The sequence below is a fragment of the Streptomyces sp. NPDC028368 genome, assembly GCF_055565615.1.
The window spans coordinates 342,758-400,428 of sequence record NZ_JBVHTY010000007.1; the positions used below are offsets into that span (position 1 = coordinate 342,758).

The following is a 57,671-nucleotide window of genomic DNA, read 5'->3' on the forward strand; positions in this document are numbered from 1 at the left end:
ACGCCGCCGTCCTGCTGCTGGCCGGACATGTGCGGGACCTCGCACTGCCGCTGGACGACTGACCGGGCGGCCGAGGCGCCCGGCGCATCGCACGCCCCCCGCTTCACTCCCGCGCGCCGCTACCGGAAACAACTCTCGCTGATTACTCTGAGTGACGAAGGTGAAGCTGCTTCACCACGTCAGCGACCGGCGCGGCCCGCCCGCGCCCGGTGTACCGGAGGCCCTCATGCGACGCGTAACCGCACTCCTCAAACCCCTCGCCGCCGCCACGGCAATCGGCGCCCCCGCTCCCGACCACGCCCTTCCGGCCGGCGGATTCCTCACCATCGGCGCCACCACCTACGTCGACCCGGGCGGCCACTACCCCATCAGCCACCTTCCGGACGGCACCGCCACCCTCGTCATCAACGACACCGACCAGCACGTCACCATCGTCACGGAACGCGACCGCGACCGCGGCCACGCCCGCACCGCCGACATCGTCCTCGCCCCCGGCGACCGTACCGAGACGTACCGGGGCCACAGCGTGCAGGTGGGGTGGGGACGGGCGATGGGCGGGGTGATCGAGGGGTGAGGAGGTGCCGCCCCTGCCCCCGTGCCGTCCTATCCCCAAGCCCCCCGAAGCCGCTCATAGGCCGCCGGCCCCGCCCCCGCCCGGTCCAGTGCGTGCAGGGCCGCTCCCAGTACCGGCGGCACCGTCACCACGCGCGGTACGGCCTTCGGGGCGCGTTCCGCGAGGAGTTCGGTGATGCGGTCGTGGAGCAGGGGGTGGCGGGCCGCGAGGACGCCGCCGCCCAGGATGACCGGGGTGGTCTCCGTGAGGAGGTCCAGGCGTTGCAGGGCGACCGCGGCCAGGAGGACGATCTCCTCCGCCTGGCGGGCCACGACGGCACGGGCGACGGCGTCGCCGGCCGCGGCGACGCCGAAGAGGACCGGCGTCAGCTCGTGGCGCCGGTGGTCGGGGATGTCCCGCAGGTGGAGGGCCTCGATCAGTTCCCGCATGGTGGTCAGGCCGAAGTGGGCGGGCAGCGCGCGTGCCAGGTCGCTGGCCTCGCCCCGGCCGTCCTCGGCGCGGGCCGCGAACCACAGCGCCTCGTCGGCGAGATGACCGCCGCCGCCCCAGTCGCCGGAGAGCCGTCCGATGGAGGGGAAGCGGGCGGTGGCACCGTTGTGGCCGACCCCTACGGCGTTGATGCCCGCGCCGCACACCACGGCGACCCCCGTGCGCTCTCTGGTGTCCGGCAGGCCGGCCCGGAGCAGCGCGAAGGTGTCGTTGGCGACGGTCACCGTGCGCGCCCAGCCGCGGCTGGTGATCTCCGCGGTCAGGCCGGCTTCCTCGACGGGGAGGTCGGCGTTGGCGAGATACGCCGAGATGTGATCGACCGGGCCCGCCGCCCCGGCCTGCGCCAGGGTGGCGGCGACCAGCGGCGCGATGACGTCCACCGCGCGTCCGGCGCCCGTTGTCGACGGCCGGAATCCGCCGCCCCGGGCGGTGCCCAGCACCCTTCCGTCCGCGGCCACCAAGGCCACGTCCGTCTTGCTGTTGCCCGCGTCGATGGCGAGCGCCGTGCCGGTCAGGCCCACGTGAGGTGCTCCCGGTTGTGCGCGATCAGTTCGTCGGTGAGCCGGTCGGCGTGGTCGGTCTGGCCGATGAGGGGGTGGGAGAGCAGGGCGGAGAAGACCCGGTCCCGCCCGCCCTTGAGTGCCGCCTCCAGCGCCAGGTGCTCGTAGGCGGTGACGCCTGCGACCAGCCCGGCGTACAGGGGCTCCAGCGGCCGTACGGGCACCGGCACGGCACCCGCGCCGTCCACCACCGCCGGCACTTCGATCACGGCGTCGTCCGGCAGGAAGGGCAGCGCGCCGTTGTTGAGCACGTTGACGACCTGCACGTCGCCCGTGTCGCCCAGCAGGGACGAGGTCAGCGCCACCGCGGCCTCGGAGTAGAAGGCTCCGCCGCGCTTGCCCAGCAGCTCCGGCTTCTCCGCCAGCGCGGGATCGCCGTACATCTCGAGCAGCTGCCGCTCGATGGCCGCGACCTCCGCCGCCCGCGAGGGCTTGCTGCGCAACTCCCGTACGACCGCGTCGTGCTGGTAGTAGTAGCGGAGGTAGTAGGAGGGGACGACGCCGAGGCGGTCCAGCAGGGAGCGCGGCATGCGCAGGTCCTCGGCCACCGCGTCACCGTGCTCGGCGAGCAGCGTGGGCAGGACGTCCTCGCCGCCGACCCGGACGGCCCGCTCCCAGGTGAGGTGGTTGAGGCCGATGTGTTCGAGCTCGACGTCCCCAGGGGCCACGCCCAGCAGTTTCGCGAACTTGCGCTGGAAGCCGATCGCGACATTGCACAGCCCGACGGCCTTGTGGCCGTGGGTGAGCAGCGCCCGGGTCACGATGCCGACGGGGTTGGTGAAGTCCACGATCCAGGCGCCGGGGTTGCGGCGGCGCACCCGCTCGGCGATGTCGAGGACGACGGGGACGGTACGCAGCGCCTTGGCCAGGCCGCCCGCCCCGGTGGTCTCCTGGCCGACGCAGCCGCACTCCAGCGGCCAGGTCTCGTCCTGGTTGCGGGCGGCCTGCCCGCCGACGCGCAGCTGCAGGAGCACCGCATCGGCGCCGTCGATGCCGGCATCGAGGTCACCGGTCCAGGAGATACGGCCCGGATGGCCCTGCCTGGCGAAGATCCGCCGTGCCAGCGCGCCGACCAGCTCCAGCCGCTCGCCGGCCGGGTCGATCAGGACGAGTTCCGTCACGGGCAGCACCTCACGCAACCGCGCGAAGCCGTCGATGAGTTCGGGGGTGTAGGTCGAGCCTCCGCCGACCACTGCGAGCTTCATATGTCCGAATCAGCCCTTCACTCCGGTGAGCGTGACGCCTTCGACGAAGGCTTTCTGTGCGAAGAAGAAGACGATGATGACCGGCGCCATGACCAGCAGCGTCGCGGCCATGGTGAGGTTCCAGTTGACGCTGTGCGCGCTCTTGAAGGACTCCAGGCCGTAGGAGAGCGTCCAGGCGGCGGGGTTCTGCGCGGCGTAGATCTGCGGGCCGAAGTAGTCGTTCCAGCAGAAGAAGAACTGGAAGAGGGCGATGGCGGCGATGCCCGGCTTGGCCATCGGCACGATGATGCGCAGCAGGGTGCGCAGCTCGCCGCAGCCGTCCACCCTGGCGGACTCGACGTACTCCTGGGGGATGGTGAGCAGGAACTGGCGCAGCAGAAAGATGGAGTAGGCGTCGCCGAAGGCCATCGGGATGATCAGCGGCCAGAGCGTGCCGGCCAGGTGGAGCTGCTGGGCCCAGACCAGGTACATCGGGATGACGATGACCTGAGGCGGCAGCATCATCGTCGAGATGACCAGCAGCATCACCGTACGGCGGCCGCGGAAGCGGAACCTGGCCAGCGCATAGGCGACCGGGACCGCCGAGCACACCGTCAAGAGCGTGCCGAGACCGGCGTACATCAGCGAGTTCTTCCACCAGTCCAGGAAGCCGGGCGTTTGGAAGACCGTGAGGTAGTTGGACCAGTGCCACGCGGTCGGCCAGAGCTCGCCGCTCATCGCCTGGTCGTCGCCCATCACGGAGGTCAGGAAGACGAACACGAAGGGGAGGACGAAGAAGAGGGCGGCGGCGACGCCCACGGCGTGCACGGCGATCCAGTGCAGCAGCCGCTTGCGCCGGGCGCGCGCCGCCGGGCCGCGGTCGCCGGTGCCCGTACGGGCCCGTGCGGTCGGCGCGCGCGGCGTGCTCAGGGGCGTGGTGGTCAGATCGGTCATATCGCTTCAGTCCTCCGCCGGGAGCAGGCCGGCGCGCTTGCGCATCAGCAGGGTGGTGACGGCCATGGCGATGACGAAGAGCACGAGGGAGAGCACGCACGCCGCGCCGGTGTTGAAGTTCTGGAAGCCGAGGGAGTAGACGAGCTGCGGGACGGTGAGGGTGGAGTGGTCCGGGTAGCCGGGCTGGATGACGGTGCCCGGCCCGATGGAGATGCCGGAGGCGAGCTTTCCGGCGACCAGCGCCTGCGTGTAGTACTGCATGGTCTGTACGACGCCGGTGACCACCGCGAACATCACGATCGGGGTGATCGACGGCCAGGTGACGTACCGGAACTTCCCCCAGGCGCCCGCCCCGTCCAGCTCGGCGGCCTCGTACTGCTCCCGGGGGACGTCCAGCAGCGTCGCCATGAAGATCACCATCAGGTCGCCGATGCCCCACAGGGACAGCAGGACCAGCGACGGTTTGGCCCAGTCGGGGTCGTTGAACCAGGAGGGCGCCGGGATGCCGATCGCCCCGAGGATCTCGTTGACGGGCCCGGTGCCGGGGTTGAGCAGAAAGACGAATGCCACGGTCGCGGCCACCGGGGGCGCCAGATACGGCAGATAGAACGCCGTACGGAAGAAACCGGCGCCCGACTTGATCTTGGTGACGAGCATCCCGATGCCCAGGCCGAAGACGACCCGCAGCGCGACCATGACGACGACCAGCCACAGCGTGTTCCCCAGCGCGGGCCCGAACAGCGGCATCTGCGTCAGTACGTATTTCCAGTTCCGCAGCCCGACGAAATCCGGCGGCTTGATCTGGTTGTAGTGCATGAAGGAGAAATAGACGGTGGCGATCAGCGGATAGCCGAAGAACACCGAGAAGCCGACCAGCCAGGGGGAGAGGAACCCGAGGGTGCGCAGCCGCTCGCGGTGGCGCTTACGCCGCAGTGCGGGCGGGGGCGCGGGCGCAGGCGGGGGCGCGGCTCCGGCTGCCGTACCGGTGGATGCCATGGCGATCTCTCCGTCGTCCGTCATCCGGCACTCCCGCCATCCGAGGTCATCCGGCTTTCCGTCACTCTTCATTCCGTCAGTTCTCGGACTGCAGATTGTCGGCGTCGATCTCGGCATCGAGCCCGCGCAGGCCCTTGTCCAGATCAGGGACCTTTCCGGCCTCGGCACCGTACGAGAAATCCTGCAGCGCGGTGATGTACTGCCCGCCGTTGTCGGACGGCGGAGGCGCGGCGCTGTGCGGGTTCTGCGCGATGTCGAGGAAGGTGCGGAACGCCGGGTCGGTGTCCAGTTCCGGCGACTTCAGGGCCGCGTTCGTCGACGGCACGTTGTGGATCGCATTGGCGAACCGCACCACCTGATCCGTGTCCACGGTAAGGAACTTCACCAGCTCCCATGCCGCGTTCTGATGCCGGCTGCTGTGCGCGATCCCGGCGACCGTGCCCGTCAGATAGCCCCGGCCATAGGTGTCCGCCTGATCATCGGGAACCGGCATCGGCGCCGTACCCCAGTCGAACGCGGCCTTCTGGTCCTTGAGCATCAGCCCCCGCCATTCGCCGTCCAGATGCATCGCCAGCTTCTGCTTCAAAAAGGCGTTCTGGGACGACATCTCATCGCCGAACCGGGTACGGAATCCCTCCAGCGCCGCGTATCCGCCCTGCGCCTCGATCAGCGCATGAGCGGTGGCGAAGAATTCCTTCGTGTGCGGATCCTTCGCCAGCCGCGATTTTCCGTGCCGGTCGAAGTACGCCGGCCCCCACTGGGCGAACATCCGGTCCGGACTGTTCTGGTAGAGCCGGAAGTTGGGCATGAACCCCACCCTCTTGTACGAACCGTCCCCGGCCCGTTCGGTGAGTTTCACGGCATCCCGCTTCAGCTCCGACATCGTCCGCGGCGGCCGCGCGACCCCGGCCTTCTTGAAGGCGTCCTTGTTGTAGTACAGCCCGTACGCGTCGGCGAGCAGCGGCAGCGCACACTGCTTCCCCTGGTAACTCGTGTAGTCGAGGAACGCCTTGGGGAACACCTTCTCCTTCGCCACCCCCGTCTTCCGCAGAAACGGATCGAGATCCGCCCACATTCCCGAAGAGCAGTACTGGCCCACGTTGTTGGTGGTGAACGACGACACCACATCCGGTGCCTCGTCCCCGCCCGCCCGCAGCGCCTGGTTCACGGTCTCGTCGGTGACATTGGCGACCGTCTGCACCGTGATATTGGGGTGACGTTTCTCGAACCGCGCGATGCTGTCATCGATGGCCTTCACCTCGCCCGGCTGCGACCATCCGTGCCAGAACCTGAGCGTGACCGGCTTCGTCGGATCGTCATGGGCGCTGCCGATACTCGGATTGGCGCATCCCGAAACCAACAGCCCGGCGCCGGCCAGCGCCACCGAGAGGCAGCTGCGCAGGCGCATGAGCGTGAGCGGCATGGCGGACTTCCCTTTACGGCCGGCGGAGTGGGGAAAAGCAAAGGAACGGCGACGCCGGGGCAGCGTCACCCGGTGTTGAAGACCGCATCACGCGCCTCGGCGAGCGCCGTCCGCAGTGCACCGATAAGAATCGGATTTCCCCCGATATCGCTGATCCGCAGTTCCGGACGCGGCAGCGCGAGCCCGGTGAATTCCTCCTCGATCAGCGCCCGCAGCTCCTCCCCGCCGGCCTGGGGCACCTCGCCGGAGAGCACCACCAGCCGCGGGTCGACCACCGCGACCACCGCCGCCAGCCCGGTGGCCAGCCGCCTGGCCACCTCCGCCCGCACATCGTCGCGCTCCAGCGCCTGAGCGACCGTACGGACCTCGGGCGCGCCGTACTCGTGCGCCAGTTCCACGACGCTCGGCGACCCGACCAGCCGCTGGAACCCGCCGCCGGCATCGGGCCGCGCCGCGCTGCGGTCGCCACCGCGGGCCAGCGGCGCGCCGGGCAGCGGCATGTACCCGATCTCGCCCGCGCCCCCGGTGGCGCCGCGCAGCAACTGTCCGCCCAGCACGATCGCGGCACCGACCCCCTCATCGGCCCACACCAGCACGAAGTCGTCGAAGTCCTGCGCCGCGCCGCCGTGCTGCTCGGCGACGGCCGCCAGATTCACATCGTTCTCGATCACGATCGGCGTCCCCAGCACCTGCGCCAGCTCCTCCTTCAGAGCCCGCGAGTGCCAGCCCGGCAGATGCGGCGCATACCGCAGCGTGCCGGTCCCCGGGTCCAGTGCGCCGGGCGTGCCGATCACCGCCCCGTGCAGCTGCTCCCGCCCCAGCCCGGCCTTGGCCAGCGCCCCGTCCACGGCCGTCGCCACCAGCCGCGCCGTCCGGTTCGGCACGCCCTCGCCGACCGCATCCGTTTCGACGCGTTCCTCCCCGAGCACCTGCCCGGTGATGTCGGCGATGGCCGCGGTGATCCCCAGCTGGTCCACGGCCAGCGCGGCCACATGCGCCGCCACCGGATTGACCTCGTACAACTGCGCGTTCGGCCCCGGTCGCCCGGTCACATTCCCGGTCGTGCGCACCAGCCCGGCCGCCTCCAGCCGCGCCAGCAGCTGCGACGCGGTCGGCTTCGACAGCCCGGTCAGCTCCCCGATCTGCGTCCGCGTCAGCGGCCCCTGCGATACGAGCAGATCGAGCGCGGCCCGGTCGTTCATCGCCCGCAGCACCCGCGGCGTGCCGGGCGTCCCCTGCGCTCCCTGTCCTGCTGCGGCCACGACTGTCCACCCCGTCTTCCGACGGCGACGACCACCGTCGAGCTTCTGTTAGGAAACCTTCCAATCGATGGACAGGAAGGTAGGTCGCGGGTCAGGGGCTCGTCAATGGGTTCAACGGGGTGAGTTTGCCGGTGGCCCTGACTGCCCGTGCGCGCACGGCCGCCGCGCCGCCCGCAGGCCGGCGGCGCGCGCCGGGGCGCATCCGACGCGAAGAAGGCCCCTGCCCCGCGGGAGACCGCGGGGCAGGGGCCTTGTGGTGTACGGGGGCGCTCCGGCTACTTCCCCAGCTTCGGGCCCGAGAGCGGATCCGTGGCCACCGACTGCGGGGAGAGGGGGTTGTTGAGCGCCGACGGGGCCGCCATGGCAGCGGACGGGTCGGCCGGCTCTTCCTCCTCTTCCGCGGGGGCCGGACGGGGAGCGAGGTGGATGCCGGCCTCGTCGAGGGCGTGCTTGATGCGCCAGCGGAGTTCGCGCTCGACGCCGGCGGCCTTGCCGGGCATGGTCTTGGCGGAGACGCCGATGGTGACGGTGTCGAGGTGGACCTCGCTCAGGCCCAGGACCTCCACCGGCTCCCACAGCACCTCGTTCCAGGGCTCGGCCTTGGCCATCTCCTCGCCGGCGGCGGTGATGATGTCCCGGGCGCGCCGGAGGTCCTGGTCGGCGGCGATCACCACGTCCACACCGGCCGTGGACCAGCCCTGGCTGAGGTTGCCGATCCGCTTGACCTCGCCGTTGCGGATATACCAGATGGCGCCGTTGGGGCCGCGCAGCTTGGTGACCCGCAGGCCGACCTCGATGACCGTACCGGTGGCCACGCCCGCGTCGATCTCGTCGCCGACGCCGTACTGGTCCTCGAGGATCATGAAGACGCCGGAGAGGAAGTCGGTGACGAGGTTCCGGGCGCCGAAACCGATCGCGACGCCGGCCACACCGGCGCTGGCGAGCAGCGGGGCCAGGTTGATCTTGAGGACGGAGAGCACCGTCAGGGCGGCTGTGCCCATGATCACAAAGGACGCGACGCTGCGCAGCACCGAGCCGATGGCCTCGGAGCGCTGGCGGCGGCGTTCGGCGTTGACGAGCAGGCCGGCGAGCGCGGTGCCCTGGGCGGCGGCCGCGGTGCGGTTCATCCGCTCGATGAGCTTGGTGATGGTGCGGCGGATCACATGCCGCAGTACCACCGCGATCACGATGATCAGCAAGATCTGCAGGCCGGACGCGACCCACGTCCCCCAGTTCTCCTCCACCCAGCCGGCGGCGTTGGTGGCCTTCTGGGTGGCCTCGTCGAGCGAGGCGGAGCCGGTTGACCCGGGTGTCGCGGCGCTGAGCGGCGCGGTGGCGGCCGTCGAAGCGGACCAGTGCACAGCAGAACCTTCCGTGTGGGACAGCAGACCCGGGCCTCGGTGGGACCCCTTGGACCGGGCAGACCAACCACACTAACGGGGCAACGGGTGCGGTCCGTGCCCGTGTTCGAGCCGGGAGGGTCCCGGGACGGCCGGAAAGAGGCCGATCTGGAGGGAAGTGCGGTGGTGTGGTGGAAAACACCTCCGGCCCGTTACTCGGTCATGGTGGCGCTCCGACCAGGCACCGGGGGACACTGGGGGAGATCGTCCCGGCGCGAGCCACGCGCCGCCGGCGTACAAGGAGGCACCCGTGCCGCACGTCCTGGTCCTCAACGCGTCGTACGAGCCGCTCGGCGTCGTACCGCTCCGCCGCGCGCTCATCCTCGTACTCAATGAGAAAGCTGTGAGTCTTGAGGAATCCGGCGCCCTGATGCACAGCGCGACCCGCGTCATACCGGCTCCGAGCGTGGTCCGCTTGAAGCGGTTTGTGCGGGTGCCCTTTCGTGGCCCCGTGCCCCTGACCCGCCGGGCGCTGTTCGCCCGTGACGGCGGGCGCTGTATGTACTGCGGTGGCGTCGCAACCAGCGTCGACCACGTCATCCCGCGCAGCCGTGGAGGTCAGCACACCTGGGAAAACGTCGTAGCCGCCTGCCGGCGCTGCAATCACGTCAAGGCCGACCGCCATGTCGCCGAGATCGGGTGGCGGCTGCGCCACCAGCCCGCCCCGCCATCAGGACTGGCGTGGCGGATCATCGGCACCGGGCATAGAGACCCGCGCTGGCTGCCGTATTTGCAGCCGTACGGCGCGGATGACGCCCTGGCCCGGATCGACGCCGTATCGGCGTAGAGCCGGGCTTTTCCGTACGTACGGGCCGGGTCCGGCGGGTGTTCCGCCGGGCCCGGCCCGACGCGTGCGTCACCCGCCGGGCGCCACCGCATACGCCTCCACGGACCACAGCGAATACCCGAACCGCGTCGCCCGCTTGTCGCCCTGGATGCGGACGTAACGGGTGTCCTTGGCGTCCATCCGCACGGCCTCGCGGCCGCCCTTGCCGTCCCGGACGGTGGCCGCCGTGCGCCAGCTGCGGCCGTCCGCCGAGACCTGGATGCGGTAACGGGCGGCGTAGGCGTCCTGCCAGTTCACGACGACCTGGCCCAGGCGGGTGGGGCGGGGGAGCGGGAACTGCAGCCAGGCGCCGTCCTCGGGGCGGGAGGACCAGCGGGTCCCGGGGTCGCCGTCGGTGGCCGCCGACGCGGGGAAGCCGTCGGTCTCGTCCCCGGAGGAGGTGGCCGCGGCGCCGCGCGCCAGGTCCCGGCCGCCGGTGCGCGGATAGGCCCGTACGGTCAGCCGCTGTTCCTGGCCGGCGTAGGTGACGGGGATCTCGTACGAGCCGGAGGGGGTGTCCTTGGGGACGTCGACCGCGATACGGACCGTGGCGGTGCCGCCGCGCGGGGCGGTGACCTGCTGCGGCGCGTGCACGGTGAAGCCCTTGGGCGCCTTGACCTTCAGCTTTTCCCGTACGTCGCCGGGCCGGCGGGAGAAGATCCGGGCGTCCACCGTCGCGGTGCCGCCGGTCTGGGCGTCCGACTCCTTGCGGGACAGCTCCAGACCGGCCGCCGGGGTGTCGTCGAACCACGGGGTGACGGCGTGGACGGACGGGGCGTCGGCGGTCTTCGGCCAGGACAGCCGTACGGCGTCGGCGCGCAGGCCAGGGGTACGGGATTCGGTCCAGCCGGTGGGGGAGAGCTGGTCCAGACGGCGCCAGCCCTCGCCCGGGACATGCGCCTCCAGGGACACGACGCCCGCCGCCGGGCCCGGCTCGGTCAGCGCGGTGACGGCGGTGAGCGGGCGGGCCCGCGCGAAGGGCACGGTCAGCGAGGTCGGATCGGCGCCCTCGGTGGGCCTGGGCGCGTCGGCGCGCACCCCGGTCCAGGCGTCGGCCTCGGTCATCGACCGTTCCAGGAAGGGCGCGAGCACCCCCTTGCCGACCGTCGCCGTGCTCTGCCCGATCTCCTTGCGCAGCCGCTGCGTCGTGCGCTGAGCGGCCCAGGCGGCGTCGCCGTCGCCCTGCGCCTGCGACATCAGGGTGTCGACGGCCGCCTCGCCCGCCCGGCCGAAGCGGCCCAACTGCTGGGCCCAGGGCCGCACTTCGGCCGCCAGGTCCGAGGCCAGATCCTTCGGCGCGGTGCTCATGGTGCCGAACGCGGCCCGCAGCGCCTTGGCGGCCTTGGCCAGGTCCGCGTCCTTGCCGGGCCGGCCCGCGTCGATGGCGGCGGCGCGGGCCTTCCAGAAGCGGTCCATCAGGGGCCGCAGATACGCCGACTCGTCGCCGCCGAGCACGGAGGAGGCGTCGTTGCCGGCCAGCGCGCGGAGCGCGGCGCGGGCCCGCGGGTCGCTGCCCGCGAGGTCGTCGACGGCCGCGGACCAGGACTCCGCCGGGTGGTAGGCGCGCGGGTTCCAGGCGTAGTCGGCGGCCGTGAAGAGCGGGATACGGGAGGCCACCGGCTGCTGCATGGCGTTGGCGAGCAGCGCGGCGGAGCCGGTGGCGACGGCCGGATCGCGGCCCGTATAGGGGCCGAGGAAGATCCGGTCCTGGGCGTAGTCGTTGACCGGGTAGTTGTCCATGGTGACCAGCGGGCGGCCGAACACCTGGCGGGCGGTGGACAGTTCACCGCCGGTGATGGTGCGCGGGATCACGCCGACGCCGGTCCAGGCCACCTCGACGCGGTCGCCGAGCGCCCCGGCCAGCGCCTCCCGGTAGGCCGTGGAGCCGTCTTGGTAGTACTCGGTCGGCATCAGCGACAGCGGCGCGGAGTGCGGATACCGCTCGGCCAGATGGTCCGCGAGCGCGCCCGCGACCCTGGCCTGCGCCTTGGCGGCGGCCTCCGGCCCCTTGCCGAAGGTCTCCTCGTCGGCGTCGCAGTGCCATTCGCTGTAGCTGACGTCCTGGAACTGCAGCTGGAAGGAGCGCACCCCCAGCGCCCACATCGCGTCCACCTTGCGCCGCAGCGCCCGCAGATCCTCCTCGGACGACATGCACATGGCCTGGCCGGGGGCGATCGCCCAGCCCAGCGTGACGTGGTTGGCGCGGGCCCGCTCGGCCAGCGCCCGGAAGTCCTCCCGCTGCGCGGCCGGGTAGGGGTCGCGCCACCGGGCCTGGCGGTAGGGGTCGTCGCCCGGCGCGTAGAGGTAGCGGTTCTGCTTGGTACGGCCCATGAAGTCGAGCTGCGCCAGCCGCTGCGCCCGGCTCCAGGGCTGCCCGAAGAATCCCTCGGTGGTGCCCCGTACCGCCGTGCCGGGCCAGTCCCGTACGGCGACCGACGCCAGCTGCCGGCTGTCCGGTCCCTCAGTGACGAGCTGGCGCAGTGTCTGCGCGGCATGGAAGAGGCCGTCGGGGCCGACGCCGTCCAGCGCGACGGTGTCGCGGCCGTCGGCCTGGCCGACGGCGAGGCGGTAGCCGCCGGCGGGCAGATCCCCGCGGGCGGGCACCTTCAGCGCGCGCAGCGCGTCGGCGGCCGGCGTCCCGCCGACCTTGATCACCGGCCCGGCCGCGGGCAGCCGGTCGCCGGGAGCCACCTCATGGACCTTCCGCACCCCGGCGTCCCGCAGCAGGCCGCGCACCACGTCCAGGGCGTAGGGATCGGCGCCCGGCGCCGCCACCAGCGTCGCCTCGCCGCCGAGCGGTACGGCGGCGGACAGTTCCCGCATCGACTGGGGGCGCGGCCACACGGCGGGCGGTGTGCCCGCGTCCGTCGGCCGGTCCGGCTGGTCGGGGGTGCCGATGGCGGGGTCCGCGGGCGCCGCCTGGGCGCTGGGTACCCCGCCCAGCAGTCCCGAGATGACCGCGGCGGCCAGCGCCGTGGTCCCCGCGACGCGCGCGCGTGCGCCCGCGCCGTTCCTGCTGCCCCGACCGGTACCACCGGTGCCACCGGTCCTACCGATTCCTCCGACGCCCCATACGCCCCGGACCCGCACGGCCGCTCCTCGTCCCCGTCATCTGCTCGCCGGTTCGCACCGGGCCCCCTGTGTGCCGCCGGTGCCCGTTCGGACAGACCTTCGGCTGTGAGCCCACCATTGTGTCGGTAAAGGTGTCAACCGGGCGCTGGGGGTTCCCCCCGCTCCTCGAGAGCCGGGGGAGGACGCCCGGGGAGGGCGGTGATGTACTGGTTTCGCCCCGCGTGGGAGGCCGGGCCGGACGGCCCGCCGCAACCCGCCTGCGCCCGCAGAACTTACGCCTCGATGCCCGGTTTGTCCGGACTCTCTGCGTCACTCGAACGGCCCAGCCGTGAAATCGCCTGTGGATGCGCTGTGACGTGAGACACGTTTAGGGTGGAAAAGCGTCTGCACTCGTGTCGAGTGGGTAAGGCAAGACCTGTCCCATTACCGATGAACGGGAGGCCCTCGTGGCCGCATCCGCTCAGCTTCTGCTTGATGCGCTGTCCGCCAAACCGGACCACGCGCCGATGGAACCCGACATCTTCGACGGAATCACCGGCCCCGACTCGGGACTGGACGGCTCCGGATCCTTCAGCTTCGCCGAGCCGCCGCTCACCAGTGAGCCGCCGCTCGCCGACGCCGCGCCACTGACCAGCGAGGTCCCGATCTCCGCCGAGCTGCCGCTGACCAGCGAGCCGACGGCCGCCGGCCTGGGCACGGAGTCCATGGAGGTCTGAGGACCCATGGGCCGCGCCCGGCTCGCCCGGCTGCACGGCATCGCCACGTGCTACGAACCCTCGCCGGGCACCACCCTCCACATCGGCGACGACACCGTTGTCGCCGTGCTCGCCGCCTTAGGGGTCGACGCCTCGACGCCCGATGCCGTACGCGCCGCCCTGGCCGCGTACGAGGACGGAGCGGGCCGCAGCCTGCTCCCCGCCACCGTCGTCGCCCGCCCCGGCCGCCCGCCCGATCTCGGTGGCCTGCCCGAGGACACCGTCCTGCGGGTGGAGACCGAGGACGGCCGGAACGCGGAGGTCACGCCCCGGGCACCGGTGACCGGCCTGCCCCAGGGGGTCCACACCCTCCACGCGCACGCTCCCGACGGCCGCACCGCCCGCACCCACCTGATCGTCGCCCCCGACCGGGTGCCCGCGCCGCCCGGCCGCAGCCACGGCTTCCTGGTGCAGCTCTACTCCCTCCTGTCCCGCCGCTCGTGGGGCATGGGCGACCTCGGGGACCTCGCCGACCTCGCCGCCTGGTCGGGGCGCACCCTGGGCGCCGGCTTCGTCCAGCTCAACCCGCTGCACGCGGCCGTCCCCGGCCCGCCCACCGACCCGTCCCCCTACCGCCCCTCCTCGCGCCGCTTCCCCGACCCGGTCCATCTGCGCATCGAGGACATCCCGGAGTACGCCCACCTGTCCGGCCCCGCGCGCGCACGGGCCGACGAGCTGGCCGCACGGGCCGCCGCGCTGCGCGGGGACGTCCTCGAGCGCGGCGCGCTGATCGACCGGGACGCGGTGTGGGAGCTGAAGCGCGAGGCCCTGGAGCTGCTGTGCGCGGTCCCGCTCCCGCCGGGGCGCCGCGCCACGTACTGCGACTTCCTCGCCGAACAGGGCGCGCCTCTGGAGGACCACGCCACCTGGTGCGCCATCGCCGAGCTGCACGGCCCCGACTGGCGCGCCTGGCCCGCCGGGCTGCGCGATCCCCGCTCACCCGCCACGGCCCGCCTGCGCGCCCGGCTCCTGGACCGCATCGACTTCCACTGCCGCCTGGCCTGGCTCACCGACCAGCAGCTGGCGGCCGCGCAGCGCGCCGCGCGGGACGCCGGGATGGGCATCGGCCTGGTCCATGACCTCGCCGTCGGCGTCCACCCCAGCGGAGCCGACACCTGGGCGCAGCAAGGCGCCTTCGCCGCCGGGATGTCCATCGGCGCGCCCCCCGACGCCTTCAACGCCCACGGCCAGGACTGGGGCCTGCCGCCCTGGCGCCCCGACGCGCTGGCCGCCGCCGGCTACACCCCGTACCGCGAGCTGCTGCGCGGCCTGCTGCGGCATGCCGGGGCGCTGCGCATCGACCACGTCATGGGGCTGTTCCGGCTGTGGTGGGTGCCGCAGGGGCGGCCGCCGACGGAGGGCGCCTACGTCCGCTACGACGGCGAGGCGATGCTCTCGCTGCTGGCCCTGGAGGCGCACCGGGCGGGCGCCGCGGTGATCGGCGAGGACCTGGGGACGGTCGAGCCGGGCGTACGCGATGCGCTCGCCGAGCGCGGGGTGCTGGGCACGTCCGTGCTCTGGTTCGAGCGGGACTACGCAGCCGTCGACGCCGCCGAAGCCGCCGGCGCCGAGGCCCGCATCCTCGCCCCCGAGGAATGGCGCGACGGCTGTCTGGCCACCGTCACCACCCACGATCTGCCGACCACCGCCGCCCGGCTGACCGGCGAGGACGTCACGCTGCGCGAACGGCTCGGGCTGCTCGCCGGGCCGCCGGAGCGCGAGCGGTCCCGCGCCCGCTACGAACTCGCCGAATGGCTGGGCGAGTTGGCGCGGCGCGGACTGCTGCCCGAGGGCGCGGGCGACGAGGAGGCCGCGGTCAGGGCCGTCCACCGCTTTCTGCTGCGCACCCCCGCGCGGCTGGTCGGGGTGTGGCTGCCGGACGCGGTCGGGGACCGCCGCCCGCAGAACCTCCCCGGGACATGGGATGAATACCCGAACTGGCGCCTTCCGATCGCCGGCCCCGACGGCCGCCCGCAGTCCCTCGAAGAGCTGGCCGCATCACCCCGACTGCACGCATTGATGCGGGAGTTGACCAACGGGGACCGCTGAATCCAGGTCCTGCACACACCCTTCCGGTACGCCGCACCGTCCGGCACCATGCCCTGGACGCCACTCAGACATCCGACCATTCGGCATCCGCTGCGCATGGCCGGGGAGTTGGAGGCAATCCATGGGACCCCTGGCACGACGCCCGCACGCGCTCGCCGCCCTCGCGCTCGCCGCGACGGCCCTGCTCGCCACCGCCCCCTCACCGCCCTCCCCCGAGCTCTCGTGGAGCAGGGAGGCACCCCCATCCCGGCCGCCGGGCCCCTGCGACACGCCCGTACGCCCCGCCTCCCAGATGGCGATCGAGCCGTGCGACACCCCGGCCCGCATCATCGACAAGGCCGCCGACATCGTCCCCACCAAGGGGCAGCTCGCCTGGCAGCAGCGGGAGGTGACGGCCTTCACGCACTTCGGCATGAACACCTTCACCGGCCGCGAATGGGGCTCCGGCGCCGAGGACGAGAAGCTGTTCACGCCCGCCCGCATCGACGTGGACCAGTGGATGCGCGCCTACAAGGCGGCCGGCGCCGAGCAGGTGATGCTCACCGCCAAGCACCACGACGGCTTCGTGCTCTACCCCAGCCGCTACAGCCCGCACACCGTCGCGGCCGCACCCGGCAGCCCCGATGTCGTCGGCGCCTACGTCAAGGCCGCCCGCCGGGCCGGGCTCAAGGTCGGCATCTACCTCTCGCCCTCCGACGGCGCCGAACTCCCGCACGCCTGGCACGCGAAGTGGGTCGAGGAGATCCGTAAGAAACAGCAGGAGGGCAAGCCGCTCAGCCTGCCCGAACGGGTCGCTCTCGAGGACGGCGACCACGCCCCGCGCGGCCTGGGCCGCTTCGGCAACGGCAGCAAGGTCACCGAGCGCACCATCCCCACCCTGGTCCCCGGCGACGACCGCACCGCCGCCGTCCGCAGCGGCAAGCTCCCCACCTTCCGCGTCCGGGCGGACGACTACGACGCGTACTACCTCAACCAGGTCTATGAACTCTTCACCCAGTACGGCCCCCTCGACGAACTCTGGCTCGACGGCGCCAACCCCTGGACGGACTCCGGCATCACCCAGAAGTACAACGTGGCGCAGTGGTTCCAGGTGATCCACCGGCTCTCCCCGGACACCGTGGTCTTCGCCGGGCCGCAGGGCGCCCGCTGGGTCGGCAACGAGAACGGCGTCGCGCGGGAGACGGAGTGGAGCGTGACGCCGTCCGCCCAGGACCCGTGGACGGTGATGGCCGGCGGCCTGCCCAACGACTCCACCGACCCCGACATCGGCTCGCGCGCCAGGCTCCTCGCGCCCACCACCAAGTTCCTCCAGTGGTATCCGGCCGAGGCCGATGTCTCGCTGCGCCCCGGCTGGTTCCACCACCCCGGTGAGCGCCCCAAGACGCCCGGGGCCCTGATGGACCTCTACGAGCAGAGCGTGGGCCGTAACGCCTCCCTCCTGCTGAACGTCCCGCCCGCCAAGGACGGCCGGATCGCCCCGGAGGACGTCGCCTCGCTGACCGCCTTCGGGAACGCCGTACGCGCGACGTACGGGAAAGATCTGCGGGCGGACGGCGGTCCCGGCCCCTGGACCTTCGACCGGATCGGGCTGGCCGAGGACATCCGGCACGGGCAGCGCGTGGAGCGGTTCGCCGTGCGGGCGCGCATCGGCGGGATGTGGGTGACGGTCGGCCGCGGCACCACGATCGGTCACCGGCGGATCCTGGCCCTGTCGGGGCCGGTCACGGCGGACGCCGTGCGGGTCGTGGTGCAGGAGGCCCGGGGGCGGACGTATCTGCGGCCGGTGACGCTGCACCGCAGCCGATGAGGCCGACGGTTGCGCCACCCCGGACGCGCGGGGTGGCGGGGCGTCCGATACGTTGACTTCGTGAGCAACAAGGTCAAGAAGAATGCCCTGCGCGCCGGAACCATCACGGCCGGCACCGCGCTGATGCTGATGATGTCGTCCCCCGCGTTCGCGCTCATCCCCGACGACGGTGACGACCCGGGTCCGGGCCTGAGCGTGATCCAGACGCTCGGCCTCTACGTCGCTGCGCCGATCGTGCTCTTCCTGATCATCGCCGGCCTGGTCATGGCCGGCGACAAGCCCCGCAAGCAGGCCAAGTCCAAGGGCTGACGCCGGGCACCAGCGACGCTTCGAGGGCGTCCAGCCGGTTCATACGAACCGGTTGGACGCCCTTTGTTGTACCCGGACACACCACGAGGCGTTTCCGCAGGTGAAAAAGGGGTTGCGAGGAGGCTATCGGGCGGTTTCCTCCCGGTTTGGGGGGCGGGGGATGTTTAACCGGACCCAACCTACGATGACGTAACCTACGGCTCCGTAGGTCCCCGCCTGCGGTCCCGTAGGTTTCGTCGTCCCCCGGAGTTCCCCCGTGACCATCGCCCCCGCCCGCCATAACGGAGAGCGCGGCCAGGCCGCCTGGACCGACGCCCAGCTGCTCTACGCGCTCGAAGAGGTCGTCGAGAAGGAGCTCAACCGGCATCTGAAGGTCGCCAAGGAATGGATGCCCCACGAGTACGTGCCCTGGAGTGACGGGCGCAACTTCGACGGGGTCATGGGCGGCGAGGCCTGGGCTCCCGAGCAGTCCAAGGTCACCGACATCGGCCGGATCGCCCTGGTGGTCAACCTCCTGACCGAGGACAACCTCCCCAGCTACCACCACGAGATCGCCACCCTCTTCGGCCGCGACGGCGCCTGGGGCACCTGGGTGCACCGCTGGACCGCCGAGGAGGGCCGGCACGGCATCGTGATGCGCGACTACCTGCTCACCAGCCGCGCCGTCGACCCGGTCGAGCTGGAGCGGTTCCGGATGGCCCATATGTCGGAGGGCTTCGAGTCCGACAACTCGCACAGCATGCTGCACTCGGTGGCGTACGTCGCCTTCCAGGAGCTGGCCACCCGCATCTCGCACCGCAACACCGGCCACCACTCCGGCGACCCCGTCTGCGACCGGATGCTGGCCCGGATCGCCACCGACGAGAACCTCCACATGGTCTTCTACCGCAATCTGCTCGGCGCGGCCTTCGAGATGGCCCCCGACCAGACCATGTGCGCCGTACGCGACGTCGTCACCGGCTTCCGGATGCCCGGCCACGGCATGCCCGGCTTCGAGCGGGCCGCCGCGCGGATGGCCCTCGGCGGGATCTACAACCTGCGCATCCACCACGACGATGTGCTGCAGCCCGTGCTGCGCTTCCTCAAGGTGCTGGAGATCGGCGGCCTGGGGCCCGCCGGGCTGCGCGCCCAGGAGGAGCTGGGGCTGTACATGGACGGCCTGGACGGGCAGGCGCGGAAGTTCGAGGAGCGGCAGGCGGCCATCGCGGCCCGCCGGGCGGCCAAAGCGTCCTGACCGCCCTGGTGGTCCCCGAAAGGGCAATCTTTCAGTTGTACTGAAAGGAATTGGCGAAATTATTCGATAGACCTGATGATTGCTGGGCTGCCACGGTGGATCCCACACACCACCGAGGGAGAGGAAACCGTGGCAGTCCTGGAGAGGGTCCGCGCTCACCGCACCACCACGACGGGCGGCGCAGGCGCGCCGTCCGCACAAGGGGTGGGCCTTGCGCTCGCCCTGACGGCAACCGTCATCTGGTCCGGCAACTTCGTCATCGCCCGCGCCCTGCACGACACCGTCCCGCCCGTGCAGACCGCCTTCTGGCGCTGGATCATCGCGCTGCTCGCGGTCGCTCCGCTCGCCCTCCCGCAGGTCCGCCGCCAGTGGCCGGTCATCGTCAGGCACCTGCCGTTCCTGGCGCTGGCGGCGCTGCTGGGCGTCACCCTCTTCAACACCCTCATCTACCAAGCGGGACGCAGCACTTCGGCCACCAACATGGCCATGATCGCGGCCGCCTCACCGGCCATGATCGCCCTGTTCGCCCGGGGCGGCGAGAAGCTCGGCGGGCGGCGGGCCGCCGGAATGGCGATCGCGCTGGCGGGCGTGGTGACACTGGTCGGCAAGGGCTCGCCGGCCGCCGTACTGCGGCTGGACTTCGCCCCCGGGGACCTGTGGATGGTGGCCGCCACCGCCACCTTCGCCGGCTACAGCGCGCTGCTGCGCCGGCGCCCCGAGGGGATCGGCGGCCTGTCCTTCCTCTTCATGACCTTCGCCCTGGGGGCGGGCATGCTGGCTCCCGCGTACGGCATCAGCCTCGCCGTCCAGGGCGGCTTCGAGCCGGCCGCCGGTACCGTGGGACCGCTCCTGTACATCGGGATCTTCTCCTCCGCCGTCGCCTACTTCACCTGGAACAAGGCCATCGCCCTGGTGGGGGCCACGAGCGCCGGGGTCGTCTACTACCTCCAGCCGGTCTGCGTCGCCCTTCTCTCCTGGACGGTCCTCGGCGAGGCCGTGAGCGCCACCCAGCTGGTCTGCATGGCCGCGATCATCGCGGGCGTCGCACTCGGCGCCGGGACCAGACGCTGACTGCGTACGCTGCCCGCATGGCCGACTGGGACATCAAAAAGCTGCGTATCCTGCGCACACTCCAAGAGCTGGGCACGGTCACCGCGACCGCCGAGGCGCTGCACATGACGCCCTCGGCGGTCTCGCAGGCGCTGACCGGGCTGGCCAAGCAGCTCGGGGTCACGCTCCTGGAGGCCCATGGGCGGCGGGTGCGGCTGACCGACGCCGCGCAGCTGGTGCTGCGGCACGCCGAGGCCGTCTTCGCCCAGCTCGAGCGGGCGGACGCGGAACTCCTCGGCTACCTCCAGGGCGAGGCCGGGCAGGTGCGGGTCGGCGCGTTCTCCACGGCCATCCCCGCGCTGGTGGTGCCCGCCGTGCAGGAGCTGCGCCGTACCCATCCGGGCCTGGCCGTGGCCGTACGGGAGGCGGAGGCGGAGGCCGCGTACGAGCTGCTCGCGGAGGGCAGCGTCGATCTGGCGCTGTCGCTGGCCGCGCATGCGCCCACCCCGCGCGACCCCAGGTTCAGCCGGGTCTCGCTGCTCGCCGACCCCCTGGACGTGGCGCTGCCGGCCGGTCATCCGCTGGCCGCCGAGCCGGGGCTGCGGCTGGCCGATCTCGCGGGCGAGCCCTGGATCTTCGGCAGCAGCGGCCCCTGGTCGCAGATCACCACCACGGCGTGCGAGAGCGCCGGATTCGTACCCGAGCAGGCGCATGCCGCCGCCGACTGGGGCGCGATTCTGGCGATGGTCGCGGCCGGGATGGGCGTGGCGCTGGTGCCCCGGATGGCGATGGCGGGCGGCCGCGGCGAGCGGGGCGGCACCGGTGTCGCCCTGCGGGTGCTGCACGCCGACCAGCCGCGCCGCCATGTGGTGGCGGCCGCCCGCCGCGGCTCCGAAGGGGCGCCGGGCCTGGCCCGGGTGCTGGCCGCGCTGCGCCAGGCGGCGGCCGCCCAGGCGCCGGGGGACTCGGCCGTCCGCTCCGGCTGAAACCTCACATCCATGCAGTTCTGCTGAACGTAACCGTCAAGAACTTTCGATAGACCTGGCGGTTCCGGTCCTGCGACGGTAGAGCCGTCCGCACCACCCTCCGCACCGAAGGGCAACGATGACCGCCACCCCGGCCGCCGACTCCACCGATCCGCACGCCAACGACGCCAACCCGTACGGTGGCGGAGACCCCTACGCCGACTACCGCGGCGGGGACTTCCCCTTCACCTCGCTCGTCGATCTCGCCGACCGCCGCTTCGGCGCCGGTGTGATCGCCGCGAACGACGAGTTCTTCGCCGAGCGCGAGAATCTGCTGAAGCCCACGCCGGCGGTCTTCGACCCCGAGCACTTCGGCCACAAGGGCAAGATCATGGACGGCTGGGAGACCCGGCGCCGCCGCGGTGCCGACGGAGAGCACCCCTTCCCGACCGACGACGAGCACGACTGGGCGCTGATCCGCCTCGCCGCCCCCGGCGTGATCCGCGGCGTCATCGTCGACACCGCCCACTTCCGCGGCAACTACCCCCAGCAGGTCACCGTCGAGGCGACGTCGCTGCCCGGCAGTCCCAGCCCCGAAGACCTCCTGGCCGACGGCGTGAAGTGGGAGGAGCTGGTCCCGCGCACGCCCGTCCGCGGCCACGCCGCCAACGGCTTCGAGGTCACCGCCGAGCGCCGCTTCACCCACCTGCGCCTCAAGCAGCACCCCGACGGCGGCATAGCCCGCCTGAGGGTCTACGGCGAGGTCGTGCCGGACCCGGAGTGGCTCGATGTGCTCGGCACCCTCGACCTGGCCTCCGTGATGCACGGCGGCACCGTCGAGGACGCCTCCGACCGCTTCTACTCCTCGCCGACCCAGATCATCCAGCCCGACCTCTCCCGCAAGATGGACGACGGCTGGGAGAACCGCCGCCGCCGGGTCAAGGGCACCAACGACTGGGTGCGCTTCCGCCTCGCCGCACAGGGCGAGATCCGCGCCGTCGAGATCGACACCGCGTATCTGAAGGGGAACTCGGCCGGCTGGGCGGCCCTGTACGGCTGTGACGGTGACCCGTCCGACGCATCCTCCTGGTTCGAGATCGTCCCCAGGACGAAGCTCCAGCCGGACACCCCGCACCGCTTCAAGCTGCCGCGGGCCGTCACCGCCACCCATGTGCGGCTCGGCGTCTTCCCGGACGGCGGCCTCGCCCGCATGCGGGTCCACGGCACCCTCACCGAAGCCGGCCGCGCCGCACTGGTCCGCCGCTTCGACGAGCTCGACGGCTGACCTCTTCTCAGGTACCGCACCCCTTCTTTCGCCGGGCCCCGTGGAGGGGGCGGGGCCCGGCGGACGCCCTTCCCCAAGCCCGCCCGGCGGACGGCAACGCAACTGGCGCCCGTCCGCCGGGCGTTCCCACGTGCCTGCGGCGGACGCCCGGCCACCGCGACGAACGGCGCCGGCCGCCCCCACTCCACCGGGGCGACCGGCGCCGTACCGCAGCGCCGCGGCCGGACCTACGCGGCGCCCGCCGCCGCGTCCGCCGCCTGCGCCTTCAGCGCCCGCTCGATCCCCGACCGCGACTCGGTCACCAGACGGCGCAGGGCCGCGCTCGGCTGTGCCGAGGCCAGCCAGGCGTCCGTGGCGTCCAGGGTCTCCTGGGAGACCTGGAGCGCCGGGTAGAGCCCGACCGCGATCTGCTGCGCCATCTCATGGCTGCGCGCGTCCCACACGCTCTTGACCGCGTCGAAGTACTTCGTGGTGTACGACGCCAGCAGCTCGCGCTGATCGGTCTGGACGAAGCCGCCGATGACGGCCTCCTGCACGGCGTTGGGCAGCTGGTCGGACGCGACCACCGACGCCCAGGCTTCCGCCTTCGCCTCCGCCGTCGGCCGGGCCGCGCGGGCCGTGGCCGCATGCCGCTCGCCCGCAGAGGTCTTGTCCCGCTCCAGCTCCGCCGCGACGGCCTTGTCGTCGGCCCGCCCGGTGGCCGCCAGACGCTGCAGCAGCGACCACCGCAGCTCGGTGTCCACCGTCAGCCCCGCCACCGTCTCCGTACCGTCCAACAGGCCCTGCAGCAGGTCGAGTTGGTCGCCGGTACGGGCCGAGGCGGCGAACGCACGGGCCCACGCCAGCTGGTGGTCGCTGCCGGGCTCGGCCGCCCGCAGCTGCTCCAGCGCCGTCCCGGTCCAGGCCGCCAGGCCGCTCTCGCGCCACTCGGGGGCCGCGTACAGATCCAGCGCCAGCTTCACCTGGCGGTGCAGCGACTGGACGACGCCGATGTCCGACTCCTTGCCGATACCGGACAGCACCAGCGACAGATAGTCCCGGGTGGCCAGCTCGGCGTCCCGCGTCATGTCCCAGGCCGACGCCCACGACAGGGCGCGCGGCAGCGACTCGGCGAAGTCGCCCAGGTGCTCGGTGACGACCTTCAGCGACTCCTCGTCCAGGCGGACCTTCGCATACGACAGATCGTCGTCGTTGAGGAGGATGACGGCCGGGCGCCGCTTGCCCACCAGCTGCGGTACGGCGGTCAGTTCACCGTCCACGTCCAGCTCGATCCGCTCGGTCCGGACCAGCTTGCCGTCCTGCAGCTCGTACGCGCCGATCGCGATCCGGTGCGGCCGCAGCACGGGCTCGCCCTTGGCGCCGGCCGGCAGCGCCGGAGCCTCCTGCCGGACGGCGAGCGAGGTGACCACGCCGTCGGCGTCCGTCTCGATGTCCGGCCGCAGAATGTTGATCCCGGCCGTCTCCAGCCACTTCTTCGACCAGGTCTTCAGATCCCGCCCGCTGGTCTCCTCCAGCGCGCCCAGCAGGTCGCTCAGCCGGGTGTTCCCGTACGCGTGCGCCTTGAAGTAGGCCTGCACGCCCTTGAAGAACTCCTCCATGCCGACGTACGCGACCAGCTGCTTGAGGACCGAGGCGCCCTTGGCGTACGTGATGCCGTCGAAGTTGACCAGGACGTCGTCCAGGTCGTTGATCTCGGCCATGATCGGGTGGGTGGACGGCAGCTGGTCCTGCCGGTAGGCCCAGGTCTTCATGGAGTTGGCGAACGTCGTCCACGAGTGCGGCCACTTCGAGCCCGGGGCGTAGGCCTGGCAGGCGATCGAGGTGTAGGTGGCGAACGACTCGTTCAGCCACAGGTCGTTCCACCACTCCATGGTGACCAGGTCGCCGAACCACATGTGCGCCAGCTCGTGCAGGATGGTCTCCGCCCGCACCTCGTATGCCGCGTCCGTCACCTTCGACCGGAAGACGTACTGGTCGCGGATGGTCACCGCGCCCGCGTTCTCCATCGCGCCGGCGTTGAACTCCGGCACGAAGAGCTGGTCGTACTTCGCGAACGGGTAGGCGTAGTCGAACTTCTCCTGGAACCAGTCGAAGCCCTGCCGGGTGACCTCGAAGATCGCGTCCGCGTCCAGGTGCTCGGCCAGCGACGGCCGGCAGTAGATGCCCAGCGGCACCGACCGCCCGTCCTTCTCGTACGCGCTGTGCACGCTGTGGTACGGGCCGACGATCAGCGCCGTGATGTACGTCGAGATGCGCGGGGTGGGCTCGAAGCGCCAGACGTTCTCACCCGGCTCCGGGGTCGGCGAGTTGGAGATCACCGTCCAGCCCTCCGGGGCCTTCACGGTGAACTGGAACGTCGCCTTCAGGTCCGGCTGCTCGAACGACGCGAACACGCGCCGCGCGTCCGGCACCTCGAACTGCGTGTAGAGGTAGGCCTGCTGGTCCACCGGGTCGACGAACCGGTGCAGCCCCTCACCGGTGTTGGTGTAAGCGCAGTCCGCCACGACCTTCAGCTCGTTACGGCCGGCCCGCAGCCCCGCGAGCGCGATCCGCGAATCCCCGAACACCTCGGCCGCATCCAGCGCCTCGCCATTGAGCACGACCTCGTGCACGGCCGGCGCGATCAGATCGATGAACGACTCCGCGTCCGCCTCGGCCGCGTCGAACCGCACCGTCGTCGTGGACCGGAAGGTGCCCCCCTCCTGGGCGCCGGAGAGGTCGAGATCGATCTCGTACGCGTCCACACTCAGCAGCCGCGCCCGCTGCTGCGCCTCGTCGCGGGTCAGATTCGTGCCAGGCACCCGGCCATCTCCTTCGCATTCGTCATCGCATGGGATTCTTCGGCCATCCTTCCACGCGGTCCCGGGGGAATGAGGGGTGGTATTTCAGGTGCCACCATGGTGGCTGCCCGGGTAGCTGCCGACGGCTGTCGTTCAACCGAGGGCTCCAAGGCTCTGTGCCGGTTGTCGATCGTGGCGTCCGAATCCCGCCAGCAACGCACCGGCGACCGCCGCAAACTGAAGGCATGATCAAGCACATCCTCCGTTACACCCCCCGCCCCATCCCTTCCGCCGCCCTGAAGGAACTCCAGGTCACCGACGACGCGGGCCGCCCGCCCGAGCCGTTCACCGCCCGTGAGGACGGCGTCCCGCTGGACTGTGTCGGCAGCCCGCTCCGCTGCTGCCTGCGGAGCATCGTCCCCGGCGACCGGGTCGCGCTCGTGTCGTATGCGCCGTTGCGGCGATGGGCGGCCGCCACCGGGGCCGAGCCGGGGGCGTACTGCGAGCAGGGGCCGGTGTTCATTCACGCCGGGGCGTGCGAGGGGCCGGACGGGGACCGGGCCGGATATCCGTTCGCGCGGGCGGGGGCACTGCGCACGATCCGCCGCTACAACGCCGCGGGGCAGATCGTCGGCGGGCAGTTCTTCGAGATCCCGCAGGAGACGGAGAAGGGCTTCGAGGCGGCCTTCGACGAGGCGTTCGCCGACCCGGAGGTGGCGCTGGTGCACGTACGGGCCCTGGAGTACGGGTGCTTCCAGTTCGAGGTGCGCCGCCCCTGAGAGGGATCGGGAAACGACGAGTGCCCGTACGGACGGATCCGTACGGGCACTGTGCGCTGTGAGCGGCGCAGCCGGCGTCAGCCGCGCAGCTCCGCCGCGACCAGCTCCGCGATCTGGACGGCGTTCAGCGCCGCGCCCTTGCGGAGGTTGTCGTTGGAGACGAACAGCGCCAGGCCGTTCTCGGCGGTCTCATCGGCGCGGATGCGGCCCACGAAGGAGGCGTCCTGGCCGGCGGCCTCGAGCGGGGTCGGCACATCGGAGAGGGTGACGCCGGGGGCGCCGGCCAGCAGCTCCTGGGCGCGGGCGGGGCTCAGCGGACGCGCGAAGCGGGCGTTGATCTGGAGGGAGTGGCCGCTGAAGACCGGGACCCGCACGCAGGTGCCGGACACCTTCAGGTCCGGGATCTCCAGGATCTTGCGGCTTTCGTTGCGGAGCTTTTGCTCCTCGTCGGTCTCGTTCAGACCGTCGTCGACGATGGAGCCGGCCATCGGCAGCACATTGAAGGCGATCGGGGCGACATAGCTGTCCGGCTTCGGGAACTCCACCGCGGAGCCGTCGTGCACCAGCTTGGTGGCGTCCTGGTCGATGACCTTACGGACCTGGCCGTCCAGCTCGGCCACACCGGCCAGCCCGCTGCCGGACACCGCCTGGTAGGTGGCGACGACCAGCGAGACCAGACCGGCCTCGTCGTGCAGCGGACGCAGCACGGGCATGGCGGCCATCGTCGTGCAGTTCGGGTTGGCGATGATGCCCTTGGGGCGGTCCGTGATCGCCTGCGGGTTCACCTCGGACACGACGAGGGGGACCTCGGGGTCACGTCGCCACGCCGAGGAGTTGTCGATCACGACCGGGCCGGCGTTGGCGACCTTCTGCGCCAGCGCCTTGGAGGTGGCACCGCCGGCCGAGAAGAGCACGATGTCCAGACCGGAGTAGTCGGCGGTGGCCGCGTCCTCGACCGTGATCTCGGTGTCCTGCCACGGCAGCGTACGGCCGGCGGACCGCGCCGAAGCGAACAGGCGAAGCTGCTCGACCGGGAAATTCCGCTCGGCGAGAATGCCCCGCATCACGCCGCCGACCTGTCCGGTGGCTCCGACGATTCCGATCCTCATGGGACTCCTTCTTTCCGGCCTGATGGAGATGTCTGCTGGGAACACCTGCTCAGTAGTGCTCCCATCATGTGTGTGAACCCCGTCGCCTTGTCCAATCCGTTCCATTCCGTGGAGCGTGGGCAGGAGGGTCCGGATACGGCCGGACGGGCGCCCGCGCCACGGAGAGCGACGGCCGGCGGCGCAGGGTGAGGGGCATGGGCGGGGAACGGGCTGGTCTGGTTACCCCGCTACATGAACACCGGATGGCCGGCATGCGTTGCCGCGGCCCGGAGACGGTGACCGGCCGATGGCGGCGACGGCCGGCCGTGATCCCTGTCCGGTGATGGGCAGGCGGCGTTGCGGTGCCGTTCACTCGCAGGTCATTCCCGATGCCAACGATCCCAGGTGACAGGGCAGTTGTGCTGCCCGGCCGCCTTCGCGTTCGCACTCGGGGAGTTCGCGCATGTCCCGTATACGGTCCGCCGCCGCCACTCTCGACCGTCGTACCTTCCTCGCCGCCACCGGCGCCGTGGGCGCCGCCACCGGGCTCGGGCTCGCCCTCGGCCTCGGGGGCGACCGGCCCGCCGCGGCCGCGACCCTCGCCCCGGGCCCGGCTCCCGCCGCACCCGGTCCGGTGGCCGCCCCCGCCGTCCCCCGCACCCCGTACACCAAGGGCACCACCCTCGCCGGCGTCGCCGCCCCGCGCGGCACCTCCGGCTACCGCCGGCTCGCCGACGGCCCCGCCTGGGACCGGGTCGTGCGCGCCGAACTGGCCACCGCCCACGGCGGGCGCGCGGGTCGCCGTACCGCCCTGGCGTCCTTCGTCCAGTTCACCGACCTGCACCTGGTCGATGTGCAGAGCCCGCTGCGCTACGAGTACCTGCGCGCCGAGACCGCGAGCGCCTGGCGGCCGCAGGAGGCGCTCTCCGTCGCCGGGGTGATCTCGCTGATCGAGCGGGTCAACGCGCTGCCGGGCGGGCCCGCCACCGGCGCGCCGCTGTCGTTCGTGATGACCACCGGCGACAACACCGACAACAACTCCAAGCTCGAGCTGGAGTGGTTCCTGACCGCGATGAGCGGCGGCCGGATCACCCCGAATTCCGGCGATCCGCGCCGCTACGAAGGCGTCCAGGACAGCGGCCTGGCCCTCTACTGGCAGCCGGACAGCGCCCTGCGGGACGCCGACAAGAAGCTCGGCTTCCCGCACCTGCACGGGTTCCTCGACGCCGCGATCCGTACCGTCCACAGCCCGGGGCTGCGCCTGCCCTGGTACTCCACGGTCGGCAACCACGACTCGCTGCCCGGCGGCTGCTACGCCCCCGGCGACCCCTTCTTCACCGAGATCGCCACCGGCGGCCGCAAGCTGGAGACGCTGCCCGCCGCCGAGGCCGCGAAGGTGTGGAAGGCCGTCAAGAACGGCCTCGACCCCAAGGGCGAGGACTTCAAGCGGCTGCTGAAGGCGCACGCCAGGAAGGCCAGGCCGGTCACTCCCGACGAGCGGCGCGCCCCGTTCACCCGCGCCGAGTACCTCAAGGCCCACCTCGACCCGGCCCGCACCGGCGCCGGCCCGCACGGCCACGGCTACACCGCGGCCCACCTCGCCGAGGACCGGCTCTACTACACCTTCCCCGTCTCCGACCACGTCCTGGGCATCAGCCTGGACACGACCGACCCCGGCGGCCACTACACCGGATCGCTGGGCGACGGCCAGCTCCGCTGGCTCAAGCGGGTGCTGAAGGACGAGGAGAAGGCCGCCGGCCGCCATGTCCTGGTCTTCAGCCACCACACCAGCAAGACCATGAACAACACCCGGCCCGACCCGGCCCACCCGCACGAGAAGCGGCACGGCGGCGCGGAGCTGGTCGAGCTGCTGGCCGCCCACCCCGGCGTCGTCGGCTGGATCAACGGCCACAGCCACAAGAACGACATCACCCCGCACGGCAGCTTCTGGGAGATATCCACCGCCTCGCACATCGACTTCCCGCAGCTCGCCCGGGTCATCGAGCTGGTGGACAACCGCGACGGCACGCTGTCGCTGCTGACGACCCTGGTCGAGTCGGCGGCCCCGCACCGTACGGACTTCGCCGACCTCTCACAGACCGGTCTGGCCGCCCTCTACCGGGAGCTGTCGTTCAATGCGCCCGAGGCGCGTACGGACCTGGCGGGCACGGCCCGGGACCGTAACGTCGAACTGCTGGTGAAGCGCTGAACCCTGAGCTGAAAGGACCCCGCGCTAACGGGGCACGACGACCACATACGCGCTCGGCTCCCGGTCATCGGCCGCCATCAGGGCGGTACGCACCACCGTGGCCTGCTGGCCGGGGGCATCGCGCAGGGCGCGCGGCAGGCAGCGCACCACCGTGATGCCCAGCCGCTCCAGGTGCTCGCGCTTGTGGTCGTAGGGGGAGCGCAGCGGGTCCTCCCCGGTGCGCGGGGCCCGGGTGTCGATCTCCAGGGCCACCGCGTGCTCCGGCCAGTAGGCGTCCACACCGCCCAGGTGCGGTCCGCCCGGAAGCCGCAGATCGACGTTCCAGCAGGGGTCGGGCAGGCCGTGGTCGCGCACCATGGCGTACAGCCGCTGCTCGGCCAGCGCCCGGCCCTCGGCCATCAGGGTGTCCACCGCGTCCACCACATGCGGCTTCGTCAGCAGCCGCGCCCGGCTGAGTTCCCGTACCAGCGCGGTCGCTTCGCAGTGCCCGCCGCGTACCGCCTCGGTCAGCAGCCGGCGCACCGTTGACGCGTCGGTGAGCTCGGCGACCGCGTCCGCGAGCGCGCACGGGACCGGCGCGGTGGGCACCCCGGTGACGTCCAGCGGCACCGGCATCTCCGCCGCCCGGACGATCTTCGCGAAGCCGGCCGAGCGCAGCCGCCGGGTGCGGGCGACCAGCACCTCGATGCGGTCGAGGGCGAGCAGCGGGGGAGCGGTGGTGAAGCCGTGCAGGGCGAGCGCCGCCAGCCCGGTGATCATCGCCGCCGGGGCGCCGGGCTGCCCCCCGCCCTGGACGGGCACCGTCGGCCCCCGGTGACGGGCGTACATCAGCACCGCGTGCAGCCGCTCCTCGCTGGTGGGCGGCCCCGGGTGGAGGAGATACACACCGGGCAGGATCTGCTGCCAGGGGCCGCCGGGCCGGCACCGTTCGGTGGTCTCCGCGGGCAGCACGCCGTGCTCACGCAGCTGACGAGTGGTCAGCACCCGGCACCGGGCGTCGGAGAGGTGGCGGAGGGGGAGCGGGGAGAGCGGGGTGTCGTGGTTCATGACCCGGCCATTCCCGTCCCCGCTCCGCCCGCTAACCGCTGTTACACGCCTGTACCGCAAACAGGACAACCCTGTCCTAAAGTACGGGCGTTCGACTGCCGAAAAGGGCTGGTCGTGACCGGGGTTACGGCCTGGGCGCGGCCGCCTCGTCACAAGCCTGTGCGCGCAGCGCCCGCGCAAGATCGTCCCGCTGCTCCGAGACGATCCGGCGCAGCGCGGGCGCCGCGTCCGCGTGCTCCCCGAGCCAGGCGTCCGCCGTGTCCAGCGTGGACTGCGTCACCAGCCAGGCCGGGAACAGTCCCCGCACCACCGACATCGCGATCTCGATGGACCGCTCCTGCCACACCCGCTCGATCACCGCGAAGTAGCGCGGCGCGTACGGCGCCAGCAGTTCCGGCTGCCCGAACTGAACGAATCCGCTGATCGTGGCCTCCACCAAGGCGTTCGACAGCGCGTCGCAGTCCACGACATCGGTCCACGCCCGCTCCTTGACCTCGGCGGACGGCCGGGCGGCCAGGCAGCGGATCTCATGGCGCTTGCCCGAGGCGGTGTCGTCGCGGGCCAGTTCGGCGGCGATGACGGACTCGTCCGCGGCGCCGTGCGAGGCCAGCGGCTCCAGGAACGTCCAGCGCAGCTCCTGGTCCACCTCCAGGCCGTCGATCTTCGCGCTGCCGTCCAGCAGGCCGCGCAGCAGCTGCAGATCGGCGGCGGAGGAGGCCACCGACGCGAAGTGCCGGGCCCAGGCGAGCTGATGCCCGCTGCCCGGCTCGGCCTGCCGCAGCTCGCGCAGCGCGCCCTCGGCCAGCTCCCGGGCGGCGCTCTCGTGGTGGCCGGGCGCGGAGTAGAGCTCCAGCGCCGTCTCGGCCTGGGTGTGCAGCGACTGCAGCACGCCGATCTCGGTCTCCGGGCCCGCGAAGCGCAGCACCAGGTCCAGATAGTCGCGGGCCGGCATCAGCCCGTCACGCGTCAGGCCCCACAGCGCGGCCCAGCACAGCGCCCGCGCCAGCGGGTCGACGAGCTCGCCGAGCCGGGTCCGCAAGGTGGCCAGCGACCCCTCGTCGAACCGGATCTTGCAGTACGTCAGATCCTCGTCGTTGACCAGAATCAGCTCGGGCCGCTCGGCCCCGGCCAGCTCCGCGACGACCGTACGCGGACCGGAGACGTCCACCTCCGCGCGGGCGTAGCGCACCAGCGCGCCGCCCGCGTCCTGCCGCCGGTAGAGCCCTACCGCCACCCGGTGCGGCCGCAGCTGCGGGTGCGAGGCCGGCGCCTCCTGGAAGATGCTCAGCTCCGTCATGCGGCCCTGCGCGTCATAAGTGGCCTGCGGCGTGAGGGAGTTGACGCCCGCCGTCTCCAGCCAGGCCCCCGACCAGGCGGTCATGTCCCGCCCCGAGGTCTCCTCCAGCACCGACAGCAGATCCGCGAGCCGCGTATTCCCGTACGCATGCCGCTTGAAATACCGCCGCGCGCCCTCGAGGAACGCCTCCCGCCCGGCATAGGCCACCAGCTGCTTGAGTACGGACGCACCCTTGGCATACGTGATGCCGTCGAAATTCAGCTTGGCGTCCTCCAGGTCGCGGATGTCCGCGGTGACCGGATGCGTGGACGGCAGCTGATCGGCGCGGTAGGCCCAGGACTTACGCCGATTGGCGAAGGTGATCCAGCCGTTCGTGAACCGCGTCGCCTCCACCAGCGAGAACGCCCCCATGAAGTCCGCGAACGACTCCTTGAGCCACAGATCGTCCCACCACTGCATGGTCACCAGGTCGCCGAACCACATATGCGCCATCTCGTGCAGGATGACGTTCGCCCGGCCCTCGTACGACGCCTCGGTCACCTTCCCCCGGAAAATGAATTCCTCCCGGAAGGTCACGCACCCCGGGTTCTCCATCGCCCCGAGGTTGTATTCCGGCACAAAGGCCTGGTCGTACTTCCCGAACGGATACGGATAGTCGAAGTGATCGTGGAAGAAGTCCAGCCCCTGCTTGGTGACGGTGAAAATATCCGCCGCGTCGAAATACCGTGCCAGCCCCTTGCGGCACAGCGCCCCCAGCGGGATCTCCAGCTCGCTGCCGTCCTCGAAGGTGCGGCGGTAGCTGTCGGCGACGTAGTGGTACGGGCCGGCGACCACGGCCGTGATGTACGTCGAGATCGGCGCCGTCGTCGCGAACCGGTGCCGGCCGCCCGCCGGCTCCCCTTCCTCGGCGCCGTTGCTGAGCACCGTCCACCCCTCGGGGGCGGTCACCTCGAACGTGAACGGCGCCTTCAGGTCCGGCTGTTCGAAGTTCGCGAAGACCCGGCGCGCGTCGGCCGGCTCGTACTGCGTATAGAGGTAGACCTCGCCGTCCTCGGGATCGACGAACCGGTGCAGCCCCTCGCCGGTGCGGCTGTAGGCGCACTGCGCATCGACGACCAGGGTGTTCTCGGCGGCCAGCCCCGCCAGCGTGATCCGGGTGCCGTCGAAGACCTCGGCCGGGTCCAGCTCCCGGCCGTTGAGGGTGACGGACGTGACCGACGGGGCGAGCAGATCCGCGAAGGTCGCCGCGCCCGGCTCGGCGCAGCGGAACCGGATCGTGGTCCGCGAGCGGAAGGTGTCGGCGGCCGCGCCGCGCTGCACCGCTGAGCGGACGTCCAGCGCCACGTCGTACCCGTCAACGCTCAGCAGCCGGCCCCGCGTACGGGCCTCGTCCCGGGACAGATTTTCACCTGGCACGACGTGACTCCCTCGTCCTCGTCTCGAATATCGAACACTGGGAATCATGGCACGGAGCGGATGTGTTGAAGCGTGCACAGAACAACACCGCACCGCTCTCAGCCATCACCGCTCGCAAGAGGAGACCCCGTGTCCGAGACCGCGAAGACCCCGGCCGACTTCTGGTTCGACCCGCTGTGCCCCTGGGCCTGGCTGACCTCCCGCTGGATGCTCGAGGTGGAGAAGGTCCGTCAGGTCGAGGTGCGCTGGCATGTCATGAGCCTGGCGGTGCTCAACGAGGACAAGCTCGACCAGCTGCCCGAGGAATACCGCGAGAACATGCGCCCCGGCGGCAAGGCCTGGGGCCCGGTCCGGGTGGTGATCGCCGCTCAGCAGCTGCACGGCGATGAGGTCGTCGGCAAGCTCTACACCGCGCTGGGCACCCGCATCCACAACGAAGGCCTCGGCGTGAGTCCCGAAAGCATCGCCGCCGCCCTCGAGGACGCGGGTCTGCCCGCCGACCTGATCGAGTACGCCGACAAGGACACGTACGACGCGCAGCTGCGCGCCTCCCACAAGGTGGGCATCGAACTCGTCGGCCAGGAGGTCGGCACCCCGGTCATCGCCGTCCCCGGCCACAACGGCGACCAGATCGCCTTCTTCGGCCCGGTCGTCACCCCGGCCCCCAAGGGCGAGGAGGCGGCAAAGCTCTGGGACGGCACGTTGATGGTGGCGTCGATCCCGGGCTTCTACGAGATCAAGCGGACGCGGACGCAAGGCCCGATCTTCGACTGAAGCGCCGAGCGCCGGGCGCGGGCGCTGGGCCGGAGCGCCGCGTCGGAGCACTGAGCGCAGGAGGGCCCCCGGACGTATCGGACGTCCGGGGGCCCTCCGTCATTCCGCCTGCCGGGTGAAAGGTGAGAAGACGATCACGAGGCAGGACGCACGGTGCCGCTATGCGCTCACGGGGCCAGCAGCAGGTTGTTCGCGCGCTGCTTGGCGGACGCGTACCTCTTGGCCACGTCCTGCCAGTTGACGACCTGCCACATCGCCTCGATGAAGTCCACCTTCTGGTTCTTGTACTGAAGGTAGAACGCGTGCTCCCAGGCGTCGAAGACCAGGATCGGTACCGAGCCCTGGCCGACGTTGCCCTGGTGGTCGTAGATCTGCTCCACGATCAGCCGGCCGGTCACCGGCTCGTAGGCGAGCACGCCCCAGCCGGAACCCTGGGTGGTGGCGGCGGCCTTGGTCAGCTGGGTCTTGAACCCGGCGTACGACCCGAAGCTCTCCGCGATGGCGTCGGCCAGCTCGCCCACACCGTCCTTCTCGTGCGGCTCGCCGCCGCCGTCACCGGTCATGTTGTGCCAGTAGATGCTGTGCAGGATGTGCCCCGAGAGGTGGAACGCGAGGTTCTTCTCGAGGCCGTTGATGTTGCCCCAGGCCTCTTTGTCGCGCGCCTCGGCGAGCTGCTCCAGCGTGTCGTTCGCGCCCTTCACATACGCCGCGTGGTGCTTGTCGTGGTGCAGCTCGATGATCTCGGGGCTGATGACCGGCGCCAGCGCCGCGTAGTCGTAGGGGAGTTCCGGAAGTGTGTAGGTCGCCATGCCGATCCCGCCTCCAAGCTGCTTATGTGCAGTAGTTGCAAATAATGTGCAAGAGCACGCTATCAGCAGGAGTGATCACCGGCCGGGTGCGGGGAACGGACTGGTCCCAAAGACGGAGGCGGGGCGGGACCTCCGTAGGAGATCCCGCCCCGCCTCAAGGGGTTGCCCGCAGGCGCGCTACCGGCCGCTCCTGGCGGCCGCCTGCTGCCGGACCAGCCCGATCACGGTCAGCACCACGCCGAAGCCGCCGGTGAACAGCAGCTGGATGCGCTGGTTGTCGTCCCGCAGCATCAGCAGCAGCACGGCCGCGACCCCGGCCAGTGCCACCCACGTCAGGACGGGGAAGGCCCACATCTTCACGACGAGCTTCTCGGGCGCCTCGCGCTCCAGCCGCCGCCGCATCCGCAGCTGCGCCACCGCGATGAAGCCCCACACCACCAGGACGGCCGCACCGACCATGTTCAGCAGCCACTTGAACAGCGTGTCGGGCCACAGGAAGCTGAAGAGCACCGCGAGGAAGCCGAACGCGGAGCACATCAGCACCGCGCGGCGCGGCACGCCGCCGCTGACCTTCCCGAGGAAGGCCGGACCCTGGCCGCGGGAGATGAGGGAGTACGCCATCCGCGAGGCGCCGTAGATGTTGGCGTTCACCGCGGAGAGCAGCGCGACCAGGATGACGACGTTCATGATCTGGCCGGCCGCCGGGATCTGGAGGTAGTCCAGGACGGCGACATAGGGACCGCTCTTGGCGATCGAGGGGGCGCTCCACGGGATGACGGTGACGATGATGGCCATCGAACCGACGTAGAAGAGGGCGATCCGCCACATCGCGGTGCGCACCGCGCTCGCCACGCCGCGCACCGGATCCTTGGACTCGGCGGCCGCGATGGTGACCGTCTCCAGACCGCCGTACGCGAACACCGAAGCCAGCAGGCCGACCATCAGGCCGTCCACCCCCTTGGGGAGGAAGCCGCCGTCACCGGTGAGGTGGGAGGTACCCGGCGCCTCGGCGCCCGGCAGTACGCCGAAGATGGCGAGCAGGCCCAGGACCAGGAAGATGCCGATCGCGGCGACCTTGAGTGCGGCGAACCAGAACTCGAACTCGCCGAAGTTGCTGACCGCCGTCAGGTTCGTGGCGGTGAAGATCACCATGAACAGCAGTACCCACATCCAGGGCTCGGTGCCCGGGAACCAGTGGGTCATGATGTCCGCGGCGCCCAGCGCCTCGGCGGCCACCGCCACACACAGCAGAGCGGTGAACATCCAGCCCACCGTGAAGCCGGCCCAGGAGCCGATGGAGCGCTCGGCGTGCACGGAGAAGGAGCCGGAGGCCGGGTTGGCCGCGGCCATCTCGCCGAGCATCCGCATGACCAGCATGACCAGCGCGCCGGATATCGCATAGGCCAGCACGATCGAGGGGCCCGCGGCGGCGATGCCCTCGCGGGAGCCGACGAACAGGCCGGCGCCGATCACGCCGCCCAGGGCGATCATGGAGAGATGGCGCTGCTTGAGGCCGTTGGACAGCGCGGGTCCGCCGTCCTGGCCGGCGCCCTGGACCGCATCGGTCTGCTTGCGCAGCGGCGTGGCGGACGAGGGTGTCCGATTCATGTCGTACCTGTCCCAGTATGTGAGAGCGAAGCGGGGCGATACTGCGTTCTCCCGGGGCCGCCGACGGCTCAACTCCAGGGGTCCTGCGGTGAAGCGGGCTCAGTCTGAGCGCCGGTGTCCGCTCAGGGCAACAGTCGTGCAGCGAATGTTCGCTATTCAGACGAGATCGTGACCGACTGTGGCCGCTTCGTCGTCGATTGCGACGTGGTGTGATCCTCGCCTCGGGCCCCGCATGGCCCGCAGCCCCCGGGCCCGTCTCAGCCCCGCGCGCGCCGCGCCCGCAGTTCCCGTACGCCCGCCACGGCCAGCACCGCCGCCGTCGCCCCGGCCGACCACAGCAGCTGCGGCCGCGCCGCGTCATCGGTCAGCATCAGCACCAGGACGCCGCCCATCGCCGCCAGCGCCACCCACGTCAGCCAGGGGAACGCCCACATCCGCAGCGTCAGCTTCTCGGGCGCCTCCTGTTCGATACGCGGACGCAGCCGCAACTGGGAAACGGCGATCAGCCCCCACACGAACAGCAGCACCGCACCCACGGCGTTGAGCATGTACAGGAAGACCGAATCCGGCCACTTCAGATTGAGCAGTACGGAGACGAACCCGAAGGCGACGGAGGCCAGCACGGCCCGCCTCGGCACCCCGCCCCGCGACACCTTCAGCAGCCCGCGCGGCGCCTCGCCCCGCTCGGCGAGCGAGAACACCATCCGCGAGGCCCCGTAGAGATTGGCGTTCAGCGCCGAGAGCAGCGCCACGAACACCACGATGTTCATGATCTGCCCGGCCCCCGGCACCCCGATGCCGTCCAGCACCGCGACATAGGGACTCTTGCCCGGCTGCATCGACGACCACGGCAGCAGCGTCACGATGACCAGCATCGAGCCCACGTAGAAGAAGAGGATCCGCCACACCGCGCTGCGCACCGCCCGTCCGACCGCCCGTGCCGGATCGTCCGATTCGGCCGCCGCGATGGTGACGACCTCCAGGCCGCCGAACGCGAACACCACCGCCAGCACACCGGATACGACGCCGGACCAGCCGTTCGGCAGGAAACCGCCCTGACCCGTCAGGTTGGCCACCCCCACCGGATCGGTGTCCGGCAGCACCCCGAAAATCGCCAGCAGGCTCAGCACCAGGAACAGCACGATCGCGGTGACCTTCAGTGCCGCGAACCAGAACTCGAACTCACCGAAGTTCTTCACCGCCGCCAGGTTGGCCGCCGTGAACACGATCATGAAGATCAGTACCCAGCCCCACTGGGGAATGCCGGGCACCCACCCGGCGGCGATCCCCGCCGCGCCGGTCGCCTCCACCGCGAGCACCACCACCAGCAGGAACCAGTACAGCCAGCCCACGCTGAAGCCCGCCCAGCGCCCCAGCGCCCGCTCCGCATGCACCGAGAACGCACCGGAGGCCGGCATCGCCGCCGACATCTCCCCGAGCATCCGCATGATCAGCATCGCCAGCGCGCCCGCGATCAGATACGAGAGCACGATTCCGGGCCCGGCCACCGAGATCCCCGCGCCGGAGCCCACGAACAGGCCCGCGCCGATCACCCCGCCCAGGCCCATCATGGTCAGATGGCGCTGCTTGAGCCCGCCGGACAGCGGCTCTTGTTCGCCGGCACCCGCACCGAGCGGGGCGGTCCCGGTGGGGGGCGTTGCGTCGTGCATCGGCTCGTACTCTCACAAGGTGTGCTTTGGGGGAACTCCACAGGTCTCCGCGGGGCGCCCCCAGTTTCGCCGCCGTCCGCGTGCTACCACAAAACCGGCGTTCCGCCGGGGCCCAGGCCGTGATGAGCATCACGTGACCTGCAGCTCCGCCGCCTCCCCAACGGGTCTGGCCATCGCGGCGGTTGGGCAGAACTCTCCAAGCGGGCCGTTACGGCTTTGTCGCCGCCACACGATGATCTCCGTCGGTCTCCTGAACTAACGTCAATGCGTCCCGTCCTGTCCCGGAACCCCTCTCACCTCGCGGAGCCCCGATGAGCACTGCAGCCTTCCCCCGCAACGGTGCGGTCCTCGCCGACCTGCTGCCCGCCACCACCACCGCCTCCCGCGCCCGCGTCCGCGACGCCGCGCTGGTCATCGGCGGCGCCGCGCTCACCGGCATCGCGGCCCAGATAGCCGTACCGGTCCCCGGCTCCCCGGTCCCGGTCACCGGCCAGACCTTCGCCGCCCTCCTGGTCGGCGCCTCGCTCGGCGCGCGCCGCGGCCTGCTCTCCCTCGCGCTGTACGCGCTGGCGGGCATGGCGGGTATGCCCTGGTTCGCGGGCGGCACCTCGGGCGCGGGCGGCGCCACCTTCGGCTACATCCTGGGCATGCTGCTCGCCGCCACCGTCGTGGGCGCCCTGGCCCGCCGCGGCGGCGACCGCGGCGTCCTGCGCACGGCCGCCACCATGGCCGCCGGCACGGCCCTGATCTACGCCGTCGGTGTCCCCTACCTCGCCCTGAGCACCGGCATGTCCTTCGGCCAGGCCATGGCCGCCGGTCTCGTCCCGTTCCTGATCGGCGACGCCCTCAAGGCCGCGCTGGCCATGGGCGCCCTGCCGACCGCGTGGAAGCTGGCGGGCGGCCGCCGCTGACGGCACCGCATACGCGAACGGGCCCCGCACTCACCGCACGGTGAGGCGGGGCCCGCGCCGCTTCCTACCGGTCCACGGCCTGGGCCGGAACACCGGCGGCGCCGTCAGCGGAGGCGCCCGCCTCCGCCTCCCGAGGCCGCCGCCGGTCCAGCACCAGCCCCACGGCCAGCACCACCACGGCCGCCACGACCGACAGCACCATCTGCTCCCGCCCGTCCGGGTCGTAGAACATATAGGCCACGACGAACACGATCAGCCCGATCGTCGCGTACGTCAGCCACGGGTACAGCCACATCCGTACCGTCAGCCGCTCCGGCGTCTCCCGCTCGATGACCCGCCGCATCCGCAGCTGCGAGAAGCAGATGACCAGCCACACGAACAACGCCACCGCACCCGAAGAGTTCAGCAAGAACTGAAAAATGGTGTCCTTCGACGTGTAGCTGAAGATCGTCGCGATGAACCCGAAGGCCACCGACGCCCAGATCGCCACCGCCGGGACGCCGCCCTTGTTGACGGACGCGAACGACTTCGGCGCATCGCCCCGCTTACCGAGCGAGAACGCCATCCGCGAGGCCGTGTACAGCCCGGAGTTCAGGCACGACAGCACCGCGGTCAGCACGACCACGTCCATCACGGTGCCCGCGTACGGAATGTCCAGCGACTTCAGCACCGCCACATACGGGCTCTTGTCCACCGCCGGGTCGTTCCACGGCAGCAGTGTCACGATCACCGCGATCGACCCGATGTAGAAGAGCGCAATCCGCCAGATCACGCTGTTGACGGCCTTCCGCACGGCCAGCACCGGATTGGGCGACTCACTCGCCGCCAGCGTGACGATCTCGCTCCCCATGAAGGAGAACACCACCAGCAGCATTCCGGAGAGAATCGCCCCGGGGCCATGGGGGAGGAATCCGCCGTGCCCGGTCAGATTCGACATGCCCACCGCATGATCGCCCGGCGGCAGCCCGAAGATCGCCAGTGCGCCGACCACGATGAAGACCACAATCGCGACGACCTTGATCCCGGCGAACCAGAACTCGAACTCACCGAACGAGCCGACCGAGATCAGATTCGTGCCGGTCAGCACGAACATCACCAGCAACGCCCAGGCCCACTGCGGGACGGCCGGGACCCAGCCGGTGAGGATCGAGGCCGCGGCGGTCGCCTCGACGGCCAGCACGACCGACCAGAAGAACCAGTACAGCCAGCCGATCGTGAAGCCCGCCCAGCGGCCCAGCGCCCGGTCGGCGTAGGCGGAGAACGACCCGGAAGTGGGGGAGGCCGCGGCCATCTCGCCCAGCATCCGCATCACCAGCACGACCAGCAGCCCGGTCAGCGCATACGACAGCAAAATGCCGGGCCCGGCGGCCGCGATACCGGCACCGGAGCCGACGAACAGCCCCGCACCGATCACCCCGCCGATGGCGATCATCGACAGATGGCGGTTCTTGAGTCCTGCCTGCAGCCCGTCCTGCGACTGCCCCCCGATGGGTCCGCTGCCGGGTTCGCCGGCGATGGGGACCGCTTCGGTGGTGGGGGTGCCCCCTGCTCCTGCAGAGCCTGGGGGAGGGTGCGCGCCCATATGCACCGTCCTTGAGTGGATCACGGATTGGAACCCCCGCATTACAACCGCCCAGGCCCATCGATTGGAAGGCCTTCAGTCAGATCTTTGCCTGAAACACTGGCTGGTTGTCCGATGTCGCATGTGTACGGAAGGCGGGGGCGTCTTCCGTAGGCGCCACCGCAGGAAGACCCGGCGGCGCCTACCCGGGACCGGCCGTGTCACACTCATCGCATGCGCGTGTACCTCGGCTCCGACCATGCCGGTTTCGACCTCAAGAACCACCTCGTCGAGTGGCTCAAGGCCCATGGCCACGAGCCCGTCGACTGCGGTCCCCACATCTACGACGCCCAGGACGACTACCCCCCGTTCTGCCTGCGCGCCGCGGAGCGGACCGCCGCCGACCCGGACAGCCTCGGCATCGTGATCGGCGGCTCCGGCAACGGCGAGCAGATCGCCGCCAACAAGGTCAAGGGCGTCCGCGCCGCGCTGGCCTGGAGCGAGGAAACCGCCAAGCTCGGCCGCGAGCACAACAACGCCAACGTCATCTCCGTCGGCGGCCGGATGCACACCCAGGACGAGGCGACCGCGTTCATCGAGGCCTTCCTGAGCACCCCGTACTCGGGCGAGGAGCGGCACACCCGCCGTATCGAGATGCTCTCGGCCTACGAGACCACCGGCGATCTGCCCGCCATCCCGGCACACCACCCGCAGCAGTAACACCACGCCGGCCACCAGATCTTTTCCCACCCACAACGGGAGGTGCCGGGCCGCAGCGGCGAGGCCGTGGAGGCCCGGCACCGCAGCCGACCAGCCCCGCGCAGCGGCCCCGCCCGCCGCAGGCGAAACGGCGCCGCACCCGGCAACGTACGGCCCGGCTAAAGCGCAGCGGCCCGGCACCCGGCAACGTACGGAGAAACCCCTCCGGAGGAGACCCGTGCCCGAGGGCCACACCATCCACCGCCTGGCCCAGGATTACGCGGAACGCTTCCTGGGGCGCAAGGTCCGGGCAACCAGCCCCCAGGGCAAGTTCTCCGACAGCGCGGCCCTGATCAGCGACCAGGTGCTGACGACCACAGAGGCCCACGGCAAGCACCTCTTCCTCGGCTTCGGCGAGACCGGCTGGGTCCACATCCACCTGGGCCTGTTCGGCAAACTCGGCTTCGGCTGCGCCCCGGCGCCACCCCCCACCGACACGGTCCGCCTCCGTCTCGCGACCCCCACCGCCCACGCGGACCTCCGCGGCCCCACCACCTGCGCCCTCATCACCACCCCCGAGAAGCAGGCCATACACGAGCGCCTGGGCCCGGACCCGCTCCGCCCCGACGACGACAACGAACGGGCCTGGAAGCGCATCACCCGCAGCCGCACCACCATCGCGGCCCTGCTCCTGGACCAGAAGATCATCGCGGGCGTGGGCAACGTCTACCGCGCCGAGGTCCTCTTCCGCCACGGCGTCGACCCCTACCTCCCGGGCCGCGACCTCACCCGCGCCGCATGGGAGGCGATCTGGCAGGACCTGGTCGCCCTCATGCGCGAGGGCGTACGCAACAACCGCATCGACACCGTCCGCCCCGCACACATGCCGGAGGCCATGGGCCGCCCGCCGAGGGTGGACGACCACGGCGGCGAGGTCTACGTCTACCGCCGCGCACACCAGCACTGCCACATCTGCGACAGCGAGATCCGCACCGCGGAACTCGCCGCCCGCAACCTCTTCTGGTGCCCGGGGTGCCAGCCGGCGACGGGTGCCTGACCGCAGCGAGCCGCCGGCCGCGCCGGCCGCGCCGGCCGTGCGGCCGTACGCCCCACCGTGCGGCCGCGCCGTACGCCCGCCCCGCTAGAAGCCGTGCGGCAACCAGGGCGCCACATCCGACCCGAACGCCATCGAAGCCACTCCGAGCGCCCCGGGCCGCACCTCCCGCACCCGCCCGGCCGCCGCCAGCGACGACAGCGAGAACCCGCCCAGATAGGCGGACCCCAACTCCCTCACGGACAAGGCGAGATCGGCCGGATCCGACGTCCGCTCGCAGGCGGCGCCCTTCTCGTCCCCGGACAGCCGCCACCGCCCCTCGTTCCACGGACAGAAGGGGTCGGCGACCTCCAGCACCACATCCACCGGCGTCCGGTACGTCCGCGCCGCGAGCGCCGCGCCGACCTCCACCGGCCGTACGAACAGCGACTCCCGCAGCCCTATCCCGCAGCGGCGCATGTCCGCCACCAGATGCGGCAGCGGATCGTCCACCGGCCGCGAACGCACCGAAACCGCCGACGTCAGGTCAATCCCGAACAGATACCGCCACAGCGCCGCATACACCACCGGATCCAGCGCCTGGACGTCCCGCACCAGCACCGTGCCGTGCGGCCCGGCGGTATCCCATTCCGGCTTCACCGCATAGCGCGCATACCCGCGCACCTCGCCGTCCACCTCGGCCACCACACACTGCAGCTCCCCGGCCCCGTTCCGCCCGCTCGCCGGATCGGTCAGCACAAACCGCTCCCAGTGCGGCCGCCGCGCCAGCATCCCCGGCCGGGCCGGCACCAGCCGTTCGTAGACCCGCTCACACGCGGGCAGCCCCTCCACCGGGTCCACCAGCCGTATCCGTACGCCGTCCACCCCCGGCAGATCGGGCGCGGCCAGCCGCACCGTGTCGACCGTCAGCCGCATCTCCAGGGTCGCCGGGCCGTACCCGAACCGCCCGTAGATCGCCGGCTCCGTCGCGGTCAGCACCGCCAGCGCCTCGCCCCGGTCGCGGACCTCGTCCAGCTGATGCCGCATCATCGACCGCAGCACCCCGCGCCTGCGGTGCGTCGGCTGCACGCTGACCAGGGTGACCCCGGCCGCCGCCACCTCCGCCCCGCCCGGCACGGTCAGCCCGAAAGAGAAAGCCCCCGCCGTCCCGGCCCACCCGTCACCGTCCCGGACACCGAACGACCGCTCGACCTCCGTGACGCCGCGCCACATGGCGCGCTCCTCCGGGTCCGAGGGCACCCCGCCGAACGCCACGTCCAGCGCGTTGAACCAGGCATCCCATTCGTCCGCCCGCAGCGCACGCAACTCTGTCGTCATGCGCCATCCCTAGCAGGACACTCTCCGGCCGCGCGACCGTATTTCGAACACCGATTCCCGGTGATACCCGGGGGTGGCGTGCGGCGAATCGACGCACCGCCGAACGGGTGGATAAAGTCCCGGAGCAATGACAAGCGGCCCGGGAACGGAATCCCGAACGGAAACCCTGACGGCCCGGATGCACAAAGGTCTGCACCGGGCGCGCATCGGCGTGCGCAAGGCCGGGGTCGACTACTTCCGCGGCGAAGGCTCCGACCGGTTCGCGCTGGCCGCCCTGCTCCTCGCCATCCCCGCCATCGCCGCGGGCACCCTCTGGCGCCCCGAATGGCTCGCCCCGACCGCCCTGGTCCTCCCGGTCATCGCCGGCGGACTGCTGCTGCGCCCGGCCAACCTGCTTGTCCTGTACAGCGCCTCGGCGACCGCGCTGGTCGTCGAGTCCGCGCTGTTCGGCCCGTACGACGAAGGCCCGGACCGGATCACCCCGGGCACGGTCCTGGTGGTCGCCGCGGTCGGGTTCTTCGGGCTGCTGATCGCACAGTTCCGCAGCCGCGTCGGGGTGCCCTGGCGGCGCGGCGGCACCATGCTCTTCGACCTGCGTGAACGGATCCGCGTACAGAGCAAACTGCCCAAACTGCCACCGGGCTGGCACCACGAGATGGCGCTCCGCCCGGCCGGCGGCCAGTCCTTCTCCGGCGACTTCGTCGTCGCCTCGCGCACCCACGGCGGCAACATCCTCGAGGTCGTCCTCACCGATGTCTCCGGCAAAGGCATGGACGCCGCCTCCCGCGCCCTGCTTCTCTCCGGCGCCTTCGGCGGCCTGCTCGGCTCCCTGCCGCCGCACGCCTTCCTCCCCGCCGCCAACGGCTACCTCCTGCGCCAGGACTGGGACGAGGGCTTCGCCACCTCCATCCATCTCGTCCTCGACCTGGAATCCGGCGACTACGAACTTCTCTCCGCGGGCCATCTGCCCGCCCTCCAGCTCAGCGCGGGCTCCGGCCGCTGGGAGGAGAAGTCGGGCGAGGGGCCGCTGCTCGGGGTCTACGACGGCGCCCAGTTCGACCCCGTAAAAGGCACGCTGCGCCCCGGCGACGTCCTGATGCTCTTCACCGACGGCCTCGTCGAGGCCGCCGACCGCGACATCGCCGAGGGCATCGACCGCCTCACCGGCGAGGCCGACCGCTATGTCACCAGCGGCTTCGCCGGTGCCGCCTGGCACCTGATCGAGGCCGTGGCCAAGGACGTCAACGACGACCGTGCCCTGCTGCTGATCTGCCGGGACGCCTGAGGACATCGCGCCGGCCGGACACACCCCGGCCGGAGCGGGGGCCGACGAGCCCTACGCGCCGGACCGCGCCCGCGCCGAATCCGCCGGGTCCTTCTTGAACGCCCAGGCCATCCTGGGCTCCATGGCCCACCGGAAGGCCCGCTGCACCGGGGGCGTGCACAGCGCCGTCACCAGGGCCGCCGCGATCACCGTGACCGCGATCTCCCCCAGCGGCGAGTGCAGCCATTTGTAGTCGTCGAACCAGCCCCAGAACCGCGAGCCCTTGGCCAGGAAGCCGTGCAGCAGGTAGCCGTACAGCGTCCCCGCGCCCAGCACCGTGAACCACATCCGCCGCCTGGGCACCCAGGAGTAGAAACAGGCCGTCATCACCAGCGAGCAGCCGAACAGGGCCAGCGTCATCACCACGCCGATCCACCAGGTCGTACCCAACTCCTGTGCGCTGTCCCGGTGGTAGAACCACGCCGAGGTCATCCGGGGCGCCGCCCAGTAGGCCATCACCACCGCGGCCGCGAAGACCGGCACCGACGCGATCCGCACCACCCGCCGCTGCACCAGCTTGAAGTGCTCCGGCCGCAGATTCAGCCCCAGCACGAAGAACGGCAGGAACTGCAGCACCCGCTGGAGGTCCAGGTCGTCACCGATGTCCGGCGATACGGACGCGGCCACGGCGATCGCCAGCGCCAGCGGGATCGGCCAGCGCACGATCTTCCACAGCGGGGTGGTCAGCCGCCAGATGAACAGCGCCACCAGGAACCACGTCAGGAACCAGGGATCCAGCAGGCTGATCGGATGCCCGGGATCGTCGTCCGCCCAGCGCTTGAAGAAGGCATACGCCGTCTCGAACAGGACATACGGGACGACGACGCCGGTGATCAGCCGCTGCAGCCGGTCCTTGCGCATATCGAAACTGCGCGAGAAGTAGCCGGAGATGATGATGAACGCCGGCATGTGGAAGGTGTAGACGGTCATGTACAGCGCCTCGGCGGCCCGGCTGCCGTCCGTCAGCGGCTCCCATGCGTGCCCCATCGCCACCAGCACGATGGCCAGGTACTTCGCGTTGTCGAAGAACGCATCCCGGCCGGACTTGGGTGGCGGTGCCGGTGCCGGTGTGTCCTCCGCGGTGGCCGCCTTCGTGGCCGGCGGCAGCTCGCGTCGCGATGTGGGGGCAGCGGGAAACATCTGAGGCACGATAGCGGCGCACGGCGAATGCGTAAAACCATGCCGAGGTTATTCGGTATTCCCCCAGGTGCGGCCGCCCATGCGTCGCGGATAAAGCCAGCAATCACACGTGAGATTCCTCGCAGAACCCCCGCGGAGCCTCACCGTGCCGCGCCCCGCCCTTGACGCGTCACCCCCGTTTGTCCCGACTTGCCCTTACAAAACGGTGGATATCCCCAGCGGACGGCCCGGAAGGAATGTCCGCTTCCTTGGGCATATGCGCACACTGCCCGCCAGTCCGTCGTGACGGACGCCACGAAAGATGAATTCATCGATGGCTTACCGGTCGGGAACGGAGACCGGATACGAAGAACCGCTCGGCCCGAATTACCGGTACCGGTCCTTATGGCGTCGCCCACGGAAATTCCCGCCGCCCGGATCGGCGCCCGGCCGCCGCCCTCGCGGGGTGTCCGCCACCCCTGGCCACCCCACCCCGCGGCCAAGGGCGGGAATCGGGCAAAGCGTTGGCCGATGATTCGTCACCCGCCTGCGCTGGGAAAGGAGTTGGTGGCACGATGGGGTCAGGGGGTGTGCGCGGCATGCTCCCGGGCCGGCGAGGCGTTCCGACCAAGGGTGTGATCTGTTGTGGCTCTTTCACTGTCAGTGGTGCTGCTGTTGGGGATCATCCTCGTCGTGCTGGTCAGACAGAAGGCGATCAAGGCGGGCCCGGCGATCATCGCCATACTCTTCGGCTTCTTCCTCGCCTCCACGGGGATGGCACCGTCGATCAACCGGTTCCTCAACTCCCTCGCGGACACCATCAACCACATCACCTTCTAGGCGGAACACCCAGGCGATCCGCCTAGGCGCCCTGCCCGTCCCCGGTCCGCGCCAGCGCGTCACGTACGGCTTCCTCGCTACGGCCCACCAGCGCCGATCCGTCGTCCGCGGTGATGATCGGCCGCTGAATCAGCCGCGGGTGCGCGGTCAGCGCCTCGATCCACCGCCCCCGCTCCGCCTCCGTGCGCTCCCAGGACCCGAGCCCCAGCTCCTTGGCCTCGGCCTCCTGAGTCCGGGTGATGTCCCACGGCTCCAGGCCCAGCCGCTCCAGCACGGCGCGCAGCTCGTCCGCCGTCGGCGGCTCCTCCAGGTAGCGGCGCACGGTGTACTCGGCACCCTCCTCATCGAGGAGGTTCACGGCGGAACGGCACTTGGAACACGCGGGGTTGATCCAGATCTCCATGCGGACACTTTAGGGATGCCATGGCACGGACGTCACCGACGTCGCGGAACGCGAAGAACCCCAGGCCACCGGGCCTGGGGTTCTTTTCCGAGCGGGCGACGGGAATCGAACCCGCGTAGCCAGTTTGGAAGACTGGGGCTCTACCATTGAGCTACGCCCGCGAGCGCCGCCGGTCACCGGACCGCGGCACGCACTGCATCGTAGCGGGTCAGAGCGGTCCGCCGCACACCCTCTTGCACAGGGCATGCCGATGACCTGCCGGGCCGGATTCGGTATCCCGATAACTGGCAGCCGTACGGCCTGTAGCCATGTACCCTACGTCTCGCACCGACGGGGTGTGGCGCAGCTTGGTAGCGCGTCCGCTTTGGGAGCGGAAGGTCGTCGGTTCGAATCCGGCCACCCCGACCAGCATCATCCAGCCGAACCTCCGGCCGATTTTTTCGGTCACCGCTTTCGGCGCCTTCGGACCCCCTGCATCACGGCCGCCCAGCGGCGGTCATCGGCGAGCGATTCAAGATCGCGTTGTGGGCGTCATCCTCCCTGCGGTTACTATGCAAGCTGCGTGCCCGTGTGTCTCTGTATCCGGGCGCGATCAACCGGACTCCACATGAGCGGGCCCGGAAGATCTCAGGCAAAACCCCAGAAGTCAGCCCCAAGGAGACCGAACCGTGAAGAGCGCCGTGGAGACCCTGAACCCGACCCGGGTTCGGCTCACAGTCGAGGTGCCCTTCGAGGAGCTCAAGGACAGCCTCGACGCGGCGTACAAGAAGATCAACCAGCAGGTCACGGTGAAGGGCTTCCGCCAGGGCAAGATCCCGGCCCGCGTCATCGACCAGCGGTTCGGCCGCGGTGCCGTGCTGGAGGAGGCCGTCAACGACGCGCTCCCGAAGTTCTACACCGAGGCGGTCAACGAGGCTGAGCTGAACGTCCTCGGCCAGCCCGAGGTCGACATCACCGAGCTGAAGGACGGCGAGCTGCTGGCCTTCACCGCCGAGGTCGACATCCGTCCCGCCCTCGAGATCCCGGACTACTCCGGCATCGAGGTCGAGGTCGACGCCGTAGAGGTGTCGGACGAGGACATCGACAAGTCGGTCGAGCAGCTTCGTGAGCGCTTCGCCTCGACCACTGCCGTCGAGCGCGCCGCCCAGGAGGGCGACGTCCTGACGCTGGACCTCGAGGCCAAGGTGGACGGCGAGGTCCTGGAGGACGGCGTCGCCCAGGGCGTCACCTACACCGTCGGCTCCGGTGAGCTCCTCGACGGCATCGACGAGGCCGTCACGGGCGTCGAGGCCGGCGGCACCGCCACCTTCACCTCCGAGCTCAAGGGCGGCTCCGCCCAGGGCAAGGAGGCCGAGGTCAAGGTCGACGTCACCGAGGTCAAGGCCCGCGAACTGCCCGAGCTGGACGACGACTTCGCGCAGCTGGCGAGCGAGTTCGACACCCTCGAGGACCTGCGCGCCGACAGCCGTAAGCGTCTCGAGCAGATGAAGAAGTACGACCAGGCCACCCAGGCGCAGGAGAAGGTCCTGGACGAGCTGCTCAAGCTCGCCGAGGTGCCGATGCCGGAGAAGCTGCTCGCGGACGAGATGGAGACCCGCAAGCACAACCTGGTCAACCACCAGCTCGCCCAGATGGGTCTCGACCTCGCCAAGTACCTGGAGATCCAGGGCAAGACCGAGGAAGAGTTCGACGCCGAGACCAAGGAGCAGGCGGAGAAGGGCATCAAGACCCAGTTCATCCTCGACGAGCTGGTCAACAAGGAGAAGCTGAACGTCAGCCAGGAGGAGCTCACCGAGCACCTCATGCGCCGCGCGCAGTCCTCCGGCATGTCCCCCGACCAGTTCGCCCAGGCCGTCGTCGAGGGCGGCCAGGTGCCGATGCTCGTCGGTGAGGTCGCCCGCGGCAAGGCGCTCGCGGTGGTCGTCGAGGCCGCCACGGTCAAGGACTCCAACGGCGAGGTCATCGAGCTCGACGACGAGGACGAGACCGCCGAGACGGTCGTCGCGGCCGCCGAGGGCGACGACGAGGCCGCCGCCGACGAGAAGCCCGAGGCCTGAGCTTCGGCCGCCACGCGGCATTGCTGAGTACGGGCCCGAACACGCACGTCCGCGTGTTCGGGCCCGTAGTCATACCGGACCGGTGAGCCTGCGCTCACAGCGAACAGTTCTCAATGCGGGATGGCGTTGTCCGACCTGCGCGTTAGGGTCCGTAGATACGAGGGCAGGGGAGTCCCTGAAACCGCGCCGGCGCACCAGACGGCGGCGGTCCCCGCGCCTCAGAAGACGACGCTGAGACGGTCGCGAACCGTCCGACAACGAGCAGGTGGACACGTGACGATCCCGATGCCTTCCGCCGCCGCTGAGCCGACCTTCGGTGGCCTCGGCGACCAGGTCTACAACCGGCTGCTCGGCGAGCGGATCATCTTCCTCGGCCAGCCGGTCGACGACGACATCGCCAACAAGATCACCGCGCAGCTGCTTCTCCTGGCCGCGGACCCGGACAAGGACATCTTCCTCTACATCAACTCCCCGGGCGGCTCGATCTCGGCCGGCCTCGCGATCTACGACACCATGCAGTACATCAAGAACGACGTGGTGACGATCGCGATGGGCCTCGCCGCCTCCATGGGGCAGTTCCTGCTGAGCGCCGGTACCCCGGGCAAGCGCTTCGCGCTGCCGAACGCCGAGATCCTCATCCACCAGCCCTCCGCGGGCCTCGCCGGCTCCGCCTCGGACATCAAGATCCACGCCGAGCGGCTGCTGCACACCAAGAAGCGGATGGCTGAGCTGACCGCCTTCCACACCGGTCAGACCGTCGAGCGCATCACCCACGACTCGGACCGCGACCGCTGGTTCTCCGCCGACGAGGCCAAGGAGTACGGCCTCATCGACGATGTGATGATCTCTGCCGCGGGCGTTCCGGGCGGGGGCGGCACCGGGGCCTGAGCCCCGTACCACTCGCCCCACAGCCACCCCAGCCCACTTGATCGCCACCAGGACGGTGAACACCACGATGAACAACTTCCCCGGCAGCGGCCTCTACCAGGGCGCGGAGGCCGAGTTTTCCGGCCCGCGCGCCGAGTCCCGCTACATCGTCCCGCGCTTCGTCGAGCGCACCTCGCAGGGTGTGCGCGAGTACGACCCGTACGCGAAGCTCTTCGAGGAGCGCGTGATCTTCCTCGGCGTGCAGATCGACGATGCCTCGGCCAACGACGTCATGGCGCAGCTGCTGTGCCTGGAGTCGATGGACCCGGACCGGGACATCTCCATCTACATCAACTCGCCCGGTGGCTCCTTCACGGCGCTCACGGCCATCTACGACACCATGCAGTTCGTGAAGCCGGACATCCAGACGGTCTGCATGGGCCAGGCGGCCTCCGCGGCGGCCGTGCTGCTCGCGGCCGGCACGCCCGGCAAGCGGATGGCGCTGCCGAACGCCCGGGTACTGATCCACCAGCCGTACAGTGAGACCGGCCGCGGCCAGGTCTCCGACCTGGAGATCGCCGCCAACGAGATCCTGCGGATGCGCTCGCAGCTGGAGGACCTGCTGGCGAAGCACTCCTCCACGCCGATCGAGAAGATCCGCGACGATATCGAGCGTGACAAGATCCTGACCGCCGAGGAGTCGCTGGCGTACGGTCTGGTCGACCAGATCGTCTCGACGCGGAAGTCGTCCGTCTCGATCGGCTAGCGATCTTCGCAATATAAGCCGGAGCGTTGCCCCCTTGGACCGAGTCGGGACCGAGTGAACCGAGTCGGTCCAAGGGGGGCCCGCACAGGGGGCCCGGCAAGGTACCGTCGATAGGCAAGCACCCGGGTCCGTGGAGCAATACGGATCCCAGGCGAAGGGGAAGCACCTCGTGGCACGCATCGGTGACGGCGGCGACCTGCTCAAGTGCTCATTCTGCGGAAAGAGCCAGAAGCAGGTGAAGAAGCTCATCGCGGGACCTGGTGTGTACATCTGCGACGAGTGCATCGACCTCTGCAACGAAATCATCGAGGAGGAGCTCGCCGAGACCTCCGAGGTGCGCTGGGAAGAGCTTCCCAAGCCCCGCGAGATCTACGAGTTCCTCAACGGTTATGTGGTGGGCCAGGACCCCGCCAAGAAGGCGCTCTCGGTCGCCGTCTACAACCACTACAAGCGGGTGCAGGCGGGCGAGAACGGCGGCGGCCGCGGCGACGAGGGCATCGAGCTCTCCAAGTCCAACATCCTGCTGCTCGGCCCCACCGGCTCCGGCAAGACGCTGCTGGCGCAGACGCTCGCCCGGATGCTCAACGTCCCCTTCGCGTTCGCCGACGCCACGGCGCTGACGGAGGCCGGCTATGTCGGCGAGGACGTCGAGAACATCCTCCTCAAGCTGATCCAGGCCGCGGACTTCGACATCAAGAAGGCCGAGACCGGCATCATCTACATCGACGAGATCGACAAGGTCGCCCGCAAGAGCGAGAACCCCTCGATCACGCGAGACGTCTCCGGCGAGGGCGTCCAGCAGGCGCTGCTGAAGATCCTGGAGGGCACCACCGCCTCGGTTCCGCCGCAGGGCGGCCGTAAGCACCCCCATCAGGAATTCATCCAGATCGACACGACGAACGTCCTGTTCATCGTGGGCGGCGCGTTCGCCGGTCTGGAGAAGATCATCGAGTCCCGGTCCGGCGCCAAGGGCATCGGCTTCGGCGCCACGATCCGCTCCAAGCGCGAGATCGAGTCCAAGGACCAGCTCCAGGAGGTCATGCCGGAGGACCTGGTGAAGTTCGGGATGATCCCCGAGTTCATCGGCCGTCTCCCCGTCCTCACCTCCGTCCACAACCTCGACCGCGAGGCGCTGCTGCAGATCCTGGTCGAGCCGCGCAACGCCCTCGTCAAGCAGTACAAGCGCCTCTTCGAACTCGACGGCGTGGAGCTGGACTTCGACCGCCCCGCGCTCGAGGCCATCGCCGACCAGGCCATCCTCCGCGGCACCGGCGCGCGAGGCCTGCGCGCCATCATGGAAGAGGTCCTGTCCTCGGCGATGTACGAGGTCCCCTCCCGCAAGGACGTCGCCCGGGTCGTCATCACCGCGGACGTCGTTCACTCGAACGTGAACCCGACTCTGGTGCCGCGCAATCGCGGCGAGTCGGGGGAGCCGCACGAGAAGAGCGCGTAGGGCTCATCCGTAGCCTTCGTGGCCGATACACAGCCGCCCGGTAGCGCATGCGCTACCGGGCGGCTGTGTCTGTGGCGGGGGCAAGTGCCGTAGTTCATCCGCCGACGAGGTAACCGGCCTCGGCGTGGCCGAAGCGCGCGAAGGGCTCCCGACGGGAAACCTTGTCGGGAGCCCTTTCGTGGCCGGCCGTCGGCCGCTGCGGAAGTGCTACTTCTCCTTGCGGACCTCGTTGCGGACCTTGGCGGTCTTCTCGGCCAGGTCCGCTTCGGCGATCGCCTTCGCGGTGGGCTCCCCACCAGGCGTTGTGGAGGGGACGTCCTTCGACTGGACGACGCCGATCGCGCTGCTGTCACCCCAGATGCAGGTGGTGGCGTTGAGGGAAATGCTCATGCCGCTGCTTCCAACGGTGGCCTTCTGCGTCTTGCACTTGACGACCGCGCCGTCAAAGTCGGCCGGCGAGTACTCCGTCGGCCCGGAGACCGTCTCGACCTTGACCTTCATGCCGGACGAGCTCTGGTTCTCGTTCTGCTTCTGCTCCATCTCGGAGAACATCTGGTCCACGGCGGCATTCGGGTCGTTGACCTTGCCGTACACGCCGATCACCGACAGGATCTGCTTGCTGTCGTTCGTGTACGCAGCCATGACCCCCTTGCCCTCGGTGATCCCAAGAGCCTTCAGCTCCTTGTCGTCGCTGAAGTCCTCGGCCTTGGAACCCGTCTGCTGCTTGTGGAACGACGCCTGCAGCAGATCGTTCGGCATCTCGATGGTGTACGGCTTCACATTGCCGCCCCCACCCGACCCGAACACGAGGTACGCCCCCACGCCGATCGCCGCGACCACGGCCACCGCGCCGATGATCAGGCCGATCTTCTTGCCGCTGCCGCCGCCCTCCGGCGAGCCCTGGGGGATCGCGCCGTAGGGGGTCTGCTGCTGGCCGTAGCCGGGCTGCTGCTGGCCCTGCTGGGGGTAGCCGTAGGCGGGCTGGCCGGGCTGCTGCTGGCCCTGCTGGGGGTAGCCGTAGCCGCCGCCCTGCTGCGGGGGCACCTGGCCGCCCTGCTGGGGGTAGCCGTAACCGGGCTGCGGGGCCTGCGGCTGCTGCGGCTGACCGTACGGGCCGGGCTGCTGGGGCTGCTGGCCGTACGGGCCGGGCGGCGGCTGGTTGTAGCTCATGGAGCGGTTCCCCTCGTAACAACTGTTGGCAGCCGACCGTGGCGTGCTGCCCGCATCTGATTTTTATGCGCTGCAGACATCCTGTACGACGCCGCCGACAGTCGGTGCCCCGGGGGCGAAACCGATTCGAAGCTGCTACATACGCGCCCGTACACTGTCCGTCGTGACCGAGAACACTCAGCAGAGCAACCACAGCGCCCCCGAACTGCCGACTCAGTACACGCCGGCCGATGTAGAGGGGCCGCTGTACGAGCGCTGGGTAGAGCGGGGCTATTTCGAGGCGGACGAGAAGAGCGAGAAGCCGCCGTACACGATCGTCATTCCGCCGCCGAACGTGACCGGCAGCCTGCACCTGGGGCATGCCTTCGAGCACACGCTGATCGACGCGCTCACGCGCCGCAAGCGGATGCAGGGCTACGAGACGCTGTGGCAGCCGGGCATGGACCACGCCGGTATCGCCACCCAGAACGTCGTGGAGCGGGAGCTCGCCAAGGAAGGCGTCTCGCGCCACGACCTGGGCCGCGAGGCGTTCGTCGAGCGGGTCTGGCAGTGGAAGAACGAGTCCGGTGGGCAGATCTCCGGCCAGATGCGTCGCCTCGGCGACGGTGTCGCCTGGTCGCGTGAGCGGTTCACGATGGACGAGGGGCTGTCCAAGGCCGTCCAGACGATCTTCAAGCGGCTCTACGACGACGAGCTCATCTACCGCGCCGAGCGCATCATCAACTGGTGCCCGCGCTGCCTGACCGCCATCTCGGACATCGAGGTGGAGTATCAGGACGATGACGGCGAGCTCGTGTCGATCCGGTACGGGGAGGGTGACGCGTCGATCGTCGTCGCCACGACCCGCGCCGAGACGATGCTCGGTGACACCGCCGTCGCCGTTCACCCGGAGGACGAGCGCTACGCCCATCTCATCGGCACCGAGATCGAGTTGCCGCTGACCGGCCGCCGGATCCCGGTCGTCGCGGACGAGCACGTCGACCCGGAGTTCGGTACGGGTGCGGTCAAGGTCACCCCGGCTCACGACCCCAACGACTTCGAGATCGGCCGCCGGCACGACCTGGCGAACCTCGCCGTGCTCGACGAGCGCGGCATCATCACGGCGCACGGTCCCTTCCAGGGGCTGGACCGCTTCGAGGCCCGTTCGGCGATCGTCGGTGCGCTGCGCGCCGAGGGCCGTATCGTCGCCGAGAAGCGGCCGTACACGCACTCCGTCGGGCACTGCTCGCGCTGCAAGACCACCATCGAGCCGCGGCTGTCCATGCAGTGGTGGGTCAAGGTCGGCCCGCTGGCGAAGGCCGCGGGTGACGCGGTCCGTGACGGGAAGGTCGCGATCCATCCGAAGGAGATGGAGTCGCGGTACTTCGGCTGGGTGGACAACCTTCACGACTGGTGCATTTCGCGGCAGTTGTGGTGGGGTCACCGCATTCCGGTCTGGTACGGGCCGAACGGTGAGGTCGTCTGCGTCGGACCCGATGACGAGGCGCCCACCGGCGAGGGATGGCACCAGGACACCGATGTCCTCGACACGTGGTTCTCGTCCGGCCTGTGGCCGTTCTCCACGCTCGGCTGGCCCGAGCAGACCCCGAGCGTCGAGAAGTTCTACCCGAACTCCGTGCTGGTCACCGGCTACGACATCCTCTTCTTCTGGGTCGCCCGGATGATGATGTTCGGGCTGTACGCGATGGATGGCACCCCGCCGTTCCACACCATCGCGCTGCACGGCATGGTCCGTGACCAGTTCGGCAAGAAGATGTCCAAGTCGTTCGGGAATGCGGTCAATCCGCTGGACTGGATGGACGCGTACGGGTCGGACGCCGTCCGCTTCACCCTCGCCCGTGGCGCCAACCCCGGTGTCGACGTCCCGATCGGTGAGGACTGGGTCCAGGGGTCCCGTAACTTCGCCAACAAGATCTGGAACGCCACCCGCTTCGCGCTGATGAACGGTGCGACGGTGGAGGGCGAACTGCCGCCCGCCGAGCAGCTGTCGGCGACCGACCGGTGGATCCTCTCCCGGCTGAACTCGGTCGTCGCCGAGGTGGACGCGTACTACGACGACTACCAGTTCGCGAAGCTGTCCGACACCCTCTTCCACTTCGCGTGGGACGAGGTCTTCGACTGGTACGTCGAGCTGTCGAAGACGACGTTCATGGCGGGCGGTCCGGCCGCCGACGCCTCGCGCCGGGTGCTGGGCGAGGTCCTGGACGTCACGCTGCGGCTGCTGCACCCGATCGTGCCGTTCGTCACCGAGACGCTCTGGACGACGCTGACCGGCGGAGAGTCGCTCGTCATCGCCGAGTGGCCCGCCGACTCCGGCTTCCGGGACGCGGCGGCGGAGAAGGAGATCGGGACCGTTCAGCAGGTCGTCACCGAGGTCCGCCGGTTCCGCTCCGACCAGGGGCTGCAGCCGGGCCAGAAGGTCCCCGCCCAGCTGGACCTGTCCGGTACGACGCTGGCGGCGCACGAGGCCGCGATGCGTTCGCTGCTGCGGCTGCAGCCGGCCGGTGACGACTTCAGTGTCACCGCGTCGCTGCCGGTCGCGGGGGCGACGGTCGCGCTGGACCTGTCCGGCGCGATCGACGTCGAGGCGGAGCGCAAGCGCCTGACGAAGGATCTGGCGGCTGCCGAGAAGGAGAAGGCGCAGGCCACCGGGAAGCTCGGCAACGAGGCGTTCCTGGCCAAGGCGCCGGAGAAGGTCGTGGACAAGATCCGCGGCCGGCTGGAGGCCGCGGAGGCGGACATCGTCCGCATCACCGCGCAGCTGGCGGCTCTGCCCAAGGCGTAGCAGCCATACGGTCCGCAGGCCCCTCGTCCCTCCGGGCGGGGGGCCTGCGGCGTCCCCGGCCGCCCCGCCGCCCCCTCTCCCGTACCGGCCAGAGCAGGACGTACGCCGTCGAGACGGCCACGAAGGCGAGGCGGATCAGGCCGCGGGCGGCATCGTCGGGGATCACGAAGACGCTGCCGTAGAGGATGAGCACGGCCAGCCAGCTCCACCAGGGGACCAGACGGCGCTGGCCGATGACGTCCCACAGGAGCGTGCCGAGCAGGACGGACGCCGTGTAGTACGTGTAGACGCTCGGGTCGAGGACGATCCGGGCGTTGGCGCCGAGCAGGACGACGGCGGCCCAGCGGCCGCGCCAGACGGCGATGGCGCCCAGCGCGAGGCCGAGGGCGGCCTGGGCGGGGCGGTCCCAGCCGGGGGTTTCCGGGTCGCCGACGCCCAGCCAGCGCAGGGCGGACGCCGGATGGTTGGGGATGGCGAATTTCGCGGCGGCGAAGGACTGGGTGTCGCCGAGGAAGAACGGGAGCCAGGCGAGGGCGACCAGGCCCGCGCACCACAGGCCGGCCCGCAGCCACTTCTCCCTGGGCAGGGCCAGCAGCAGGGGGAGGAAGGCCAGGGCGGTGGGCTTGGAGTCCATGGCGAGGGCCAGGAAGACGCCGGTGAGGGCGGCGTTGCCGCGGGTCACGGACCGCACGGCGAGGGTGGTGAAGAACAGCGCCAGGACATCGTCGAGATGCCCGAAGCGGACCGCGACCTCGATCCACATCGGGATGAAGGCCAGCCCGGCGATCAGTACGCGCTGCCGCAGCCGCTGGTGGTTGGTGCCGGTGCCCAGGAAGTGGTGGGCGGCGCTGCGGCCCGCCAGCACCACGATGACCAGCCCGAGCAGCGACATCAGGGCCGCCGCGAGGAACTGGCCGGTGGCCTCGGGGAACGGATTGAACAGGCCGGCGGTCAGAAAGCTGAGCGGGCCCATCTGGAGCTCGGGGTGGTGGGCGTAGAGGTTGAGGCCGCCGGTGCCGTCGCCCGAGGTGCCCTGGTATATCAGTTCGCCGCCGGTGCGCAGATAGTGCCAGGAGAAGCCGCCGTGCGGCTCGACCACGACGAACCACAGCACGGTCCAGGCGGTGAGCAGCACCAAATGCATCCGCTGACTGATTGCCGGCACCCGTCTTCAGCTCCTGCTTTCCCGTCCGCTTGCGGTCACGATGATCACCGGGGGCGTACACAGCCCACCCACGAAGAGGGGGAAAAGCGGCGGAACGTTGTCCCGGCCGGCCGATTCGGCCGATTCGGGCCGTTCTCATGGCGCTCTCATGAACGGGAGGCACCGTGGACCGGAATGCCGGAGTTCCGCAGAAACCGCCAGTCCATCACCGAGGAGCCGCGCCCCATGAACAAGCCACTGCGACGGGTCTCGGTCTTCTGCCTCGCCCTGATACTCGCGCTGATGGGCTGGGCGACCTGGATCCAGGGCGCAAAGGCCAGTGACTACATGGGCGACTCGCGCAATCCGCGGGTGACGATCGGCAAGTACGCGGCACCGCTGGGCAACATCCTGGTCGACGGGGAACCGGTCACCGGATCGGCCGCCACCTCCGCCACGCTGAAGTACAAGCGGACCTACAAGGACGGCCCGCTGTACGCCCCCGTGACCGGCTTCACCTCCCAGATCTT

Annotated in this window: 46 protein-coding genes and 2 tRNA genes (2 of these 48 running past the window's edge); 26 read left to right on the forward strand and 22 right to left on the reverse strand. The window is 70.6% G+C overall.

The features are described from left to right. Positions 1-62 carry the end of a FadR/GntR family transcriptional regulator gene (locus tag ACZ4S3_RS18905; protein ID WP_467935219.1) on the forward strand. It extends 631 nt beyond the left edge of the window, so 62 of the gene's 693 nt are visible here — the last part of the coding sequence; the start codon falls outside the window, past its left edge; its stop codon occupies positions 60-62. Positions 63-226: 164 nt separating this feature from the next. Beyond that, positions 227-574 carry a hypothetical protein gene (locus ACZ4S3_RS18910; protein ID WP_467935224.1) on the forward strand — a complete coding sequence of 116 codons (348 nt, stop codon included), beginning with the start codon at positions 227-229 and terminating at the stop codon, positions 572-574. A 29-nt stretch (positions 575-603) separates the two neighbouring features. On the opposite strand, the gene ACZ4S3_RS18915 is transcribed toward ACZ4S3_RS18910, so the two are convergent. From ACZ4S3_RS18915 to ACZ4S3_RS18945, 7 genes are all read right to left on the reverse strand, one after another. Then, a complete protein-coding gene (locus ACZ4S3_RS18915) occupies positions 604-1,584 on the reverse strand; it encodes an N-acetylglucosamine kinase (RefSeq protein WP_467935228.1) in 981 nt (326 codons plus the stop codon). Beyond that, positions 1,575-2,828 (reverse strand): 6-phospho-beta-glucosidase, encoded by a 1,254-nt coding sequence (locus ACZ4S3_RS18920; protein WP_467935233.1) that lies wholly within the window; start codon positions 2,826-2,828, stop codon positions 1,575-1,577. The genes ACZ4S3_RS18915 and ACZ4S3_RS18920 overlap by 10 nt, the downstream gene beginning before the upstream one ends. Positions 2,829-2,837: 9 nt before the next feature. Further along, positions 2,838-3,752, reverse strand: coding sequence for a carbohydrate ABC transporter permease (locus ACZ4S3_RS18925; RefSeq protein WP_467935592.1), 915 nt, complete (start codon positions 3,750-3,752; stop codon positions 2,838-2,840). A 15-nt stretch (positions 3,753-3,767) separates the two neighbouring features. Beyond that, entirely contained in the window at positions 3,768-4,757 is a 990-nt protein-coding gene (locus ACZ4S3_RS18930; protein ID WP_467935597.1) for a carbohydrate ABC transporter permease, read from the reverse strand. Positions 4,758-4,833: 76 nt separating this feature from the next. Continuing rightward, positions 4,834-6,180, reverse strand: a complete 1,347-nt coding sequence (locus tag ACZ4S3_RS18935) for an ABC transporter substrate-binding protein (protein WP_467935238.1) — start codon at positions 6,178-6,180, stop codon at positions 4,834-4,836. Positions 6,181-6,245: 65 nt separating this feature from the next. After that, positions 6,246-7,382: an ROK family transcriptional regulator gene (locus ACZ4S3_RS18940; RefSeq protein WP_467935601.1), complete on the reverse strand. Its 1,137-nt coding sequence runs from the start codon at positions 7,380-7,382 to the stop codon at positions 6,246-6,248. Between the two features lie 335 nt (positions 7,383-7,717). After that, positions 7,718-8,803 (reverse strand): mechanosensitive ion channel family protein, encoded by a 1,086-nt coding sequence (locus tag ACZ4S3_RS18945; protein WP_467935242.1) that lies wholly within the window; start codon positions 8,801-8,803, stop codon positions 7,718-7,720. A gap of 289 nt (positions 8,804-9,092) precedes the next feature. On the opposite strand from ACZ4S3_RS18945, the gene ACZ4S3_RS18950 reads away from it, so the two are divergent. Then, the gene (locus ACZ4S3_RS18950; RefSeq protein WP_018088296.1) at positions 9,093-9,629 is read left to right on the forward strand and encodes an HNH endonuclease; all 537 of its coding nucleotides are present in this window, start codon (positions 9,093-9,095) and stop codon (positions 9,627-9,629) included. A gap of 69 nt (positions 9,630-9,698) precedes the next feature. On the opposite strand, the gene ACZ4S3_RS18955 is transcribed toward ACZ4S3_RS18950, so the two are convergent. After that, positions 9,699-12,638, reverse strand: coding sequence for a beta-N-acetylglucosaminidase domain-containing protein (locus tag ACZ4S3_RS18955; protein ID WP_467935605.1), 2,940 nt, complete (start codon positions 12,636-12,638; stop codon positions 9,699-9,701). Positions 12,639-13,186: 548 nt separating this feature from the next. Here ACZ4S3_RS18955 and ACZ4S3_RS18960 point away from each other — a divergent pair. From ACZ4S3_RS18960 to alc, 8 genes are all read left to right on the forward strand, one after another. Further along, positions 13,187-13,456 (forward strand): hypothetical protein, encoded by a 270-nt coding sequence (locus tag ACZ4S3_RS18960; RefSeq protein WP_467935248.1) that lies wholly within the window; start codon positions 13,187-13,189, stop codon positions 13,454-13,456. A gap of 6 nt (positions 13,457-13,462) precedes the next feature. Next, on the forward strand, positions 13,463-15,544 hold the full coding sequence (gene malQ / locus ACZ4S3_RS18965) for a 4-alpha-glucanotransferase (protein ID WP_467935252.1): 2,082 nt from the start codon (positions 13,463-13,465) through the stop codon (positions 15,542-15,544). A 121-nt stretch (positions 15,545-15,665) separates the two neighbouring features. Then, entirely contained in the window at positions 15,666-17,351 is a 1,686-nt protein-coding gene (locus ACZ4S3_RS18970; protein ID WP_467935255.1) for an alpha-L-fucosidase, read from the forward strand. Between the two features lie 60 nt (positions 17,352-17,411). Further along, positions 17,412-17,660: a hypothetical protein gene (locus ACZ4S3_RS18975; protein WP_467935258.1), complete on the forward strand. Its 249-nt coding sequence runs from the start codon at positions 17,412-17,414 to the stop codon at positions 17,658-17,660. 256 nt (positions 17,661-17,916) lie between these two features. Next, a complete protein-coding gene (locus tag ACZ4S3_RS18980; RefSeq protein ID WP_467935261.1) occupies positions 17,917-18,894 on the forward strand; it encodes an acyl-ACP desaturase in 978 nt (325 codons plus the stop codon). Between the two features lie 129 nt (positions 18,895-19,023). Next, complete coding sequence (locus ACZ4S3_RS18985) at positions 19,024-19,965, forward strand: DMT family transporter (RefSeq protein ID WP_467935265.1); 942 nt, start codon at positions 19,024-19,026, stop codon at positions 19,963-19,965. A gap of 17 nt (positions 19,966-19,982) precedes the next feature. Beyond that, the gene (locus ACZ4S3_RS18990) at positions 19,983-20,930 is read left to right on the forward strand and encodes a LysR family transcriptional regulator (protein ID WP_467935269.1); all 948 of its coding nucleotides are present in this window, start codon (positions 19,983-19,985) and stop codon (positions 20,928-20,930) included. A gap of 118 nt (positions 20,931-21,048) precedes the next feature. Then, positions 21,049-22,194, forward strand: coding sequence for an allantoicase (gene alc, locus ACZ4S3_RS18995; protein WP_467935272.1), 1,146 nt, complete (start codon positions 21,049-21,051; stop codon positions 22,192-22,194). A gap of 227 nt (positions 22,195-22,421) precedes the next feature. On the opposite strand, the gene pepN (ACZ4S3_RS19000) is transcribed toward alc, so the two are convergent. Further along, positions 22,422-24,995, reverse strand: a complete 2,574-nt coding sequence (gene pepN / locus ACZ4S3_RS19000) for an aminopeptidase N (RefSeq protein ID WP_467935277.1) — start codon at positions 24,993-24,995, stop codon at positions 22,422-22,424. A 224-nt stretch (positions 24,996-25,219) separates the two neighbouring features. On the opposite strand from pepN (ACZ4S3_RS19000), the gene ACZ4S3_RS19005 reads away from it, so the two are divergent. Continuing rightward, positions 25,220-25,753 (forward strand): DUF1203 domain-containing protein, encoded by a 534-nt coding sequence (locus ACZ4S3_RS19005; protein ID WP_467935280.1) that lies wholly within the window; start codon positions 25,220-25,222, stop codon positions 25,751-25,753. Between the two features lie 77 nt (positions 25,754-25,830). Here the strand turns inward: ACZ4S3_RS19005 and ACZ4S3_RS19010 are convergent, their stop codons facing one another. Next, positions 25,831-26,862 (reverse strand): aspartate-semialdehyde dehydrogenase, encoded by a 1,032-nt coding sequence (locus ACZ4S3_RS19010; protein WP_467935285.1) that lies wholly within the window; start codon positions 26,860-26,862, stop codon positions 25,831-25,833. A gap of 442 nt (positions 26,863-27,304) precedes the next feature. Between ACZ4S3_RS19010 and ACZ4S3_RS19015 the strand changes: the two genes are divergently transcribed. Further along, positions 27,305-29,050, forward strand: a complete 1,746-nt coding sequence (locus tag ACZ4S3_RS19015) for a TIGR03767 family metallophosphoesterase (RefSeq protein WP_467935288.1) — start codon at positions 27,305-27,307, stop codon at positions 29,048-29,050. Positions 29,051-29,074: 24 nt separating this feature from the next. On the opposite strand, the gene ACZ4S3_RS19020 is transcribed toward ACZ4S3_RS19015, so the two are convergent. Beyond that, the gene (locus tag ACZ4S3_RS19020; protein ID WP_467935292.1) at positions 29,075-30,097 is read right to left on the reverse strand and encodes a hypothetical protein; all 1,023 of its coding nucleotides are present in this window, start codon (positions 30,095-30,097) and stop codon (positions 29,075-29,077) included. A gap of 124 nt (positions 30,098-30,221) precedes the next feature. Beyond that, a complete protein-coding gene (gene pepN, locus ACZ4S3_RS19025; protein WP_467935297.1) occupies positions 30,222-32,810 on the reverse strand; it encodes an aminopeptidase N in 2,589 nt (862 codons plus the stop codon). Between the two features lie 129 nt (positions 32,811-32,939). Between pepN (ACZ4S3_RS19025) and ACZ4S3_RS19030 the strand changes: the two genes are divergently transcribed. Continuing rightward, positions 32,940-33,584, forward strand: coding sequence for a mycothiol-dependent nitroreductase Rv2466c family protein (locus tag ACZ4S3_RS19030; protein ID WP_467935301.1), 645 nt, complete (start codon positions 32,940-32,942; stop codon positions 33,582-33,584). Between the two features lie 167 nt (positions 33,585-33,751). On the opposite strand, the gene ACZ4S3_RS19035 is transcribed toward ACZ4S3_RS19030, so the two are convergent. The 3 genes from ACZ4S3_RS19035 to ACZ4S3_RS19045 all read right to left on the reverse strand — a co-directional run bounded on the left by ACZ4S3_RS19035 (position 33,752) and on the right by ACZ4S3_RS19045 (position 37,671). Further along, positions 33,752-34,393 carry a superoxide dismutase gene (locus ACZ4S3_RS19035; RefSeq protein WP_467935305.1) on the reverse strand — a complete coding sequence of 214 codons (642 nt, stop codon included), beginning with the start codon at positions 34,391-34,393 and terminating at the stop codon, positions 33,752-33,754. Between the two features lie 177 nt (positions 34,394-34,570). Beyond that, entirely contained in the window at positions 34,571-36,001 is a 1,431-nt protein-coding gene (locus tag ACZ4S3_RS19040; protein WP_467935309.1) for an amino acid permease, read from the reverse strand. 257 nt (positions 36,002-36,258) lie between these two features. Then, positions 36,259-37,671 carry an amino acid permease gene (locus tag ACZ4S3_RS19045; RefSeq protein ID WP_467935313.1) on the reverse strand — a complete coding sequence of 471 codons (1,413 nt, stop codon included), beginning with the start codon at positions 37,669-37,671 and terminating at the stop codon, positions 36,259-36,261. Between the two features lie 311 nt (positions 37,672-37,982). On the opposite strand from ACZ4S3_RS19045, the gene ACZ4S3_RS19050 reads away from it, so the two are divergent. Beyond that, the gene (locus ACZ4S3_RS19050; RefSeq protein ID WP_467935317.1) at positions 37,983-38,582 is read left to right on the forward strand and encodes a biotin transporter BioY; all 600 of its coding nucleotides are present in this window, start codon (positions 37,983-37,985) and stop codon (positions 38,580-38,582) included. A 64-nt stretch (positions 38,583-38,646) separates the two neighbouring features. Here ACZ4S3_RS19050 and ACZ4S3_RS19055 read toward each other — a convergent pair whose 3' ends face one another. Further along, complete coding sequence (locus ACZ4S3_RS19055; protein WP_467935321.1) at positions 38,647-40,164, reverse strand: amino acid permease; 1,518 nt, start codon at positions 40,162-40,164, stop codon at positions 38,647-38,649. Between the two features lie 213 nt (positions 40,165-40,377). Between ACZ4S3_RS19055 and ACZ4S3_RS19060 the strand changes: the two genes are divergently transcribed. Both ACZ4S3_RS19060 and ACZ4S3_RS19065 read left to right on the forward strand, forming a co-directional pair. Further along, positions 40,378-40,863 carry a ribose-5-phosphate isomerase gene (locus ACZ4S3_RS19060; RefSeq protein ID WP_467935325.1) on the forward strand — a complete coding sequence of 162 codons (486 nt, stop codon included), beginning with the start codon at positions 40,378-40,380 and terminating at the stop codon, positions 40,861-40,863. Between the two features lie 217 nt (positions 40,864-41,080). Continuing rightward, positions 41,081-41,899 (forward strand): Fpg/Nei family DNA glycosylase, encoded by an 819-nt coding sequence (locus ACZ4S3_RS19065; protein ID WP_467935330.1) that lies wholly within the window; start codon positions 41,081-41,083, stop codon positions 41,897-41,899. An 84-nt stretch (positions 41,900-41,983) separates the two neighbouring features. Here ACZ4S3_RS19065 and ACZ4S3_RS19070 read toward each other — a convergent pair whose 3' ends face one another. Further along, on the reverse strand, positions 41,984-43,213 hold the full coding sequence (locus ACZ4S3_RS19070) for a GNAT family N-acetyltransferase (protein ID WP_467935333.1): 1,230 nt from the start codon (positions 43,211-43,213) through the stop codon (positions 41,984-41,986). Between the two features lie 178 nt (positions 43,214-43,391). On the opposite strand from ACZ4S3_RS19070, the gene ACZ4S3_RS19075 reads away from it, so the two are divergent. Further along, entirely contained in the window at positions 43,392-44,498 is a 1,107-nt protein-coding gene (locus ACZ4S3_RS19075) for a SpoIIE family protein phosphatase (protein ID WP_467935337.1), read from the forward strand. 51 nt (positions 44,499-44,549) lie between these two features. Here the strand turns inward: ACZ4S3_RS19075 and ACZ4S3_RS19080 are convergent, their stop codons facing one another. Next, positions 44,550-45,677, reverse strand: coding sequence for an acyltransferase family protein (locus ACZ4S3_RS19080; RefSeq protein ID WP_467935341.1), 1,128 nt, complete (start codon positions 45,675-45,677; stop codon positions 44,550-44,552). A 624-nt stretch (positions 45,678-46,301) separates the two neighbouring features. Between ACZ4S3_RS19080 and ACZ4S3_RS19085 the strand changes: the two genes are divergently transcribed. Then, a complete protein-coding gene (locus tag ACZ4S3_RS19085) occupies positions 46,302-46,496 on the forward strand; it encodes a hypothetical protein (RefSeq protein WP_400061447.1) in 195 nt (64 codons plus the stop codon). A 22-nt stretch (positions 46,497-46,518) separates the two neighbouring features. On the opposite strand, the gene ACZ4S3_RS19090 is transcribed toward ACZ4S3_RS19085, so the two are convergent. Then, positions 46,519-46,899 carry an arsenate reductase family protein gene (locus ACZ4S3_RS19090; protein ID WP_467935347.1) on the reverse strand — a complete coding sequence of 127 codons (381 nt, stop codon included), beginning with the start codon at positions 46,897-46,899 and terminating at the stop codon, positions 46,519-46,521. A 90-nt stretch (positions 46,900-46,989) separates the two neighbouring features. Continuing rightward, positions 46,990-47,060: transfer RNA gene (locus ACZ4S3_RS19095), tRNA-Gly, on the reverse strand. A gap of 170 nt (positions 47,061-47,230) precedes the next feature. On the opposite strand from ACZ4S3_RS19095, the gene ACZ4S3_RS19100 reads away from it, so the two are divergent. The 5 genes from ACZ4S3_RS19100 to clpX all read left to right on the forward strand — a co-directional run bounded on the left by ACZ4S3_RS19100 (position 47,231) and on the right by clpX (position 52,042). Then, a tRNA-Pro gene (locus ACZ4S3_RS19100) sits at positions 47,231-47,307 on the forward strand. Positions 47,308-47,567: 260 nt separating this feature from the next. Then, entirely contained in the window at positions 47,568-48,956 is a 1,389-nt protein-coding gene (tig, locus tag ACZ4S3_RS19105; RefSeq protein WP_467935351.1) for a trigger factor, read from the forward strand. A gap of 285 nt (positions 48,957-49,241) precedes the next feature. Beyond that, entirely contained in the window at positions 49,242-49,844 is a 603-nt protein-coding gene (locus ACZ4S3_RS19110; protein WP_467935609.1) for an ATP-dependent Clp protease proteolytic subunit, read from the forward strand. 67 nt (positions 49,845-49,911) lie between these two features. Then, positions 49,912-50,589, forward strand: a complete 678-nt coding sequence (locus ACZ4S3_RS19115; RefSeq protein WP_467935613.1) for an ATP-dependent Clp protease proteolytic subunit — start codon at positions 49,912-49,914, stop codon at positions 50,587-50,589. 169 nt (positions 50,590-50,758) lie between these two features. Next, the gene (clpX, locus tag ACZ4S3_RS19120; protein ID WP_467935355.1) at positions 50,759-52,042 is read left to right on the forward strand and encodes an ATP-dependent Clp protease ATP-binding subunit ClpX; all 1,284 of its coding nucleotides are present in this window, start codon (positions 50,759-50,761) and stop codon (positions 52,040-52,042) included. A 207-nt stretch (positions 52,043-52,249) separates the two neighbouring features. Here clpX and ACZ4S3_RS19125 read toward each other — a convergent pair whose 3' ends face one another. Next, a complete protein-coding gene (locus tag ACZ4S3_RS19125; RefSeq protein ID WP_467935359.1) occupies positions 52,250-53,212 on the reverse strand; it encodes a hypothetical protein in 963 nt (320 codons plus the stop codon). A 163-nt stretch (positions 53,213-53,375) separates the two neighbouring features. Here ACZ4S3_RS19125 and ACZ4S3_RS19130 point away from each other — a divergent pair, with 163 nt between their 5' ends. Next, positions 53,376-55,997, forward strand: a complete 2,622-nt coding sequence (locus ACZ4S3_RS19130) for a valine--tRNA ligase (RefSeq protein ID WP_467935364.1) — start codon at positions 53,376-53,378, stop codon at positions 55,995-55,997. Here ACZ4S3_RS19130 and ACZ4S3_RS19135 read toward each other — a convergent pair. Then, positions 55,963-57,141: a hypothetical protein gene (locus ACZ4S3_RS19135; RefSeq protein ID WP_467935617.1), complete on the reverse strand. Its 1,179-nt coding sequence runs from the start codon at positions 57,139-57,141 to the stop codon at positions 55,963-55,965. The two genes, ACZ4S3_RS19130 and ACZ4S3_RS19135, sit on opposite strands and share 35 nt — an antisense overlap. Before the next feature lie 246 nt (positions 57,142-57,387). Here ACZ4S3_RS19135 and ACZ4S3_RS19140 point away from each other — a divergent pair, with 246 nt between their 5' ends. Next, positions 57,388-57,671 carry the 5' end (the start) of a peptidoglycan D,D-transpeptidase FtsI family protein gene (locus tag ACZ4S3_RS19140; protein ID WP_467935368.1) on the forward strand. It continues 1,165 nt past the right edge of the window, so 284 of the gene's 1,449 nt are visible here — the first part of the coding sequence; it begins with the start codon at positions 57,388-57,390; its stop codon lies off the right edge, out of view.

What these genes read in the sequence shown, in the direction of transcription:
- ACZ4S3_RS19005 (WP_467935280.1), top strand. Translation starts at nt 25,220, where the DNA reads ATGATCAAGCACATCCTCCGTTACACCCCCCGCCCCATCCCTTCCGCC.
- ACZ4S3_RS19090 (WP_467935347.1), bottom strand. Translation starts at nt 46,899, where the DNA reads ATGGAGATCTGGATCAACCCCGCGTGTTCCAAGTGCCGTTCCGCCGTG.
- ACZ4S3_RS18970 (WP_467935255.1), top strand. Translation starts at nt 15,666, where the DNA reads ATGGGACCCCTGGCACGACGCCCGCACGCGCTCGCCGCCCTCGCGCTC.
- ACZ4S3_RS19110 (WP_467935609.1), top strand. Translation starts at nt 49,242, where the DNA reads ATGCCTTCCGCCGCCGCTGAGCCGACCTTCGGTGGCCTCGGCGACCAG.
- ACZ4S3_RS19015 (WP_467935288.1), top strand. Translation starts at nt 27,305, where the DNA reads ATGTCCCGTATACGGTCCGCCGCCGCCACTCTCGACCGTCGTACCTTC.
- ACZ4S3_RS18935 (WP_467935238.1), bottom strand. Translation starts at nt 6,180, where the DNA reads ATGCCGCTCACGCTCATGCGCCTGCGCAGCTGCCTCTCGGTGGCGCTG.
- ACZ4S3_RS19075 (WP_467935337.1), top strand. Translation starts at nt 43,392, where the DNA reads ATGCACAAAGGTCTGCACCGGGCGCGCATCGGCGTGCGCAAGGCCGGG.
- ACZ4S3_RS19035 (WP_467935305.1), bottom strand. Translation starts at nt 34,393, where the DNA reads ATGGCGACCTACACACTTCCGGAACTCCCCTACGACTACGCGGCGCTG.
- ACZ4S3_RS19020 (WP_467935292.1), bottom strand. Translation starts at nt 30,097, where the DNA reads ATGAACCACGACACCCCGCTCTCCCCGCTCCCCCTCCGCCACCTCTCC.
- ACZ4S3_RS19125 (WP_467935359.1), bottom strand. Translation starts at nt 53,212, where the DNA reads ATGAGCTACAACCAGCCGCCGCCCGGCCCGTACGGCCAGCAGCCCCAG.
- ACZ4S3_RS18990 (WP_467935269.1), top strand. Translation starts at nt 19,983, where the DNA reads ATGGCCGACTGGGACATCAAAAAGCTGCGTATCCTGCGCACACTCCAA.
- ACZ4S3_RS19055 (WP_467935321.1), bottom strand. Translation starts at nt 40,164, where the DNA reads ATGGGCGCGCACCCTCCCCCAGGCTCTGCAGGAGCAGGGGGCACCCCC.
- ACZ4S3_RS19135 (WP_467935617.1), bottom strand. Translation starts at nt 57,141, where the DNA reads ATGCATTTGGTGCTGCTCACCGCCTGGACCGTGCTGTGGTTCGTCGTG.
- ACZ4S3_RS19045 (WP_467935313.1), bottom strand. Translation starts at nt 37,671, where the DNA reads ATGCACGACGCAACGCCCCCCACCGGGACCGCCCCGCTCGGTGCGGGT.
- ACZ4S3_RS18930 (WP_467935597.1), bottom strand. Translation starts at nt 4,757, where the DNA reads ATGGCATCCACCGGTACGGCAGCCGGAGCCGCGCCCCCGCCTGCGCCC.
- ACZ4S3_RS18910 (WP_467935224.1), top strand. Translation starts at nt 227, where the DNA reads ATGCGACGCGTAACCGCACTCCTCAAACCCCTCGCCGCCGCCACGGCA.
- ACZ4S3_RS19040 (WP_467935309.1), bottom strand. Translation starts at nt 36,001, where the DNA reads ATGAATCGGACACCCTCGTCCGCCACGCCGCTGCGCAAGCAGACCGAT.
- ACZ4S3_RS18920 (WP_467935233.1), bottom strand. Translation starts at nt 2,828, where the DNA reads ATGAAGCTCGCAGTGGTCGGCGGAGGCTCGACCTACACCCCCGAACTC.
- ACZ4S3_RS19070 (WP_467935333.1), bottom strand. Translation starts at nt 43,213, where the DNA reads ATGACGACAGAGTTGCGTGCGCTGCGGGCGGACGAATGGGATGCCTGG.
- malQ (WP_467935252.1), top strand. Translation starts at nt 13,463, where the DNA reads ATGGGCCGCGCCCGGCTCGCCCGGCTGCACGGCATCGCCACGTGCTAC.
- ACZ4S3_RS19060 (WP_467935325.1), top strand. Translation starts at nt 40,378, where the DNA reads ATGCGCGTGTACCTCGGCTCCGACCATGCCGGTTTCGACCTCAAGAAC.
- ACZ4S3_RS19050 (WP_467935317.1), top strand. Translation starts at nt 37,983, where the DNA reads ATGAGCACTGCAGCCTTCCCCCGCAACGGTGCGGTCCTCGCCGACCTG.
- ACZ4S3_RS19080 (WP_467935341.1), bottom strand. Translation starts at nt 45,677, where the DNA reads ATGTTTCCCGCTGCCCCCACATCGCGACGCGAGCTGCCGCCGGCCACG.
- alc (WP_467935272.1), top strand. Translation starts at nt 21,049, where the DNA reads ATGACCGCCACCCCGGCCGCCGACTCCACCGATCCGCACGCCAACGAC.
- ACZ4S3_RS19010 (WP_467935285.1), bottom strand. Translation starts at nt 26,862, where the DNA reads ATGAGGATCGGAATCGTCGGAGCCACCGGACAGGTCGGCGGCGTGATG.
- ACZ4S3_RS18940 (WP_467935601.1), bottom strand. Translation starts at nt 7,382, where the DNA reads ATGAACGACCGGGCCGCGCTCGATCTGCTCGTATCGCAGGGGCCGCTG.
- ACZ4S3_RS19115 (WP_467935613.1), top strand. Translation starts at nt 49,912, where the DNA reads ATGAACAACTTCCCCGGCAGCGGCCTCTACCAGGGCGCGGAGGCCGAG.